We start from the raw sequence: 57,671 nt of genomic DNA, 5'->3' as shown, positions 1-57,671 counted from the left end.
CGCTGCGACGACCTGGAGCCCGAGCGTCGCGATGGTGCGGTGGGTGAGCGACGCGAAGCCGGGGACGGCGATGCGCACTGCCAGATCGACGGCTTCGCTCACGAGATCGATGGGGCGATCCGAGAGCAAGAGCTCTACGTCCACCTTGGGGTGCCGCTCGATGAAGTCGTTCACCACGGGCAGCACGAAGCGGCGCCCGAACGCCCCTGGCGCTGCCACGCGCAAGCTGCCCGCGAGCACTGCCACGCCGGCCACGACCTCGCTCTCGGCGTCCGAGAGCTCGCTCAAGGCCCGGGAGGCGCGCTCGTAGAAGGCACGCCCCGCATCCGTGGGGCTCACCTTGCGCGTGGTCCGCACCAAGAGCCGCGCCCCCATGCGCTGCTCCAACGCCGCCACGTGCCGGCTGGCGTTGGGCTGCGAGATGCCCAGCTCCCGCGCCACGGCGGAGAAGCTGCCGCGCTCCACGACTCGGCAGAACACCCGCAAGCCCACCAGCTGATCCATGCGCAAGGAGCATAACTGATAGGCAATTTGAGGCAATTATCAACGCGGATTGCATTGCTTACCTCTGGAGACATGAAGCCTCTCCTCAGCCGCCGTGGGTTCTCGGCCCTGCTCGCCTCCACTGGAGCGCTCTGGGTCGTCGGTTGCGGTCAGTACGCCGCGGAGCAGGGCGTGGCCTACGCCCCTTGGGATTTTCCGAACGGCGAGACCACGCCGGAACGTATCGCGGTTGCCGCCGCCATTCTCGCCGCCAGCCCGCACAACACGCAGCCCTGGCTGTTCGCGATCACACCCGAGGCCATCGACGTGTTCGCCGATCTCGACAAGAGCCTCGACGCGATGGACCCGCTGGGACGCGAGATGCACATCGGTCTCGGCTGCGCCATCGAGAACCTCTCCATTGCCGCCGCAGCGCAGGGACGCACCACGGAAGTCACGTGGCTGCCGACGCCGGACGACGCGACGCACGTGGCCCACGTGGCGCTCAGCGAGGCGCCCAGGTCGGCGAGCGCGCTGTACGCCGCGCTCCCTCACCGCCACACCAACCGCGGCGCATACCTGAACGGCGTGCCACCGAAAGCACTCGAGCCCGCCCTCCGCGCGCTGGTGGACGACGCCGACGTCGATCTCACGTTCTTGGGCACGACGGGCGACAAGGCCACGTTCCGAGCGAGCTCCATCGATGCCACCCACGCCATCGTGAACGACCACGAGATGTGGAACGCCAGCCACCGCTGGTGGCGACAGACGAAAGCGGACATCGAGAAGTACCGAAACGGCCTGACCATCGACGCCATGGGCTTCGGCTCCGCCCTGCGCGCACTGGCCAAGGCTGCCGGCAAGCCGAGCGCGGAGAAGGCGGGCGACTACTGGATCGCCAGCATGGAGAACGCGCACACCACCGGCTTCGCCTTCTGCATCCTGTCCACCCAAGCGCGCGACGACCGCCAGCAGCAGCTGCGAACCGGGCGGATTTTCCAGCGTATTGCCCTGTGGGCGGCGAGCCAGGGCCTAGCCATCCACCCGCTCAATCAGATGGCGGAGCGGCAGGACCGGGAGCAACAGCTGAGCCTCACCCCGGACTACGGCCCGCGCTTGGCGGAGCTCACGGGGCGACAGACCTCCGGCGCGCAGATGCTGTTTCGCATCGGTGTGGAGTGGGATCCGGCGCTGTCGAGCCCGCGACGCCCGATCGGTTGGGTGACGAAATGAGACGCGCGCTGTGGGTGTTGGTCGGGCTCCTGGTCGCGCGGCCGTGCGCCGCCGAGGAGCCGAAGCGCTTCATTCCCATCGTGGGCACCGAAATCGGACAGACCTGGGAGCGGCTCTCCGTCACCTTCGATGGAATGGAGCAACACGAGGACCGCGCGTTGTGGAACACGCGTATCGTGGCTGGCCTCTCCGCATCCCTGCCCGCGCTCGGGAGCTTCGCCACGCGCGCCGACACCAGCGTCGGCTTCGGTGTCGTGTATCATACGGGCCACGGACATCTCGATGTGCGTGAAGCGTTGTTGCTGGACGTACCCATCGCTGCTGGCTTCTCGGTACCCATCGGCCTTGGCGCCGGCGCCGCCATCGACACCGCGAGCGCTGCCCGGAGCGCCTTCGAGCCGAGCGCCGTCGTCGGCTTCCGCTACCGCTTCGTAGAGCTGTGGTACCGCCCGAGCTACTCCGTTCCCCTGGGCTCGGAGGACCGCCGCGTGTTCACCGGCAGCCGCGAGCTGTCCGCGCGCCCGGGCTTGTCGCCGGTGGATCTGGCGCTCCGCTTCCACCTGACGGGTCTCGGCTTTTGACCGCACGAAATGTCAAAACGCCCAGGCGCTGTCCGCGATGGCGCGGGCGAGTCGGGTTTTGATGAGCCCCGAGATACTCAGCTTTTCGATGACCAAGTGACCGTGGGTCTGGGCCAGTCGGCTCGATTGGCGATGGGTGAAATCGTGTCGGATGTTGCGAATGCGTTGGTGCACGCGCGCGAGTCTCCTTGGCCGAGTACGCGAGGGTACTGAGCCAAGCACACGGCAGCGTTCTCATCGCGGTCGGCCTCGTGACCACAACTGCCGCAGTGAAAGGTGCGCTCCCCGAGGTCGAGCCGCTCGCCGATGGTCCCGCACGCGCTGCAGCGGCGTGTGCTGGGGTAGAAGCGGTCGGCTATGGCGAGCGTTGCGCCGTCGAGGTGGAGCGGGCCGCGGAGCTCCCCACCGGCACTATCAACTCCCCGTGGCTCCTTGATCGTTTGAATGTCGCCTCGCCGCGGTAACGCCAAGCAGCGCCACCATACGTCACCCGTCATGTCGCAGAGTTTGCGCGCCCGCCCTTTGTGGCCCGAGCACGCGTGCGGACCTAGGCTGCACTCATGCCGAAGCGTGGCGGCTGCACGAACGAGCTCAACGTTGCGGAGGGGAGCGAGGAGCGGCTCTCCGGCGTAGCGCCGGAAACGTTGCTCGACAACGTGCTCGCGACCATGCCCGGTGGTCTGTTCTCCGTGGATACGAAAGGCCGCATCACCAGCTGGAACCGCGCCATGGAGCAGATGACGGGCTTCGGCGCCCAAGAAGTGCTCGGCAAAGATTGCTCCATCCTCGACAGCGACACCTGCTCCGGGGTCGCCTGCGGAACCTCGAGCGATCCGGTGTGCCCGCTGTACGACCAGGGTCACATCACGGATCGCCGTTGCCGCATTCGTCGGCGGGACGGCACCTGGCTGTCCGTGCTCAAGAATGCCCGCGTGATGCGCGACGAGCAGGGACACCTGCTCGGCGGCATCGAAGTGGTGACGGACCTGAGCCAGGTGGAGTCCTTGGAGGATCAGCTGGCCACGGCGCGGCGCGAAGCCGTCGGCAACGCCCGCTTCGGTCGCCTCATGGGTCGTCATCCCACCATGCAGCGTCTGTACGAGCTGGTGGAGCTCGCCGGACGCAGCAACGCAAGCGTGCTGCTCCAGGGGGAGACCGGCACCGGCAAGGAGCTGGTGGCGCGCGCCGTGTTCGAGGCCAGCAATCGCGCCGACCGCCCCTTCGTGCGCGTGAGCTGCGCCGCGCTCACGGAAACGCTCTTGGAGAGCGAGCTGTTCGGCCACGTGCGCGGCGCCTTCACCGGCGCCATCGCCTCCCGCATCGGCCGCTTCGAGGCCGCCAACGGGGGCACGGTATTTTTGGACGAGATTGGCGACATCTCCCCCGCGGTGCAGACCAAGCTCCTACGCGTGCTGCAAGAGAAGGAGTTCGAGCGCGTGGGCGACAACCGCCCGATCAAGGTCGACGTTCGCTTCATTGCAGCCACCAACTGCGACTTGAGCTCGGCCTGCGCCAGCGGCAACTTCCGCCGCGACCTCTTCTATCGTCTGGCGGTGATCCCGATCCAGCTCCCCTCCTTGCGCGAGCGCCGGGACGACATCCCCATGCTCGTGGACTACTTCCTCGAGCGGCTGAATCGCAGTCAGAACCGCTCCATTCGCGGAGTGGAGCCGGCGGCCATGCAGCTCATCACCAGCTACACTTGGCCGGGCAACGTGCGGGAGCTCGAGAACGCCATCGAGTACGCCTTCGCCGTGACCCGCGGCGACACCATCACCCGGGATTGCCTGCCCGCGCACCTGTCGGACAATCCGCACCCCCTGCCTTCCAGCACGCCGTGCGCGCGCCGCGGTGCGCGTACCCCGAGCAAGGAACGTTTGCGCGAGGTGCTGCACCTGCACGAGGGCAACCGCACCCGCGCCGCCGAGTACTTCGGGGTGAGCCGCGTCACGCTGTGGAAGTGGCTCAAACGGTCGGGCATCGACGGCGCGTAGGGTGGCTCGCTTGAGATCGTGCGCCCAGCACCTTGGGGCAGATGAGCTGGGTGGGGCAGGCTGCCACCACGCGCGGCCGTCCCTCACCTGCTGAAGTGAGCTGCCACCGACGAGCGTGCCGTCGATGCGGGGAGCTTTGGCGGGAAATGCAATCGGCATGCTGGCTGCATCGAGCGAGGGCAGAACCAAGGAGGAATCAAGATGATGAATCTCGGAATGGAGCACGGCATTGCGGTGCTTCACGTATCGGGACTTCTGGCCAAGAGCGACTACGCGGAGGTCCTGCCGCAGCTCGAGCACCAGATCGAATCGCAAGACAAGCCGCGCGTGATGGTGGTGCTCGACGAATTTCACGGTTGGACACCATCCGGTTTGCTGGAGGAGCTGAGATTCGACGTGCGACACCGCGAAGATCTCGAAAAGGTCGCGGTCGTCGGGGAGCATGCGCTCGAAGAGATCGGAACCAAGATCACACGCGCCTTCTTTTCCGGCGAGGTGCGCTATTTCGACAAGCAACGACGAGCCGAAGCGGAGCGGTGGATCCAGTCGTGACCAGCGCTCGGCGCGCAGCGTGGTTCCGCGGCGGACCGACAAAATGGAAGAACGGGGTCACGCGGGTATGGGAAGGGCGGGCGTGACCCCGTTCGGTACTGGGTTACGGGAGGGCCGTGCTTACGGGCAGCTGATGCCCCACGGCTTGGTCGTGGCCGATGCGTAGAGGTCGCACATCGGGATCTTGGGCGTGCTGCTGTGACAATCCGTGCAGCCGCCGGAACCCAGAGCCTGCGTCTTGGGCGCAACCTCGTGGTTCAGATCCATGTACAGCTTGGTGTAACGGAAGTCCCAACCCTTGGTGCCGTTGAACGGATCCAAGGTGGTGCCCGTAGCGACCTGCCCGGCCGCCTCGGCGCCCTTGGACAGGATGGTGGTCCACGTCGCTTCCATGGCGCTGGGGCTGTAGTTCCAGGTCGCTCCCGTGATGATGCCCCACAAGCTACCGGGGCCGAACATGAACGGGTTTGCGACGAAGCTCTGGGCGCCGTCGATGTACACGGCTTGGCGACCGCGCATCAGCTTGAAGGGATGGATCTTCGCGTTGGTGTCGGACACGCTGCCAATGGGCATGCCGATGACGATGCGCGTGGCGTCGTCGTTCGGATCCAGACCCTTGGCCGTGTAGTCGGCCTTGTCGGCGGTGGTCAGATGCATCATCTGGCCGTTGTACCAAGCGTAGGTCGGGGTCACATTGCGCTGCCACACGAAGCTGCCCTTCATGAAGTCGTAGGTGGTGACGGCGGTGCCGTTGGCGTCGGGCTGGCCGAGGTCGTTCACCTTGGTGGTGACCACGCCGTTCACGCCCTGGGTCTTGTCGCCGGTGGTGGCCCAATCCCAGTTCACCTTCGCGAACTGATTGCGGCTGAAAGCCGGGATGTGGCACGTCTGGCAGGCGATGCGCGCGGCGTGGGTATCCAGCTGTGCGCCGTTGTTGGGCACGTTCTTGTGCGGCGTGGCGCCGTGGCAGTCCTCACAGCTGGCGCGACCGTTGTTGGCGGGCGTGTGCACGCCGGCGCCCTTGAACTGGTGGCCCTTGTCGGCGTGGCAGTTCGAGCAGTCCATGCCGTTGCCCATGTGGACGTCGATGTCCGCAGTGGGGTTCTTGAGGGACGAGCCCATCAGCTTCACGTTGTCGCCGCCGCCGGCGTAGAAGTGACAGCTGCCGCAGTTCTCGCGGGTGGGCTTGACCAGGTCCTGGGCCGCCTTGGCCAGATTCACCGTTCCGAGCGGTCGACCGAAGGCCTTCGGATCCTTGCTGTATCCGCTCTTCGGGTTGGCGTGGCACACCAGACAATCCACGCGGTTCTCGAGAGCGATGGACGAATCCGCCGTGCTGTCGTTCGGATCGAACTTCATGTAGTAGCGCGCGGACTTCTGTGGCTTGTTGGTGTCCGGATCGCCGCCGTAGCCGGCGTGGCACTGATCGCAACGCTGCTCGTTGCTGATCACGCCCACGCAGAAGTTGTTGATCAACGTGCTCTTGCCGATGTTGCCGGGGTTCAAGACGGTGGTCAGGTCACCGGGGTCCACGAGCTCCGGCGTGGGGCCGGACCACTTCCAGTGGATGGTGGACATGAAGTCCGTGGCCGCCTGCTGGTGGCAGCCGACACACGCCTCGGTCACCTCCCAACCCGTGGCGAAGGGGCCAGCGAGCTCCGGCGCCTGGGCGTGGAACTGCTCGACGGTGATGCACGCGTTGGTGGAGGCATCACACGTGGTGCCGGAACCGCACAGGTTCTTGCACTCCGGCGTTGTGCCGGTGGTGTCGCAGGTTTCGCAGCCGCCACACGCCGGCTTGCAGCTGATCGCCTCTACCGGTTTGCAGGTGCCGTTCTCGCAAGCCGTGCCCGGACCGCAAGCGGGATCGCAAGCGATGGGCAAGCACTGGTTGGCGGTGGTGTCGCAGGTCGATCCGGTCCCGCACAGGTCCTTGCACTCCGGCGTGGTGCCGGTGGAGTCGCACGCCTGGCAAGCTCCGCAGGCGGGCTCGCAGCTCACCGAGCCGACCGGTTTGCACTCGCCGTTCTCGCACGCCATACCCGCCCCGCAGGCGGGGTCGCAGGCGAGGGGAACGCAGGTGCCGTCGACGCAGGTGGCGCCCGCTCCGCAATAGTCGGCGCAGGTCTTGGAGGCAGGGGTGCTCGATTCGTCGTCTCCCGAGCAGCCCGCTATCGCTGCGCCCGTGAGCACGGCGAAGAACAGTACTTGTCGTAGGTTCACCGTTGGCTCCTTTCACAAGGCAGAGTGCCTTCGTGGAGCTGCCCTTCAGCAAGCGGCGATCCAAGCGACAGTGCTCAAGGATCTCTTGTAGTTACGCAGTGCGATCCCGTCGCGTAACGTTTACCTGGGCGTTAAGCGTTAACTGCTGTGTTTACGCTTAACACTGCGAGTTGCGGTCCCCTTGTAGAGCCGCACGACGACCTTCTTGCCCTTGATGTGCGCGCCCCCGAGCGCCTCGATCACGGTGCGCGCGTCGCTGGCCGAAATCTCCACCAGGCTGGAGCGTTCGCCGATCTCGATGGCGCCAATGGCGCGCCCGCTGATCCCGGATTCCCCCGCGATGGCACCGACCAGATCTGCCGGGCGAACGCCTGCGCGGCGACCCACACCGACGAACAGCTTCGTCATCGGTCCGGCGCTCTTGAAGCCGCGCTCCTTGGGGGCGCGCGCCTTGGGCGTGGGGCGATCGCGGTCCATGCGCACCGCCGGGATCTCTTCCGAGGGCTCGGCGTCGCCGCCGCTCGCCTGGTGCACGAGCTTCACTCCGGCGGCTGCGATGTCGAACAGGTCGAACTCCTCCGCCAAGGACTCCACCACCACGCGGAAGCCGTCCAGATCGCCTTCGAGCAACGCCTCCCGCAGCGAGGCGCGAGTGAGCTCGAGGCGCCGCGCCCGCAGGTCGGCGATGGTGGGCACCGGCGCGACGCGGATCTTCTGCCGCGTGGCGCGCTCGAAGTCCCGCAGCAGGCGATGCTCGCGGGGCTCCACCAAGGTGATCGCCACACCTTCGCGGCCGGCACGGCCCACGCGCCCTATGCGATGGGTGTACGACTCCACCGCCGGCGGCGCGTCGAAGTTCACCACGTGGCTGAGCTCCTCGATGTCCAGCCCGCGCGCCGCCACGTCCGTGGCCACGACCAGATCCGAGCCACCGCGGCGGAGCTTGGCGAGCACCCGATCGCGTTGGGTCTGAGACAGCCCGCCGTGCAGCGCCTCCGCGCGATAGCCCCTGGAACGCAGGGTTTCCGTGAGCGCGTCCACCTCGTTGCGGGTGCGACAGAAGATCAGCGCCTTGTCCGGGCTCTCCACGTCCAGCACGCGGCTGAGCGCAGCTTGCTTGTAGGCGCGCTGCACCACGTACGCGCGCTGCTCCACCTTGGGCGCCTCACCCTTGGGCAGCTTGGTCTCGATCTGGATGTGCACCGGATCCCGCAAGAAGCGCTTGGCGATGCGACCGATGCGCGCCGGCATGGTGGCCGAGAACAGCACCGTCTGCCGCTCCTCCGGCGTGGCGGAGAGCAGCGTCTCGATGTCCTCGGCGAAGCCCATGTCCAGCATCTCGTCGGCTTCGTCGAGCACCACCACCGCCATGCGCTCGAGCACCAGGGTGCCGCGCCGCACGTGATCGAGAGCGCGCCCCGGCGTGGCCACCACCACATCCACCCCGCGCCGCAAAGCGCCGAGCTGCGGCCCGTACGCCTGCCCGCCGTACACCGGCAGCACCGACGCGGGCAGAAATCGCCCATAGCGGTGGATGGCTTCCGCCACCTGCATGGCGAGCTCCCGCGTGGGCACCAGGATCAACGCCGTGGGCGTCTCTCGCTTGGGCCCGAGCTCCGCCAGGCGCTCCAAGATGGGCAGCGCGAAGGCCGCCGTCTTGCCCGTGCCCGTTGCGGCCTGGCCGATCAGATCCCGTCCCTCCAAGAGCGGCGGGATGGCCTGCTCCTGGATCGGCGTCGGCTCTTCGTAGCCGAGCCCACCGAGAGTGCGAATCAGCTCCGGACGGAGCGCGAGGGTAGCGAAACCCGAGTCGGTCTTCGGCATGTGGCGCCCCGTATGTCACGCGCGTCACGGCTTGTCGAGCATGCGAAGCCGCATTCCTTTGTCGGGACGCCGCGGAAACGCCGCGTCGTGCGATTCGTCAGTGTCGCCGACGACGGCCGAACAGCGCGAGGGCGAGAGCGGCGAAGAACGCGCCGATTCCGTGCGTTGCGGGATCCGAGCCGACGACGCTCGCCGCGCCGCACGAGCCGCTGTCGGCAGACGCCGCGGGACTCTGCGCCGCGGGGGGCGTGGGCTCGTTGGCGCAGGTCTGGGTGCAGGTGGCCGCGTCCGTTCCTTCGCACAGGCACTGTTCCTGGCACGAGCCGCAGCCGGTGCACGCCGGGAAGGTGCAGCTCACGGGCTCGCCGCCCGCCGCGCCGCCGGTGCCGGTGCCGCCCGCCGCGCCACCGGTCCCGTCCAGACCACAGCTCTGAGCGCACTCCGCCGGATTGCGAATGCCGGCGCACAGGCACTGGGCGTAGCAGTTGCCGCAGCTCGAGCAGTCGGGAGGACTGCAGATGGCCCCGCCTCCACCGCTACCGCCCCCGCCGCCGGCGCCCGCTCCGCCGCCGGCGCCAACCGGTGGGTTCAGCGGCGAGGTGGCCGCATACATCAGGGTGCCGTTCTGGACCTTCTGTACGAAGGCGTTCTCGATGGCGGGGTCCAGGGCAAAGCAGCCGTTGCTCCGCCCTTGCTGACTCGTGTTGGCGTCGCTCACGTAAGACGCCTCGTGCACCACGATCAGCCGATCGCGCACGTTGGTGTTCGCCATCCCGTTCGGACTGCCATCCGGCGACAGACCATCGACGCGCATCGAGTGCGGATGGGTGCCGTTGTAGATCTCGGCCGTCAGGTAGAACCCGAGAGAGCTCATGTGTGACCCCGGCGTGTTGCTGAACACGTCCGCGTAACCGTCGTTGTTGGGGTCCGTGCCGTCGCCGTGCGCCACCTTGTGTGGCTCCACCGCGCCCGTGTTCAGATCCACGACGAAGAAGCGGTCCTTGCCGGAATACGGCGCGAAGTCCACGACGACGAAGTACTGCTGCTTCGGGATGTACGGCTTGTTGACGTCGAAGAACGCGATCGCGTCTTCCAGCAGGCCGCGGGGGACGATGCCGGTGGGATCCAGCGCGGGGTACTTGCCGACGATCGCCGCGCGCTCGGCCACGCCCGAGGGCGGCAAGCTGAACACCGAGATGTCCAGAGACGACGGCGCCGCCGCCACGTCTTCGCCATCCGTTGGCGTTCCTCCACAGCCCGTGGCCAAACCCAGGAGCAACGCCACCCCCACACCGGCTTGGAACGGAAAGCGCATAGCGACCCCCAAGCAGTATCCGCGCCAGCCACTTGCCGCAAGAAACTCCCGACAACTCCCTGTTGTCGTCGGCGAACGTCTGGACACTCTCCGGACGGTGTCCGGACGCGGTTCACAGGGACAACTTGCGATCGCGCAGCTCGCGGTAGCCGAGCTCCACGCCGAACGCGAGCACCAGCATGCCTCCGAGCACCGCCAGGTGGCTCGGATGCTCGCGGATCGTCTGCCACACCAGAGCGCCGAAAGCCGCAGCGCACAGCACCACCCCTAGGATGGAAATCCAGCGGTGCCCGCCGATCTCCGACGACAGCCGCACGGCTGCGGCGTTGACCGCCGCGAAGATCAGCAAGAACCCCGCGCTGCCCATCATGGAGATGCTCGAAAGATCCGCCAGGTTGGCGAGCAACAGCGAGAGCGCGGAGGTGATGAGCAAACCCTCGAGCGGCTTGTTCCAGATGTTCTTCTCCAGGATCTCGGGAAGCTCGCCTTCCTTGGCGATGGTGTAGCTGAGGCGCGCAGAACCGTAGAGGGTGGCGTTGATGGCCGAGAACGTGCTGAGCACTGCGGCGGCACTGATGATGGAGAAGCCCGCTTGGCCGAGCACCGGCTTGGCGGCCTCCGCCAGCGCGTAGTCTTTCGCTTCTACGATCTTGTCGACGGACAGCGAGCCCACCGCCACGCCGGCGACCAACATGTAGAGCACGATGACGAAGCCGACGGTGACGTAGAACGCTCGCGGCAGCGTCTTCTTGGGGTCCTTCACGTCTTCGGCGGCGTTCGCGATCAGCTCGAAGCCCTCGTAGGCCAGGAAGATGATCATGCCGCCGGCCACCAGCGGCACCGGCGCCGCCCACTCCGAAGGCGCCAGGTTCGATGGATCCACACCCGTCAGGCCCACCGCCACGAAGCCCACCAAGATGGTGACCTTGATGGCCACCACCCACGTTTCCGCCTTGCCGATGATGGACGCGGCCAACATGTTGAGCGCCGTGGGGATCAAGATGCCGGCGCTGATGATCAGATGGCGGGTAATGATGCCGGAGCCGGGAAAGAACGTCGCGCCGTAGCTGCCAAAGGCGAAGGCATACAGCGCCAGCATCACGACGTAGCTCACCCAAAGCAGCGTGTTCAGGCTGCCCGTGAGCAGATCCCGACCAAAGGCGCGATCGACGAACACCACGGTACCGCCCTGACTCTGATAGCGGACGGAGAGTCGCGCGTAGGAGTGCGCCGTCACCAACGCGACCATACCTGCGACGAGAAAGGCGATGGGTGTACCGCCGTGAGCGAGCTGCACCGCGAGGCCGAGCACGGCGAAGATCCCGCCGCCCACCATGCCGCCCACGCCGATGGCCACGACGGACCAGAGTCCGATCTTGTCGTCGCTCATGGGGAGACTCTAAGACTCCAAGAGCGTCGTGCTCACCCTGTTCCGCGGCGGACCGACAAGAAGTCTGGATTTGCTCGCTACTTTGCGAGCCAATCGCTGCGCTCAGTCCCGGCGAGGGAGCGTGGCCGCTCGGAGCCCACGTAGTCGCGCGCTTCGGACGAATGCTTCAGCTCGGCATCCAGGAACGCCCGCACGGTGGAGCTGAGCGCTTCACTCAAACGGCTCAGGCGCTCGTCGCTGCTCTGGGCGTCGCCCAGGTTGTAGCTGCCGTGCTCGCCGACGCCGGCGGGGATATGGGAGTAGAGCAAGCGCTGGCGTCCGTCTGCACCCGGCAAATTCTCCCAAGCTTGTCGGCGGATGCTACCGAGCAGGTCCGGGTTCTGGGGCTTGATGTCATTGTCACCTGTGAGCACCAGCGTCGGACGCTGGATCTCGTCCCAGGAGGAACCGGCGGCGTCGGCGAAGAAGCCGGAAAAGCCAGGCCCCTGCGGCGAGAGGGCGACCGAAGCAGAGGGCCGTAGGTCAAGCGAGCTGAACCCGAGGGACGGCGTCAGCTCGATGCGCGCTCCGGCAAGCAGCAGTCCCGGCTGCGACCCCGCGGACCAGCCGGCGATGGCCACGCGCGAGGTGTCCAAGCTGGCACCGCCCTTCTGGCTGAGCCACTCGCCGATCTTCGGAAGCGAATCGAGCACGGCGCTCACGTCCCGCGCACGGACGACCTGTGGCAACGACCACTCGCCGCTGCATTCGCTCGGGGGGATGTCGAGCTCGGCACACAGCGTCGCGATCTGTGTCGCGCTCGGCACGATGTGGGCCACGTGGATCACGAGGTAGCCCGCAGCAGCGATGGTCTGTCCCCAGCGCGCGCCCAGTTTCTGACCGGCGTCGTCGAAGCCCCCGCCGTGGGACCAGATCACCACCGGGAGAGGGCCCGCGGAGTCCGCGGGCAAGCGCAAGAGCGCGGGGATCGAGCGCTTCAGCGCGGGGTTCTCCACGCTTCCGCCGGACAGCTCGATGACGGGATGGTGCTCACCCACGTACCGGCAAGCAGACCAATCCGTCGCGTCACAGGATTGCTGTGGGGTGACCACCGCTCCTTCGCTGCCGCTGCATGCCGCGAGCGCTACCCCGAGCAAGAACGCGCGCTTCAACGATGACTCCATTGCGCCACACCGACGGAGGCCTTGGGCAGGTTGTCGGAAGCCAGCCAGCGCTGGGCATTGGCGTCGTCGCGCAAGTACGCGTCCAGAAACGCCAGCGTGGCGCTTTCGAGCCAACCCACGAGCTGCTTGCAGTGATCGAGGGGATAGTCGTGGGCACAGGCTTCGGGCTTGTGATCGAACACGCCGTGCACGGCGCCGAGATCAGCGAGAAAGACGCGGAACTTGTCACCGGGGGGCATCAGATCATGGGGCAGCGCGCGCGACTCCGGCGTGTTGCCGTCGTTCTCGTCACCCAGCCCCGTAGCCAGCAGGTTGGGTCGAAGCACGCCGTCCCAGGAGCTCTCCACGAAGCCCTCGGATCCCGGACCTTGCGGCGAGAACGTCAGGAAGGCACGCGGTCGGGGGTCCTCCATCCAGGTGGGCACGCCGCCATAGGTGCGCATGGCGCCGGCGACCATCATCGTCGCGCCTGCCCCTGCGGAGTGCCCTCCGAGGGCGATGCGCTGCAAGTCGATCCGTCCCTTGGCGAAGGGCGAGCCTGGCTCCGGGGATTCCAGCGCGTCGAGCACCAGCTCGATGTCGCGCGGACGATCCCAGTTCAGGTACTTGAACAGCTCGCAGTCGGGAATGGCGAGCTCTGAGCACAGCTCTGCGCGCTGTTCGTCGCTCCGGGGTACGTGAGCGATGCTGACCGACACGTAGCCTTCGCGCGCCGCGAACCGACTCCACTCCTCCATGCTGTTCTGGGGCGAGGTGCTGCCGTGCGCGCCGCCGTGAGACCAGATCACCACCGGCAACGGACCCTTCAGTCCCAGCGGTCGCCGTATCGCCAGCGGGATTGGACGCGGACCTCCAACGCGATCCTCGTCGACCAGGTCGTACAGGACCAGCTCGTCCTGATACGGCTGCAGCACCGGGTAGAGCTCGGCACTTGTGGAAGCTCTCGGGATCGAGTCTGGGGGCGCCTCGGCGCAGGCAGCGATCGCGAGTCCCAAGAGCGCGGCCATCGTGCGCTTGGCCATCAGCCGACCCGACGACGGCGACGCGCGGATGCCCAGGTGGCGCCGCCGGACCCCAGTGCGCAGAGGAAGAACATGCCGCCAGCGCCGAGCAGCATCAAACCGTTGGTGCGCTCCGTGTTGGCCCTCGCCAAGCGGCGGTAGTCGACGTGCCAGCCCGAGTATGCGTAGGCCCTGTGGTGGCTGCTTTGCTTTGCGTGATACGCGGCCGTCCCTGCCAACACGAGCGCGCTCAGCAGCAGCAGGGCGGTCACGACCGCGAGGAGATAGTGGGTGGGGTAGCCCGCCTGCGGACGGATCGTCGGGAGCGTGGGCGCTCTGGGACCAATCGCCGTTTCCGCGCCGAACGACACTGCGGGCGGCGCCGGCGCTCTCATCAGGATGGCGCCGAGCGCCAGAGGGAGTGCGGCCAGCAGAATGGTCACCGCGCCGAGCGCAAAGAAAGGTGCGGCTTCCCGGGCAGAGATCGCTCCCCTCGGATCGAGGAACACGTGATACCCGGAGAACGCGGTCGTCGGCAGCGCGATGAGCAGCAGCAACGAACCGGCCGCGACGAGTACCGCACCCACCACTTGGCTCTGAGACTTCTGGACGGACATTTTGGACACCTTTCGAGGCTCTATTTGCAGTTGCCGCTCGTCACTTCCTGCTCGTCGGCAGGCACACCGGAGCCGGGAACGTCTTCGAACTTCATCGGGATCGACTGGCAGTTGGCTTGGCCGCAGTCCTCCTGACGCATCAGGTGCAAGTGCGGCCCGGTCGACTGCCCCGTCGTGCCCGACCGGCCGATGCGTTCCCCACGAACGACCGAATCGCCCACCGCAACGCGCACCCCGTTGAGGTGCTTGTACAAGGTCGTCGTACCGTCGGCGTGGCGAAGAACGACCAGGTTGGCGTAGGCGTAGCACTCCGCGCCGCCCCCCAAGTAACAGGGGTCACCCGGAACCGTTTCGTCGAAGACGTGCGCGACGACGCCGTCGGCCATGGCCATGATCGGCGTGTCCGCCGGGGCGCGAAAATCGAAGGCGAACTCGGTCTTCTTGCCGACCCCGTGGCTGGTCGTACCGCCGTTACCTTGGCTGATCGTGGTGGTGAAGCCGCACTTGAAGGGCAGGTAGAACTGGACGTCTTCGGTCACCGTGGGTGCGCAGACCGCGTAGGCCGCCGAGACGTATCCCTCGAGCGTTCCTGACTGGATCTCGTACCACTTGCTCATGCCGTTGACGGCCTCGCCGTCGGTTTCGGAGAGCACGTCCACCACAGTGCCATTCGCGAGCGAGCCGACGGGGGCGCCACTGGTATCGGGCGTCGGACGGACGTTGAGGTCCGCGCCGGACGTGGTGACCTTCACCTGGCTGCAGCTGGCGCCGGGGAGACTACCGCCGGGGTAGTTGCCGGCGCCCTCGATGCTGCTCGAGCCTGCGCCTGCGGCGCCGCTTTCGCCGTCGTACGACGTACCGGCGGCGCAGCTCGCGAGTGACAGCGACATGCCCAGAGTCATCCAGCCCATGCGAGTGCGAGTCTTCATGAGCGCTACGAATTGCAGCTACCGTGCCGCGCGCTAGGCGCTCGTTTCTGCGGTGGTTTGCCTGACAGCTGTTACCAGGACGTCTCCATCGGAGCGCGTCGTGTTACCTCCACAAAAAGAAAACGCGCAGCGACCTTCACCGCTGCGCGCCTTCTGTGCTCGAGATCAGATCAGTTGCACTTGATCTTGTAGGGTCCGAAGCTCACGGTCTTCTTCGTCTTGTCCTCACGCTCGTAGGTCAGGGAGACCGTCGCGTCCTGATCGCAGTAGCTGCAGGAGTCGGGCGTCGGCAGGCCAGTGGTCTCCAGCAACACGGACTTCGACCAGTTGGCCTTGACCGTGATTTGGGTCTGCGTCAGAAACATCGGCCAAGTCTGGCTCGAGCTACCACTTTCGAGCTTCACTTCGCCCGACAAGATCAACGTTTGCGCGCTGGGCTTCTTGTTGTCGACGTCGACGGTGAGGGTCGTCTGGGAGATGTCCAGCCCGTTGACGCAGCTGTCCGTCTTGGCCGTGGAGATCGAGGCGTTGACGTTGACCAATCCAATGCCGCTGTCGATGGCGATCGGCCCGCCGTCGATGCCCGGATTGGGCAAGCCACCGGTGCCGGCGCTCGAGCCCGACCCCGCCGCGCCGCCTTCTCCGGCGCTGCCGCCGATCCCGCCGTCGCTCAGAAGGTTCTTGCAGAACGTCTTCTTGGCGCACTCGGGCAGCTTGCAGTCGCTCTTCTTCTGACAGGGCGAGCTGGACGTGGTGCCACCGCTTCCGGTGTCGCCCCCGCTCGAATCGAAGCCTGCAGCCCCGCCGCTGCCGTACTCCGCACCACTTCCGCTGCTACCTCCGGTGCCGGACGAGGGACTGCGCGGGCTCGCCGTGTCGTCAGCGCCACTGCAGCCCGCCATGAGTGCGGCGATGCACAAAAGCGCAGAGCCGCTCGTCGAGAGAATCCGTTTCATTCTTGGTAACCTCCTGACCCAGCTCCAGTCCAAGCACCGTGCCAAGGTGCTTGCGCCGGTTTTGTCGGGAGATCTGCCGCTGACGTGTTCCCTTCACACGCCACCTCAGCCCGCGAGTGTTACCTCAAGCTTCGATCTGCGTGCTGCACTCTTCGATGGCGCGACGCATGGCTTCGGGGTCTTCTGCCTCGCGCAGGCGTTCGAGGAGATTCGTCTTGAGCGACAACGCCGCGATGCGTGAGAGCAGCTGCAAGTGAGTCTGCCGCTCGCTGGGCGGGCAGATGGTCACGAAGAACACATCCACGGGCTGGTCGTCCGGCCCCAGGTAATCCACGGGCTTGTCCGTGGTGAACACGCCCACATAGGCGCGCTTGGCGTCGTTGATGGTGGCGTGGGGCAGCGCCACGCCGTGCCCCACGGAGGTGTTCTGCGTGCGCTCCCGCTCCCACAAGGCGGCGTCGATGTCTTGCATCGACACGTTGCCCAGCACGGGAGCGAACATCTTGGCGAAGTAGCTGAACAGCGCGTCCTTGTTGGGCACCTGTACGCGCGCCGAGAGCGCGTTGGGGGCCACGTACTCCGGCAGTCGACACTGCTCCACCGGCGCTTCGGCCTTGAGCTTGGCGAAGGCTTCGTGGGTCCGGCCGCGGGGAGTGCGCACCGTGAGCACGGAGCAACCGGCGCGCGCCTTGATGCGGTCCTGGTCCGTACCCCGAATCTGCCGCAAGAGCGTCACGTCCGGCGCGCTCATCACCAAGAGGTCGTAGGCGGCCGTGAGCGCAGAGAGCGCTTGGATCTTGTTCTTGCCGCGCACGATGAGCTCGCTGGTAGGTGCCGTGCACAAATGGCACAACTGGCCCACGTAGTCGCGCTCGGCCTGGAGCGACGTCTGCGGCGCGTCGTCCGCCACGAAGCGCGCCATGGTCACGTTCGCGCGCCACAGCCGCGCGAGGTGATTGGCCGTTTCCACCACCAGCGCGTCGTGCGGCCCCGGCTCCGCGTACACCAGGATCTCGCGCACGTGGCGCACGCCCGCGTCCTTGTAGAACGCCAGGTTGGCGTCCAGGTTGTTGATCAGCCAACCAATGGGATTGTAGGGCAGGAGCGTGTCGCGCTCGCGGCCCCGCCATTCCATCACCACCCAGTGGCAGCTGACCTTGGCCGTGGCGCTGAGCACGGTCTGGCCCAGATCGCGAGAGAGCACGGCGTGGAACTCGATGTCCGCAGCGCGGTCCTCTCCCAGCGCCATCACCCGGCGGCGGAGCGAGCGCACGGCGACGTCTTCTTCCAGCGCGGCGTCCAAGAGCGTCTGCTCAGGCACTTCCGTCAGGTGCAGCACTTGGAGCTTCTCCCGATCTGCCAGCGCGGCGCCGAGCTCCACCACCATTTCCGGCGAGTGTTCCTTGCCGAACAGCGCCACCACCACCGGCGCGTTGCCCTCCACGCTGAACTCCGGCCGCACCGAGCTGGGGCCACCCTGGAGCAGCTCCGCGCGGCGCGCGCGCTGCCCCACCACGCCGACCCGGACCGTGCGCCGGCGTCCGTAGAACAGGAACAAGCCGAGCCCGGGGATCACGACCAAGGACGCACCGAACAGCACCAGCGGCCCGAGGGACACGAGCAGCGCCAGGCCAGCGAGCACTCCGAAGGCCTGCAGCCACGGGTACAGCGGGGAGCGGTACTTCGGCTGGTACCAGTGCACCCCGCTCTCGCGGAACACCACCACCGAGAGATTCACGGTGATGAACAGCATGATGACGAGACCGCTCGCCATCTTGGCCAGTCGCTCCACGTCCAGCAGCCAGAGGGCGACCATCATCGTGATGCCGGTGAGCAAGATGGCGGGCACCGGCGTGAGGAACCTGCGGTGCACGTCCTTCAGCACGTCCGGCAAGAGCCGGTCCCGCGCCATGGCGAAGGGGAAGCGCGAGGCCGCCAAGAGACCCGAGTTCGCCATGCTGGTCATGGTGATGACGCCCAGCACCGCGGCACCGGCAGCGACCCAGCGCCCACCAACGCGGCTGGCGAGGGTGTAGATGGGATGCAGATCCGTGCCCAGCTGTTCGTGGGGCACCACGCCCACCAACGTGAGCGCCAACGCCGCGTACAGGATCACGACGAAGAACAGCGACCCGAGCATACCCAGGGGGATGTTCCGCTCCGGGTTCTTCACCTCTTCCGCGATGGCCGCGACCTTGGTGACGCCGTTGTAGGCGACGAACACGAAGCCCGTGGCGGCGAGCAAGCCGCCGGGGCCGTGCACCAGACCACCGCGCAGGTTCTCACGCTCTATGTCCCCCACCCCAAAGCCGATGAGCCCGATGAGCACCACCACCGCCACGAACACGACCGCGGTCTGCGCCTTGCCCACCTTCTGCACGCCCAGCACGTTGAGCGCCATGATGGCGACCAGCAGCACCGACGCCGTGGGCTTCACCGGCAAGTCACTCAGGGCGATGAGATAGGTGCCGAAACCCACCAGCGCGAACGCGCTCTTCATGAGCATGCTGAGCCACAGCGCCATGCCCGCCACGGTTCCCGCCAGCGGCCCGAAGATGCGATCGATGTACACGTAGGTGCCGCCGGAGGTGGGCATCGCCGTGGCCAGCTCCGCCTTGCACGCCGCCGCGGGAAACACGCACAGCCCCGCCAGCACGTAAGCGAGCCACACGCTGGGCCCTGTCTTGGCCGCCGCCAGGCCCGGGAGCACGAAGATGCCGCTGCCCAGCATGGAGCTCATGCTGATGGCGATGACGCTGACCGCTCCGAGGCTGCGCTCGAGCTCCTTCACGTGATCACAGGCCCGCCACCACGTCGCCCTGGCGCACCAGGATCTTGCCGCTGGTGGCGGGGACCGTGACGCTGAGCCCACCCCCGGCGCCCACGGTGACGGGCGCCTCGTTCGGATCGAGCACGTTCACGAGCACGGTGCCATCGGGCAAAGACGTGGTCATGGGCGTGCCGTTGAACTGCGGGGAGCTCTCGTGATTCGCGTTGGTGTTGATCACCACCAGCGCGTAGGCGTCCCCGGCGTCGCCGCCGGTGCGCTCGAAGGCGACGATGCCGGCGTCCGGCTCGTCCCCCGCGCGATCCGATGCCCAAGTGATCTTGAGATCCCCATGGGTGAGCGCGGGATACGCCCGGCGGATCCGCGACAGACGGCGGATCCACTGATACTGCGGGCTCTGCTGGTCGTAACCGCTCTTCCACAGGTCTTCGCGGTTCGCCGGATCGTTGCCGCCGGAGAAGGCTTGCTCCGTGCCGTAGTACACGCACGGGATGCCGTCCTCCGTGAACAGGAACAAGAGCGCGTTGTTCAGCGCCGCGGGATCCGGACGGTTGAACAAGAAGCGGGAGACGTCGTGGTTGTCCAGGAAGTTCACCAGCGCCTTGTTCGGGGGCACGCCGATGCCGTTCTCTTGCGGCACCGTGCCGTAGTTGCCACCCGGATTCAGACGCTGTGAAAACAGCGTCTCGATGCGATCCGTGCTCAGGCCCTGCTGGAACACGTCGCGGAACACGGTGAAGTGCTGCGGGAAGTAGAAGACGCTGTCGACCTCGTTGTCGAAGGTATAGGAGCCGACCAAGTCGTCCCGGCCGTCGAAGGCTTCTCCGAACATGAAGAAGTTCTTCTTGCCGTCCGCGGCGAGGCGGGCGCGCACCTGCGGCGCAAACGTCTGCCAGAAGCCGTGCTCCACGTGCTTCAAGGTGTCGATGCGGAAGCCATCCAGGTCCGTCAGCTCCACCCAGTGCACGAAGACGTCCGTCAGGGCCTGCCGCACGTCGGGGTCCTCGGTGTTGAGGTCCTTCAGCCCGCCGGGGAAGTCTCCCTTGATGACCTGCTCGTCGTCGTTCCAGTCCCATACCCGGCCGCGCCGGTTGTAGGCCCGGGGCTCTTGGAAGATCTCCGGCTCCGGGGGCATGTGATTGGACGCCGGGTCGTAGGCAAAGATGATGGGCGCCGGCCCGGCTTCTCCCAGGCTGGTCCAGGCTTGCACGCCTCGCGGATCGTAGTCCGGGTCGTACTCGTTGATGTGGACGACGGGGCTGGTCTCGGTCCCGCCCTGGGGCGGCTTCGGCGCGATCACCGGTCCGGCCCCTTCCACCCGCTCGTCGGGCTGCCCGTTCAGGTTGATGTCGTAATAGAAGAGCTGGCCGACGTGGTTCACCACGATGTCCAGGATCACCTTGATGCCGTGGTCGTGCGCTTTGTCGATCATGCGCCGCAGGCTCGCCAAATCCCCGAAGTGCGGATTGAGCTGCGTGAAGTCCTGCGTCCAGTAGCCGTGGTAGCCGTCCACGCCCGCGTCCGTCTCCACGTTCTTCACGATGGGAGAGATCCAGATCGCCGTGACGCCCAGGTTCTGGAGGTAGTCGAGGTGCTCTTCCACGCCACGCCAATCGCCCCCGTGGTAGCGCGCCGGTGCGTCCCGCTGGACACGGTAGTCGTTCGCGAGATCGCCGTTGGCGAAGCGATCCACGAGCAACTGGTAGACGACCTCGTTGCGCCAGTCCTGGACGTTGGTCTTGATCGGGCGGTCCCCCTCCAGCCCTTCGAAGTCCATGCATCCGGTGGAAGCCGCGCCGAGGACGGCCGCCAGCACGAGCCCTCGCGTGTTGACCATGGGGCGTAGGGTGGCACGCGGTCGCGGCCCCGCGCCAGCACGATTCACGCCGTGTTGACCCTGCTCACTCCCGCAGCGTCCACTGGCAAGAAAACTCGTGATAGCGCCCGCCCTGGGAGGTGCATTCGGTTTCGCTCGCGCCTGGCAACACCGTCGCGCCGATCACGTCCATCGCGGCGATCATCCAGCCTTCCATCAGCTTGCAGTGCGCCGGATCCATGTCCGGAAAATCGACGATGCGCAGCTTGGTGCTCTCGGGGCGAACGTCCACCGCTTCCATCAGGCCGGCATCTACCGTGTACATGCCCCAGATGGGCGTGCAGCCGCGGATCATCTGCTCCGCGCTGGGCCGAACGGCGTACACCTTGAAGATGGTCTCCAGGTCGTTGCGTGCCGCCATGTCCCCCACCTTGCGGCAGAACGTGAGGTCGCCGTTGCCGAGCTCCGCGTCCACCGCCCGCAGCAAACCCACGAAGGCATCGTAGGGATGCAGCCCCAGCCCGTCGATCTTCTTGGCGAACGTCTTTTGCGTCGCCTCCCCCGCGCGCTCCACGATGCGCTCGAGCACGTCTTGTCCGTGCTCACGCTTGATGAAGCGCGCCGTCCCCAAGAAAGCCATTCCCCGAATATGGGCCATGACACCAGACCTAGCAGGATTCAGTCGCCGTAGCTCGTGGAGTTGAACCACCACTCCGCGCCAATGCCGAAGAACTGTTCCGTCTTGCGCCGCGCGAACACGTCGTCCGAGGGGTACAGCGCTCGGGCATCGTCGTTGCGCTGCGTCACGGCCCAGATCAGGCGTAGCTGCGGCCGCTTGAACACCCCGGCCCCGGACGGGGAGAGGTAGGGGATCACCCCGAAGCGCCAGAGCTTCGCGTGCAGCGGCTGGTTGGTCGCCACGTTGAGGATGCCGCGCTGCTGCGCCTGGTAGGAGCCTTCCACCGCGATGCCGGCGTGCTCCCCCAAGAACAGGTGCGGGCGGACCACGAAGATGCCCTCGTCCAGGTTGCCGTAGTTGAACTTCTCCGGCGTCGGCTCGCGGAAGCTGCGGAAGTAGCCGCCCGCCACCACGCCCACGGGGCCGCCCTCCCAGTTCGCCGAAAGGCCGATGCGGGTTTCCGTCGCGCCCTCCACCGTACGCTCCGGGCTGGTGCCCTCGGGCGTGGCCAGCTCTCCGTAGGCCGCCAAGCCCCGGGCGTAGCGAAAGAACAAGTTGATGAAGGTGTCCCGCTTCCCGGTGAACAGCCCGACCTGTGCGCCGATCAGCGCGCCGCTGTCTCCAGGTACGTCCTCCACCACGCCGGGCTGCCGTTCCCGCTCACCGCTGGGCAGGCGGTGCACCTCGCCGTACAGCACGCCCTTCACGCCGGCGCGTTCCCCCAAGGGCTGGATGTGCTGCACCTTGAGGCTGGAGATCACTCGCGGGCGATCCAACAGAGCGACCGTCTCGGTCCCGGGTTGGTTCTGCGGCGCCGGGCGATCCACCTCCTGGTACTGGAAGGGATCCGCAGCGCGGTTCATGCCCAGGTGCCACGCGATGTAGGTCTTGCTGGTCGGGAAATCGAAGCGCGCGCCACCGCCCACGGTGTTCAAGTTGTCCAGGGGCCAGAAGTCGAGCAGGTAGATGTCGTCACCGCGGTACATGCGCGAGCCGACCCACGCCGACAGGCCTTTGTCGCCGATGCCGCGCTCCTCGACGTACAGATTGCGCAGAGCGAGCTTGGCGTCGAAGCGGCCGTCGTAGTGAAACAGCGGTCCTGCGATGGCCAGGGTGGTGATCACGCGCGACGTGAGACCGGGTTCCCAGTCGTCGTCTCGGCGCAGCTCGAGCTCCGCGTAGGTGCCCTCGTCGATGCGTGAGCCATAAGCGACGACGTCCGCATTGCGTCCCTCGCCACCGCGACCATCGGAAGCCACCACCACCCGACCGTAGGAGCCGAAGGAGAAACGACTCTTCGGAAACTCCGGTGCGGGCGCGGGCTTCGCGGTCGGCTGGGGCATGGCCTCGGGCTCCACCGCCTGAGCGACCTTCTTCTCGGGCACGGGGGTGGGGGCGGGCGTTTCCTCCAGCTGGACGGGTTCTGGTGTTGGCTCGGCGCGGGGCTCTTCGGGGGGCGGCGGCTCGCCGGGGCCCGGCACCGGATTCGGCCCGGTGTCGGGCTCGACCCCTGCGCCCTGGCCCCACGCGGAGGCGCTCACCCCGAAAACGCTCCAGCAAATCAGCGCGGCCGCCGCTCGACGCATGGCCACCGAGTAGCCCACCACCCGCGGCGCGCCAACGGAGAAAACCCCCGATATGTCATCGGGCAGCTTGATCTGGCCCCCACCGTAGGCCAAGCTCCGACGCCGTCATGGAACCTGGTCTCGTCACCCTCGCAAAGATCGTCGGCCTGCTCCTTGGGTCCATCAGCATCATCCCGCTGGTGTTCCTCTTCGTCCCCGGGGACAAGACCGAGCCGGAAGACTCTTTCGAAACCGTCCACTGAGCGCTCCCGTGCTGCGTCGGGCGCTCACTGGGTCCCTCGTAGCCCTCACCACGCTCGCGGCACCTCGAGCTTGGGCCGAGGCCCAGCCCCATCGCTCGGCGAACATGCTGGTGTCGTCCAACGGCCTCGCCGTGGCCGGCTACGACGTCACGCAGAACCGCATCACGAGCTTCCTGGAGCATCCCTACCGCACGCGTAGCGACGGCGCCCAGACGCGGGACGTCGCCTACGATCTGTACCCCGGGCTGCGGGTGGGCAGCACCGGGACCTGGCTCGGCGACGTGACGCCAAGCTCCGTGGCATACGAGGTCGGCACGGGCATCATTCACGTGCAGCGCACCGTGAGCGGCCTCAGCGTCGACGAGTACCAGTTCGTTCCCATCGGCCTCGCCGAGCGCGCGCTGGTGAGCGTGCTGCGCGTGGAGCGCACGAGTGGCAGCGCCGAGCCGGTGGACGCCTACGCCCTCTTCAACTTCCACCTCGGCGCCGGCGCGCCGGACCCTGGGTCGGAGCAAGAAACGATCGCCTGGGACGGCACCCGGGACGCGTGGATGGAATGGGGGCCCAGCGGCCTCACCCTGGCCTACGGCAGCATCGGACCATCGACGCACCATGGTGCGAGCCCCGATAACCCCTTCACGGCGCTCAACTCCGCCGCGGACTTGAGCGACAACGCCGGCACCGGCGGCACCTTCGACGACGCCGCCGCCGGCTTGCAGTGGTCCCTGGGCAACCTGGCCACGGGCCAGAGCGCGTGGGCAGGGTCCTTCGTGGTGCTGGACGACAAGAGTGATGTGGCTCCGCGCATCGACGCCGTGCGGAGCTGGATCAATGGCCGCACTCCGGAGCAGCTGCTCACCGCGGAGAAAGCGGAATGGGATGCATGGCACACGCCTGCGCCCACGGGGCTGTCCGCTCCGGAGTCGGATCTGTTCCGCCAGAGCATGACGATCCTGCGCATGGGGCAGGTCACCGAGGCCGGCAAAGGCAACGGGCAGATCCTGGCCAGCCTGCCGCCCGGCATGTGGAACATCTCCTGGGTTCGGGACATGGCCTACGCCGTGGTGGCACTCTCGCGCTCTGGCCACACCGCCGAGGCCAAGAAGGCCATCGAGTTCCAGCTCGGTGCCGACAGCGGCAAGTACCAGGACTACGTCGGGCAGCCGTACCAGATCAGCATCACGCGCTACTTCGGCGACGGCGTGGAGGAGTCGGACTCGAACGAGAACGGCCCCAACATCGAGTTCGACGGCTTCGGGCTGTTCCTGTGGACGGTGCACGAGTACGTCGAGAAGTCGAACGACGAAGCCGCCTTGAGCAGCTGGTGGCCCGCCATCTCCAGCAAGGTGGCGGACGTGCTGGTGGCGCTCCAGGAGCCCAGCGGCCTCATCGCCCCCGACTCCAGCATCTGGGAAGTGCACTGGAACGGGCAGCAGAAGCGCTTCGCCTACACCACCATCACCGCGGCCAACGGTTTGTGTCGTGCCGCTGCGCTGGCGGATCGGATGGGCGACGCCGCGGCCGCAGAGAAGTATCGGAGCGCCGGCAAGAAGGCACGAGACGCCATCATCAGCGAGCTGTCCGCCCCGGACGGCACCATCGCCCAAAGCCACGAGGAGCTCCAGAGCGGCTCGGGCTTCTTGGACGCCGCAGCCATCGAGGCCGTCGGCATGGGCTTGGTGGATCCAAAGGGGCGCGCGGCGAGTGCCACCTTCAACGCCCTGAAGACCAAGCTGGTGCCCCCCAGCGGTCGGGGCTTCATGCGCAACGACGACGGCGGCTGGTATGACAGCCAGGAGTGGGTGTTCGTCGACCTGCGCACGGCCAACGCCATGCGCATGGCCGGAGACGCCGACGCGCCCGGCCTCTTGGGCTGGATCACGGATCAGGGGGGCGAGAACTTCGATCTGATCAGTGAGCTCCACGACGCGAGCACCGCGGACTACAAAGGCGAGATGCCGATGGTGGGGTTCGGCGCGGGTGCCTATGGAATCGCGCTGATGGCTCGCGAGAATCCGGAATCGTTCTTGCCGTGTGGGGACTACGCCAGCGAAGAGCTGCCGGACGGCGGCGTTGTGCCCGACGGGGGCACGGGCGGCGCCGGCGGCGCGAAGGCCACCCCGAAGGAAGACGACGGCGGCTGTGGCTGCAGCGCGGTGGGCCGAAACCCGGGTCCGCTCAATGTGTTTTTGGGACTTTTCGGGTTGTTCGCCCTGTGGCGTCGCCGCGGCGGCCCGACAAAATCCAAAGGCTGACCTTCGTCACTCAAGCTCCTGCGGCAGCGGCCGTCCCGAAAGGAGGTGAGGATACGTGCAGCGCACGGGGGCGGTGAGCGGTGAGCGGCCTCGTCGCCGGTGACATCGCCGTCGTCGCGATTGCCCTGCTGCTCGCGGTCTTCGAGCTGTGGCTGGGTCGCACGACGCACTCCCGGGAGCGCCTGTGGGTGGGCGTGGTGTGCTTGGCGACCGCCGCATTTGCCTACATGGTCGCCGCGCAGAGCTGGTCGACCCCCGAAGAAGCCGTGCGCCTCCAGCAGCTCCAGTTCGTCGCGGTTGGAATCATCAGCCTGGCGGTCTTGGAGTTCGGTGCCATCCGACGTGGGCGCACGAACCCATGGCCGCGGCGACTGGCCCACGCGGTGATGGCGATCTTCTTCGTTCCCTTGGTGGCAACCCATTGGGTGGTTTCCACCGAGGTGGAGTGGCTGACGCTGTCCACCATCGAGCATCCCGTCCCGGCGGCCTTGATCGCCGAGCCCCTGGGCACGATCTTCATGCTGTTCTGTCTTTCCCTCGCGACCTTCGGCGCGTGGGACACGATGCGCAGCGAGCGGCGTTCCTGGCTCTTGGGGCTCGGGCTCGGCGTATGGGTGGCGGCCAGCCTTCGTGACCTGCTGATGATGGTCCACGTCATAGACGTCCATTCCTTCTCCCTGGAGTATGGCTTTCTGGCGTTCGCCCTGGCCCTCGTGGGCCAGCACGCTGCCGAGTACACGACGCTTCTGTCCGAGAGCGAACGCGCCCGCCAAGTCCTCGAGCGGCAGTTCACCCAGAGCGAGACCCTGAGCCATCTGGTCGTCTTGCGGGTGGACGAAGGCATCGTTCTCGTGGATGGAGACGGCGCGATCCGGCTCTGGAATCCCGCGATGGAGCGCATCACCGGGCGACCGGCGGATCACACGTTGGGGCTCAGGTACGCGGAGCTATTGCCGCCTGGTTCTCGCAACCACTCCCTGAAGAAGATGATCGATCGGGTTCTGGAGCGGCAGATCCCCGAGTCCGTCGACCTCTCACTCAAGAACGGCCACCAGGTGGGGATCACCATCGTACCGGCAGATTCCAGAGACCGTAGCTTCATCGCCGTGATGCGAGACATCACCAAGGAGCGTGAGCTCACCGAGCACATGATGGAGATGGACCGCATGATCACCGCGGGCTCCATGGCGGCGGGGGTGGGCCACGAGATCAACAACCCGCTGTCTTACGTGCTCAGCAATCTGGAGTTCGTGCAGGGCCGGCTGCAGGAGCTGGAGAGCGACGACGAGCTCGCCCTGGCCGTCTCGGAAGCCGCGGAAGGCGGCCGACGGATCCGCGACGTGGTGAGCCAGCTGCGCGCCATGGTTCGCCCCAACGACGGCCAAGAATCGGTGGGCGCAGTCCCCATCCGCCGTGTCCTCACCTGGGTCGCCAAGATGACCCAGAGCGAGGTCCGCTCCCGCGCCATGCTGCTACAAGAGGCCGACGACGTGGCCGTCCGTGGCGTGGAGAGCCAGCTGGGACAGGTGTTCTTGAACCTGGTGCTCAACGCGGCCCACGCCATCAAGCCCGGCGCCGCGGCCGAGAACAGCATTCGCATCTCCGCGCGAAAGGTCGGAGATCAGGTGCGAGTGGAAGTGGTCGACACCGGATGTGGCATCCCGGACCGCGAGATCCCGAAGATCTTCGAGCCGTTCTACACCAACAAGGCACCCGAGCAGGGCACCGGCCTCGGCCTGGCGATCAGTCGCCGCATCGTGCAGCAGCACGGGGGGCGCATCGAGGTGCAGAGCAAGGTCGGCAAGGGAACGCGCTTCGTCGTGTTGCTCCCAGCTGCAGCCACTGAAGACGTCAGCCAGGCCGTGGTTTCGAGTGTCGTTCCGATATTGTCTCGGCTCAGGATTCTGGTGGTGGACGACGATCGTCCCGTGGCGCGCTCCCTCGCGCGCCTACTCAACCGAGAGCACGAGGTCGTGCTCTGCTTCAGCGGCAAGCAAGCGCTGGAAGAGATGGCGAAGGACCCGCGCTTCGACGTCGTGCTCACGGACATCATGATGGGCGAGATGGACGGCTTGGCGCTGTTCGAGCACATCAAGGCGCGACACCCGGCCCTCGCGGATCACGTCGTGTTCATGACCGGCGGATTGCTCACGGTAGAAGGCCAGCGGCTCGAGCTCTCGTGTCCGGATCGTGTCGTCCACAAGCCCCTGGACGGACGGCGGCTGGCGAAGCTCTTGGCGCGCTATCGCGCGGCGCGCGCCAAGAGCGACAGACCGAGGCTGGTCGCTGCGGGTCAGCGCGGGGCGGGGCGCAGCGTGTCCGTGCCGGGTCGCTCGTAGCTCCGCTGGATCTTGGCGGCCGCTCCCTCACCTGCGATGTCGTAGATCACGTGCGACGTAGCGCGCTCCTGGTGAATCAGGTAGCGCACTTGAACGATCGATTCGCCGAACAGCTGGTGCTCCTCTTGGGCGCGGAAGAGCTCGATGCTCTGGATCGGGCCCCATTTCTGGATCAGATCCTCGTAAGCGGCTTTCAGCGCTTCCGCGCTGACCTCGGCACGATGCTCGTCGCTGCCGTACTGCTCCAGAGCGCGCTGGTAGTGCCCAGCGCGCACTTCTTCCAAGTATGGAGTGGTGACCCGGGCCGCTACGTCTTCCGCGCGACCGCTGGCCGCCGCTACCTTCCAGAAAAGGAACGCCATCAAGAGCAGGATGGGCCCGCCAATGGCGAGCACCTTCAAGCACCCGCCCTTGCTCTGATTCGGAACCTCGCTCACCCCGCCAGGCTATCGTGCGGGGCAGCGAGGCTCCATGTCGATGGTCACTTGGCCTTGGCAGACAGCGTGAGCTCGATGGGCGCCTCTTGGGCAACCTTGTTGCCGAGGGCCCCCAGCGTCTTCTGCGCCAACTTGCCGAAAGCTTCGCGCGGCTTCACGTCGAACTCCTCCAACCCGACGTTCATGGGCTCCAGGGTCTTTACCTTCACGCCGGTGAGCTTGTCCCCGTCGAACTCGAAGCTCGCCTCGATCTTGACGCGCTTCTCCTGCTTGCGACCGTGCAGTCGAAACTCGCCGGTGGCCCAGCCGGTGACCTTGCGCTCGGCGCCCTTCATCGTGGTCAGGTCCTTGGCGGTGGGCTCCACCACCCGCTCGATCTTGAACTCCGCCCAGCGGTTCTCCTCGCGCTTGTCCTTGGGCGCATCTTCCGAGATTTCGAGCCAGTTCCGTGCGTGAGCGTTCTGCTGATCGTTCTTCGCGCGCTCGCTGAACTCCCCCTTCTCGTCCTCGCGCTTCTGCTGGTAGAGCGTGAGCTTGTCGAGGTCCACCTTGATGAGGGCGGTGGTCTTGGAGACGTCTTTGGGGTCGACGTTGATCTCCCCTTCTGCGCCGTCTTCCACCACGCCATTGATCTTCTCGATTGGCGCGTTCATCAAGAACTCCACCTTGGAGCCTTTGCTCTCCACCTTCAGCGTGGTCGCGCCCGCCGGCTTGTCCGCGGGGGCGAGTGCAGAAGCCGTCGGCGCCAGGGGCTTGCTCGGCTTGTCGTCGCAGCCAACGGTCAGAAGTGCCACGCCCAATGCGATCAGATACGTCTTGCCCACGGTGTGTCCTTTCCCTCCGGGGACCCGAGCCCCCGGTCCCCGTTTACTACGGTGCTCCCGAGCAACGGTTTCTTGGCACCACCGCGCGCCGTCAAGACACCAGGATTTGTGGGCAGAATTGCGTGCTTTTCGCCTCAGGGCGCCAGCACTTGGGCAGCGCGGGGACCGAGCGCGATGCTCATCTTCCCGCCGCTCACCGTGACCGAGGCGCCCCCCAGGCGATCCGTGAGCACGGTCCCATCACTCAGCGGCACGCTCGCGGGGATCGTCACTTCGCTGGTGGTGGGTCCGGGATCTCGCGACACCGCCACCACCGCGACCTTCCCATCGTCCGTCTGTCGCGCGTACACGAGCACCGTCTCCGTGGCATACAGGGAGCGATACGCCCCGCGCCGCAGCGCCACCAAGTCCTTGCGCGCCGTCCCGAGCCTACGCGTGAGATCCAATAGCGACTGCTCGTTCGCGCTCAAGCTCGCGTCGCCGCGCCACATGGCGCGGTTGCCGGGATCCGCGCCGCCCCACTCCCCGTACTCGTCGCCGTAGTAGAGCAGCGGCGCGCCGGGCAGGCCCAAGAGCCAAGACAGCGCCGTGCCGAGACGCTGGTACGGTTCCGCATCCGGAGGCGGCCCCGCCACGTTGTCCCACTGAATGCCGGGGATGCCCTGGTCGTAGCCCGGTTGGCCGCGATAGGTCGAGAGCGTGACGAAGCGCGCGGTGTCGTGGCTGCCCACGTAGGGCGTCATCACGCTGCCCTTCGGGTACTGCTCGATACTCGCCTGCTCCCAGAAGTCCGCGTGCAGCATGCCGAACTGGTCGTAGGCGAAAACGCGGTACGGCACCGCGTGATAGAGCACGAAATCGAACTGACCATCCAGACCGTGAGGCCCGATGTAACGGCTGATGGTGCCGTACTGGTCCTTGTTGCAGTCCACGCCGCAATCGCTCCAGCCCATCGCGGTCTCGCCCATCAAGAAGTAGTGGGTGCCTCCCGGCTCCATTTCCTCGCGGATGCGCGTGGAGAGGTTGGCGACGGCGGCGTCTTCCACGTGCTTCACCGCGTCCACCCGAATGCCGTCGAGGTCGAAGGTGTCGAGCCACCACACCGCGTCTTCCACGAACTGCTCGGCGGCGGCCGAGTTGGTCCAGTTCACGTCCGGCAGGTAAGGCGTGAACAGACACTCCAGCCGCTGCGCCGTCCAGTCGCAGCCCGCGGTTCCGCACACGCAACCGGTGCGGAACCAATCCGGGTGCTGCTTGAAATACTCGTGGTCTTGATGCACGTGGTTCACCACGTAGTCCATCAAGATGCGAATGCCGTGAGCGTGCGCTTCCTTCACCAAGGCGTGGAGCGCGGCTTCACCGCCCAGACGCGGATCCACCTCTCGGGCCTTGATGGGCCAATAGCCGTGATAGCCGGTCACCAGGTGGTAGTTGTCCGACGCCAGATACGGATCCGTGGGGTTGGTTTGAAACGGCGTCAGCCACAGCGCGCGCACGCCCAGCTTGTCCAGGGTACCGTCGGCGATCTTCTCGCGAATGCCCTCCAGGTCCCCGCCCTGGAAGTCTCCTCGGGGGTCCTGCACGCCGCTCGTGGGCGGAGGATCGTTGGACGGGTCCCCGTCTTTGAAGCGGTCCGTCATGATCATGTAGATCAGCGCGTCCTGCCAGTCGAAGGCCTCCGGCTCCATCCAGAACACCAACCGGAGCGGCTCGGATTCGGCGCCCGCCGCATCCTTGGCCGTTACGTAGGCCGTGTACTTGCCGTCGGCCAAGCCGGAGAGCGACAGCGACAGGGTGTTGCCGTCCACGCTCACGTCCACGTCCTTCTCGCTGTCCGCGAAACGAAGCTTCGCGCTCGCGCTGGCAAGCGCCGCGCCGGAGTTTGCCGCCTCGAACGCGATCGTCGCGGAGTACGTTCCTTGCGCCGAGGACTTGTCCGTGACGCTCAGGCGCGGAACGCTGCAATCGAGCACACGCACCGCGGAGTTTTCTTCGCTACCGACGTACTTCCGATAGCCCTCGTCGGGATCGAGCATCCAGTTGTCGCCGTCCAGCACCAACTTGTAGCCCCACATGCCGGGCGCGAGATCCACCGTGGCGGTGAACGCACCGCTGGAGTCCGGCCCCTGCATCAACGCCGTCGCGTCGAACTCGTTCCACTCTCCCGCCAGCGCCACGCTCTTGGGGGCGAGCCCGGCGCCGGGCTGGAAGCGAAACGTCGTCGTGCACAGCACGGAAGAGCTGCCGCCGCTGCCACCCGTGCCGCCGCCGCCACCAAAGCCATGGGACCCGGCAGGCTCGGCGTCGTCCGAGCACGCCACCGTGACCGAAGAGGTGAGGGCGAGCACCGCCGCGAAGAGCAAGCGAAGAAGACTTCGTTTGGACATGAGCGTCGAAAAGCGTAGCCCCGTTTTGGGCGCCGTCACCATTCGGCTGATTTTTGTTGCTCCGCCGCGGAACCGGCGCGCCGCCTGGCGAGGCTTCGACAGCTCCGGTAGAGTCACGCGGCGTGTCCGGATCGAACACGAAAACTGCCTCCTCCACGCTGACCCGAACCACCCTCGACCCTGCGAGCGAGGTTTCGCCAGCGTCCGTGCGAGACATCGCGGCGCTGACTGTCCTCTGCCATCCGGATCTGGAGATGGTGGGGGCTCGGGCAGTGGCGACGGGTCTGTTCGCCGACCGCCCCGTAGCCGTCTCGCGCGTGGCGCCCGACTTCGTGAGGCTGGACGGATCTCGCGGTCCACTTCGGGACGCGTATTTGAGTCGGGACCCAACGGTGCTGTTTTTGGACCGAGCCGGGCTGCGAGTGGATTGTCGCCAGGTGAAGGCGTCCGTGCGAGTAGACGGCGAAGTCGTGACGGAGGCCACTTGGGTCGACCTCGAGCGCCTGGAACGCGGCGTCACCCTCGAGCTGGCCGATCGCGTGCTGCTGCTGCTGCATCGGGCGCGCGCGGAACGAGTGCAACCCGTCGCCGGGATCGTCGGCCAATCGGACGCGATAGTCGACCTGTGGGACGAGATCCGACGTGCTGGGTCTCACGCCGCTCCAGTGCTCATTCGCGGCGAGTCAGGGTCGGGCAAGGAGCTGGTAGCGCAGGCCATCCACGCGAGCAGTGGGCGCGCGGGAAAGCCATTCCTATGCGCGAACATGGCGGCCATTTCTCCAACCACTGCAGTAGCAGAGCTCTTCGGCCATCGGCGGGGCGCCTTCACTGGCGCCGCTGAAGCGCGACCCGGCTGGTTTGGCAACGCCGATGGCGGCACGTTGTTCCTCGACGAGATCGGAGAAACGCCGCAGGAGATCCAGCCCATGCTATTGCGTGTGTTGGAGACTGGAGAGATCCAGCCGGTGGGCAGCCCCGCCCCGGCCAGGGTGAACGTACGCGTCCTTGCCGCCACGGACGCGGCCCTCGAGGAGGAGTCGCGTCAGGGCAAGTTTCGCTTTCCCCTGCTGCAGCGCCTTGCGGCACACACCGTCACCGTCGCCCCACTGCGCCAGCGCAGAGCGGACATCGGCCTGCTCCTCGTTCGCTTCTTGAGCGAAGAGATGGGGGGCGCACTACCAACGGAGCTCGACCCGAAGAACCCTTGGTTGCCGTCTTCACTGGTTGCGCGTGCGCTGGAGTACGAGTGGCCCGGCAACGTGCGTGAGCTCAGGAATTTCGCCCGCGAGCTGGTGGTCAGCCGCCACAGCGGCGCACCTTTGCGTGTAGGCAAGACCTTTCAACTGCTGTTGCCGTCGGCGGCGCAGCGTCCCGTACACACGCCACCGCCCTCGGGCAACCAGCCCCAGAGCATCACCGAAGAACGGCTGCTCACCACGCTGCGACAGAATCGCTTTCGCATCGGCGCCACCGCGCGCGCGCTGGGCATCGCCAAGAACACGCTGTACCAGCTCATGGAGCAGAGCTCCTCCATCCGGCGTGCACGGGATCTCACGGAGGACGAGATCCGTGCGGTGCGCGCCGCTACCGCCGGGGACACGTCGGCCATGGCCGCAGTCTTGGAAGTATCCGAGCGCGGTCTCAAGCTCCGGATGCGTGAGCTGAACATCGACTGAGAACGGTTCAAGCGCGGCGCCTGAACCGTTCAACGTCCAGTTTTCGCGGGCCTTTCGGCGAAATATCCGGCTCTTCGAGCTGGCACTTCGGTTGCTAACTCCAGGGCTCGGAGGAACCGAATGAAGACCCTATGCGCCGCAATCGCTTGTACGTGCCTGCTCATCCCCGTCGCCGCTCAGGCGCAACCCGCACCCCCTGCCTACGGGCAGCCGCAGCAGGGCTACGCACAACCGCAACAGCAACCGGCCTACGGCCAGCAGCCGCAAGGCTACGGCCAGCAGCCGCAAGGCTACGGCCAGCAGCCGCAAGGTCAGCAAGCGGGCTACGGCTACCAGCAGCCCTATGCAGCACCAACAGATCCTACTTGGAGCCTAGGGCTGAAGGCCGGCGTGCTCGTTCCCGGGTCGGTGTACGTGAAGGAATTGGATCGGAACCTGGACACGTCCATGGGTCCGCTGGCCCTTGCCAGCATCGACGGCATCGTCGCTCCCAAGCTGTCGCTCGGCGCATTCCTGCTTCATGCGCGACCCTCCCTCGACGTCGGAGGAGACGACCTCAGCACGGCGATCACCACGTTGGGTGCGACCATCAAGGCGCGCTTCGGGGATCCGCAAGCCATCCAGTTTCGGCCAGGCATCGCCTTCGGCTACCAGCTGATCGACCTCACGGAGGGCGACGACGACTTCGACGTCATCAAGGGCTTCGACATTGGTGGTCTGTTCGAGGTGTCCATCCCCACGGGCAGCTCGCTTCGGGTGCCCATCGAGCTGGGTTTCATCTCCCAACCTGTGGGTGGAAACGACCAGACCGACGTCACCTTCTCGCCCATCTTCTACCTCGCCGCAGGCGTGGAGTTCGGCGGCTGACCCAGAGCTCTGGCATGCTCGGAGGATGTCGCGCCGAAGCGCCGGGATCGCAGCGCTCGTGCTGCTCGGGTGCTCCCGGCCCGAAGCACCTTCGGAAACGAAGGTGGAGCACGGGCGCGCGCTCCTCACGCCGGCGCCCAAGGACGTGGGCGACGACTGCATCGACGTCGGCACCCTGCGGGCGTGCTTCACGGAACAGGGCATCGTCTCCGTGCCGCAGCCGATGCCCAGCGCGGCCACGGCCCGGGGCTTCCGCTGTTGGGGCTCCGGCTACGCGCGCAAGTGCGAGGATCGCGCCTTTCAGAGCGACGCCTTCAGCTGCACGAAGGAAGCGTGCACGCAGCGCATCCCGCGCCTGCCCGACGACGGCGAGTGGGAGTGCGCCGACTTCGACGGTGTGGTCGTATGTCACGGCGGAGGTCGCCCCGCCGGCGTGATCCCCGGCGCGCCGGACGTCGGCTGGCTGTGCGGCGATCGCCGAGGCCAAGAGGGCGAGCGCGTGTGCGTGGACTTCGCTCCGGATCGCCCCGGCCCCGAACCCTGGGCGTGTCGCTTCCACTACGAGCCCGGTCACGCGCGTCGCAGCTGCACGGCGGGCGGACGTGGAGCGCTGGGCTTCGCGTGCGATGCGGGATGCCCGTTCGGCAGCGAGTGCGTATCGGGCCACTGCTTGCCGCAGAAGCCCAAGCCCGAGTGCTGGCTGGACCGTGACTGTGGCGAGGGCTCGAAGTGCAGCTTTGCCAGCTGCCGGAAGACGCCATGAGCGGTCTTCTTCGATCGATTGTCGGGGCGGCGCGGAAGCCTCGCGTGCTCGCCGCCGCGGCGGGGCTCTTCCTGTCCTGCGGCCGCCCGGCACCGCCGCCGGAGCTGGTGCACTTCTGGCTGCACGAAAAGGCGGGGCACGACGTCGATTTCACGCGCGTCGCGTGGCCCGCCGCCGTGCGCGAAGCGCGGGTGCTGCCCTTCGGCGTCGCCCTGGCCGTCGATCGCACCGCCCTGCACGGATCTCTCACGCTCTCCGCCCCCGGGCTCTGTCCCGTCATTCTGTCGGAGCACTCGAACGCCGACGTCGAGGTCCGCCAGCTCTTCACGGCACAAATAGAGGACCCGGCGCAGGTCGGCTTCGACGCGCCCTTCACCATCGTCCTCAATCCGGGCTGCCGCGAAGCGCTGGCCGGCAAGATCGAATGGACGCAGACCGAGGGCGCCAAGCTCTCGACCCGCGTCGAGAAGAACGGCTTCGTGCTGCACGGGAAAACACTCCCGTTGGCGGCCCCGGTGCCCGACGGCATCGTGCCGCTGTCGCCGCGCACGCGTGGGTCGTACGCGTTCCGCGCGCATTGGACGGGCGCCGCGGGGAGCAGCGACGTCGAAGTGAAGCTGGCGTCGGCGGCGCGCAGCGCGGGACTTCCGAGCGTGGCCCTGGGCACCCGGGTGCTCCTGGGCGGCGGCCCCTGGCACGTGCAGAAGGCGCCGCCGCTGGGCCGCGCAGAGGTGGAAGAGCGCGCGCGGGTGTCCACCTTTCGCCCGGACGCTCGCGGTCGCTGGGAGCTCGCCAACGCGAAGGGCGACGCCCTCGTCGTGATGTCCGGCCTTCACTCGGAAACGCCGCTGGATTGCGGGCGCAGCGAGTGCCACCGGAAAGAGACGGAGGCCGCGCAGGGCTCAGCGATGACCAGCGTGTTTCACCGCGGCGTGCTGGGCGCGCTGCCGGACCACGATCCTTCCTGCACCCTCGGGTGCCACACGGTGGGAGAGCCGGGCTTGGCCGACGGCGGGTTCGATGCCATACGGCGCGAGCTCGGCTTCTCGACGCACTTCCGCATCGGGCGCGACGCTTGGGATGCGCTGCCGCGCGCGCTCCGACGACTGGGCGGCGTGACGTGCACCGGGTGCCACGGCCCCGGGGCGATCCCGGAGCCGTCCGCGCGCTGGGCCGTGCTGCGCAGTGACGTGTGCGCGGTGTGTCACGACGCGCCGCCGAAATATCGACATGTCGCGGCGTGGCAGCGCACCCGCATGGCGCGAGCGGACGCCGACGGCGACGCGCGGCGCGGCGTAGAGTGCCGTGGCTGCCACACGACGGCAGGGTTTCTGGAGCGACAGGGGCTGCGCAAGCCCGACCCGCTCGCTCCGGACGTGCCCATCGGCCTCGGTTGCGCGACGTGTCACGCGGCTCACGGCCCGAGTGTCGGTGTCACGCTGCTGCGCAAGGTGACGCTACGTGCCGGGCTCGAAGTGCCGGAGAGCGCGGCGACGAGCCGCGTGTGCGTGACGTGCCACGACGGCGCGGACGCCAGTGCGGCGACGCTGGTGTTCGGCAGTGCGAAGGGCGAGAAGCCGCCCCACGCGGAGCTCGGCTGCGTGGGCTGCCACGGCGCTCTGCGTCCTCGCGGCGACACCCACGACTTCACCGTGGTGTCGCCCAAGGCGTGTACCCAGCGCTGTCACGAAGGCGGAGTCCCGACCACGCCCGACGTGCTCGGCCGCGCCCGCGCCCTGTACGAAAAGCTCGGCGGCCCGCCCCTGGGGAAGCGTCCGCCCCACGCCGAGCCGAACCGTACGCTCCCGAGCGGCGCCTTGGAAAAGGTCCTGCGCGTGCTCGAGGATCCCGCCGCCGGCGTGCACAACCCGGCCTACGCCAAGGCCCTGCTGGACGCCGCCGAGGCCGAAGCTCACTGATCCGACGTCGTCGCCGCGCAGCTCGAGGTGGTCGATGGATTCGTGTCGATGGCCGCCACCGGGTTGCCGGCGATCCACGAGACCATGGCGTCATGCACCGTGATCGGATTGCCGGATAGCTCCACCGTGGCGTTGCCGTTCTGCGCCACACCGAACCACGGACCGTTCAACATGACGATGTGCTGCCCGCAGTTGCTGACGTGCACGCCGGGCGCCCGTGCGATCTCGCTCTTTTCTTCAGCGCTGTTCTTGATGTCGGGCAGCCGCTTCGCGGTCTTCTCGATGGCGTCGACCAGCTGCGTCATGGTGCCGCCCGCCGAGCTGAAGTAGCCGAACTGCACGGGGTCGCTCAGGTCTTGGCGGTCGAAGAACGGCGTGGTCACGTGATTCAAGCGCACGTGAGATCCGAGGCTGCACAGCTCGGGACTGGCGCCGCCGTGCGCCGCCACACAGCTCTCGTCCAGGTGGGCGTCGTACAGGGCGACAAACGCTTCGTCGTAGCGATGCTGGATCCCGATTTGCCAGCTCTCGCGCATCGTCGCGTCGTCCACGTCCTCGGGCAACGGGTCGAGGATCGAATCGAAGGTGCCGACGACCTGCGCACCGGGAACCTGTCCGCGAAACCAATCCAGCGCCTGGGTCGCGCCCGTGGAGCCCGCAGAGCTTCCGCCGAACAGCACCCGCGTCGCCGTGTCGAGCTTGGGCAGCGTCTCCGCCTTGTCGTCGGACGAGGCGCCGGCCATGAGCGCCTTCACGACGGCCTCTACGATCTGAAAGCCGCGGAAGTGCAGTCGGAAGGACGGACCGGAGCCGTTGGGATCTTCGAGCACCACGTTTCCGCGGCGGCCCAGCCAATTGTCCGAGCTGCAGTAGTAGACGTAGACCTGGTTCGCGTTGCCGAAGGCGTTCTTCGCCGTGCGGGACATGAGCCCGGAAGCCGATGCCACCTCCGGCGCCAGCGTGGACGTCATCTTCGCGGCGTCGTAGCTGGTCTGGTAGCTGCAAAAGCGGTTTCGGCAAACCTCCCAGCTGGAGCAGCCACCGCCTGCTTGCAGGAAGATCACCCAGTCTCCCTCGCTGGCAGCGTTGGCGGCGCGGCGCACGTACATGATCGCGGGACTGCCGTCGTTGCATACGGCGCTATCATCGTCGAGGGTGGCTTTGTGCAGCTCGGTGCCGGGCGCCACCCCGGTTCCGGGAGCCTTGCTGCCGGCGGGGCAGGCGTCCTTCAACACCTCGTCGATCAGTGCCACGCTCGACGCACCTGCGCTGCCGGCGGCGCCGGCCACGCCTCCGCTGCCGAGCTTCCCGCCGAGCCACCACTGCCTCCGGCAGCGTCGTCTCCACCGCAACCCACCACCGCCAACGCCATCCCCACCAGAAGCAGCAGTCTTCTCATGATCCCACGATGTTCTTATCGAAAGCGAGCGGAGGCAAGCCCCTCGGCACGGATGGTGGCGCTGACGATCTTCGTCGCGACAGGCTGCGGCGTGACCTCGACACCCCCGCAGCGACCAAGGCCCGCCGCGCAGCAAACGCCGCGACGCATTCCGCGCAAGCCCAGTGCAGCGCCAAACACGGGAGTGCTCACGTTCCTCTCGGAGGTCGGCGAGGAGAGCTACGACGTCGAGGGCAACCTCGGGATCCGCGTCAGCTCCGATCGCTGGTTTCGGGCATCGAGCATGGATCGGCTCGGCCGCGATCTGGTCGCGGTGTACGGCACGCCGAAAGGCGCGTTGCTGCTCCAGCCCTCCACTGGAAAGGAGCACTGGAGCCCGTTCAGCGGCGGCGCCGAGCTCTCGCCCAATGGCCGGCGCGTGGCTTGGCTGTCACAGCCTCCCGAGGTGCTGAGCGCCACAGATCTATCGCTGGTCGAACGTCTCGAAGGCCTCGCGGAAAGCGCGCGCTGGCTCGGCGACGACCGGCTGCTGCTGCGCTCCCAAGAGGAAGCTTCGGATCTCATCGAGCTCGGCAAGGGACGGATCCTGCACACGTCCGGAGCCGCTGAAGTCTCGGCGAGCGGCAAGTACGTCGGCACGTTCCAGCTCACCCGATCTCCGGACGAGCAGCACGCAGCGGTGGGACGGTTCGTCGTTCGACGCGTGGAGGACGACGCCCGAGTGCTCGACGCCGAGCTCGGTTTTCGCGACAGCTTTGCCCTGGCGTTCTCGGCCGACGAGCGACACGTCGTGTTTCTGGGCAACGACGGCACGGCTCACACGTTCTCGTTGCCCAGCGGCCGGCAGCGCCGCGTCGGCAAAGAGCGGCCGCTGATCCGACCTCCGCCCTACAATCTCCTGCGCGCCGTGCTGAGCGACGACGGCTTCGTGTGCGCCTACACGGACTACGCCAAGGACATCTCGTGCGAGCCGGAGGTGCTGTTCAACGTGTCCGGCGCTCTGCCCCGCCCGCCGAAGGGCACCCGCTGGTCGTGCTTCGAGCGAGGCGGCGGCAAGGCGGTGGTGGTCCCGGTCCCGCTGCACGCGCAGACCAGCAGCGACCGGATCGTCCTGCCGAGCGCCGTGGTGTTCGGCGCCAGCCACTGCAACCGCGCCCTGAGCGCCGATCAGCAAGTGCTCGCGTGGTTCGAGGCGCGGCTGGATCAGCCCGGAGGAGCGCTCGAGGATCTCGTCCTCGTGATCGCGAGCGCTCGCACGCTGCGCCCCCGACACACCGTCGTGTTTCCGACGCCCCGGAACACCGTCAACGGCCTGACCCTCTCGCTCGCGTTCCGCGATCACGATCGCCTCTTGGAAGCGGAGGTCGACGGAGCCAGCACACGCATCGACGTGAAGTCCGGCGCACGCCTCGGCGCACCACAATCGAAACCGGGCGAACACCCAGGAACGCCTGCGATGCTCGATGGCGTGGGCCCCTGGTCCGCGACCGGAGCCGGCCGGAGCTGGGACTTGCGCTCGTTCGAGGTGAGCCGCGTGAGCGGCGTCCATCCCGAACACCAAGCCTACGCTCCGGGTCGACGCTTTCGGTTGCTGTCGGGCAACGTCGAGATCCAAGACGCCGGCACGGGACGATGGCTCGCCACGGTGCGCCCGCTCGCCCAGGATGGCGCCGTGGTGCGCTATCCAGACGGCGCCGTGGAGCTCGTGGGCCTCCACGCCGAGCCGCGCCTCGCGTGCCGAGTGGACTCGCGTCTGGTGCCGCTCTCCGAATGCTCGCGGGTGAGAGGACGCTACGCGCGCACGGTGCTCGACGCTTCCGCGGCGGACCAACAAGAATGAAAGCGTGATAGAAGGTGGCATGCGGCGGGTGCTCGGTATCGGGCTGTGCTTGCTGAGTGCCTGTGGCGGGCAGAAGCCGGAGCCGAAACCGCCGCCTGATCCGGCGCCGGTCACCGTCAGCGCGCCGACGGCGGATCCCTGTGCCGAGCGCGCCGAACGCATTCGTGAGCTCGACAGCGACGGCGAGCTGGATCGAGCTTGGCAGCTCAGCCAAGAGGGCGGCTGCAGCAGCGAGACGCTCGACGAAGCGCGACTGACGCTGCTCTCGGACATGCAGTGGGGCTCGGAGCTCCGCACGGTGGCACGCCGGGTGGCCGCGCGCACGGACGTCTCGGCGCAGACCAAGGCTCTGGCCAAGAAGCTCGCGCACGCGCCGCTGGAGGACGATGGAGCGCTCGCGGAGCGCCTGCTCGAGAAGAGCGCGACGCTCGAGGGCAGCGCTCGACAGCGGGCACTGGACGCGGCGCTGCTCGCGTTCGAGCGAAAGAACCAGGCGCCCGCCCGCGCCGTCGCGCTGCGCACGCTGAAGGTTCTGGCAGTGCTCGATCCGCAGACGATCGTCGTCACCGCCGCAGCGGAGCCCAGCGGCCGGATCCACGCCGTCGTGGTCCGCCTCGCGGGCTCGCCCCTCACCGGACGGCCCGTGCGTCTGTTGGGCGAGGGCGAGTACGCCCCCTCGGTGAGCGCGAACGACAAGGGCCAGCTGGTCGTGGCCTACCGCACGAGCGCGTGGGGCTACGCGTCCGTCACCGCCAAGGGCACGGAGCTTCCAGCGGCGGTGCGCCACACGCTGCTCCGGAGCGGGCGCGGGGTTGCCGCCAACGAGGACGGCGTCACCCTGCTCAGCGGCGTGGACGCTCCAAAGCCCGTGCTGAGCGAGAAGCTCGAGCTACAGCGTGGGCCGTTGGAGCGCGCCCGCAGCGTGGCCGGCGGGCGCTATTGGGTCGACTGCGAGACGGGTAACGCGCTGGTGATCGACGGCGACACGGACCGCGTCACCGCGCGCATGAGCGACGTGGTGGCCTGTGACGTGGACGCCGACCGCGATCAGCTGGTGCTCGTCCGCCGACAGGCCAAGGGCGGACCGTTCGCGGTGCATGTGCTCGCCCTGGACGGCAGCGCGAACGTGCGCCTTCCCCTCGGCAAACTGAAGAGCCCTGAAGATCTCGGCATCCACGTGGTGCGCGGCACCCAGAGCGCAGCGCTCAGCTCCAGCGGACCGATTCGCTACGTCGATCTCGAAAAGCACCGCTTCTCCGGGGCGCCTCGGCGAAAGCCGGTCGGTCCGCCGCGGCTTCGGGCCGTGAACGTCGGCTGGATGAGCTCGGAGCACGCGGCCATCGTCCCGCTTGTCTCCCTGGCGAAGCCACCGCGCAAGGTCGTCGAGCCCGCCTTTGCCACCGTGCATTCGTGGACCGAGAACGCGATCCTAAGCTTCGACGGCAAGACGGTCGCGGCCTACACCTCCGACCAGAAGGATCAGGACATTCGTCTGGTCATCGCCGATGCGAGCACGCTGAAGGTCCGCCACCGCATCGACGTTCACTTCGGCGTGAACTGGCTCACCGCTTTCTTCCTCGACAATCGCTTGTTGGTGGCGCAGTCGTATCCCACCTTCGACGTGTACGACACCGAGAGCGGCGAGCTCATCGCCTCCCTCGAGAGTCAGGAAGCCGAGGTGAAGCTCGATCGCTTCCTGGTGAACGAAGGGCGCCTGTGGGATCTCGCGCCGGGGGTTCAGGACCGCCAAGTGCAGCTGGGCATGGCGGAGAAGCTCCAGTTCACCGGCAAGCCGCCGGAGCGCGCGTTAGCCCGCGGCAAGAACGAGAAGGGCACGCTCCGTTTCGACGGCGACGCGCGCGTGCTCATGCAAGACATGGATCCCCCAGGCTACCTGTACTGCGTCTTCGGTGAGCAGCTGGCGCCCTGGTCCGTGTGCGAGCACCGGCTCGCCAAGTAGCTACTCTGTTTTCATGTCGGTCCGCCGCGGAAACCGCGCGGCACGACGCCGGGGACACCGCTGCCACGTCGCGGTAGCATCACGTCGTGGACTTTCGCTGCAAGCGCTGCGGCGCGGACATCTTGCCGCAGGACGTGGACGCGCAGCGAATGATCGCCAAGTGCCGCGCCTGCCACACGCTGTTCGACGCCTACGCGGCGCCCGACGGCACCGAGCTGCCGCCGTCGGTTCCCCGTCCCCCTCGGCTGGAGGCACCGGACGCAAAGCTCCCCGAGGACGTGACGCTCGATCCCGGACGCCGGCCGGTACCCGCGGGTTATCGCATTGCGCCGGGCGACGACGGCGCGCCGCTCCGAATCACACTCCCCACCAGCCGAGCCATGCGCCGTGAAGGGTGCGGCTGCGTGATGTACCTGGCGGTGCTGATCGGCGTGGTGGTGCTGTTCGTGCGGGGCGATCTGCACGACCTGAACGCCGCCATCCTCGGCTTCGTCATTGTCGTCTTCTCCTACGTGCTCTTCGCGTCCATGGTGAACACCACCATCGTCACCGCAGACGAGTCGGAAGTACGCGTGCGCTCGGGTCCGCTCCCGCTGTGGCCGGCCAAGGCCGTCGCCAGCGCGGAGCTCGAGCAGCTCTTCGTGGTGAGCGGGACGTACCGCGACCCGCCGCGCGAGCATTCCGTGCTCACGGCCCTGTTGAAGGACGGCTCGCGGCGGGCGCTACTCGTCTCCGCCCAGGGCGAAGACCTGTTGTTCATCGAGAAGACGGTGGAGCGCCGTCTCGGCATCGTGGATCGACCCGTGCCGGACGCTTCCGCGGCGGACCGACAAGCCTGAGCTTCAGTTGCACGCGCTCGGCTTGTTGCTGCAACAGTCGCCGTAATCCGTGCACGCGGCGTCGCAGTAGCACTCGCTTCCGTTCTCGTACGCGGGCATCCCGCTTTGACACAAGGCCGGTGTGCAGCCGGTGTTCGGGCCGACGCCACCGGCAGGGCACGCCGCAGCGAAGTCGCCGCAGCAATCGCCGTAGTCCGTGCACGCGGCGTCGCACCAACACGACTGATCCGGTGCTGCCCCGCCGCACATCCCCTGGCAGCTTCCGTTCTCTGGCAGCGTCGGCGCGCCGCCGGAGCCCGGCTGCCCGGCGCTGCCCCCGCTCGCACCGCCGGCGCTTTCGCCTCCTGTGCCCCCGGCCCCGCCCGCACCACCGCTGGCCGCTGGCGGCGCGGCGCACACGCTTTCGTAGTCCGCGCAGCAATCCCCCGCCGCGGCACACTGGGCATCGCACGCGCAGGACTTGTCCGCCGACGCTCCACCACAGCGCCCCGCGCAGGTCGCGGTTTGGATCGCGGGAGCGGAGGCGGTGGGTCCCGGCGGCGTCTGGGAGCCGAACAAGGCCTCGTCGTTCTTGCCACCGCAGGCCACGGCCAACGCCATCAGCCCGAGTCCCGCTACCGCTTCGACGCGCATGCACGCGACATAGCGAGCTTCGTGCCACGCGGTTTCATCCCCACTTTTTGGCGCGATCGGGCACGCGGGTCCGGACGCAGCCACGCCGGTGTCCAGACGGTTGGGCTGCGAGGGGCCGCGTAGCGCTCAATCCAGTGGCACGAGCTCAAAGCCGACAAAACAGATGCTGGATGCCTCGCCATGACGCACCTCTGTGGGCAACCGGCGCAACGACTGAAACCGCCTGATGGACCTGCGCCAGCGTTGCTCGACTACCATGGCAGACAGAGCCCGAGCTCTACGTCGCCCGCAAACAGGCCGGTCGGCTCACAGGCGCTGCTGCCACAGCTGTTGTCGCCCACGTGACACCAGCGCCGACAGACGACCATGATGCCGCCGTCATCCGGAGGCGTCAGCGTGATGGGCCTACACGCGAATCCCGGGTCGCAGTCGTTGTCATACGTACAGGCCTGGCCAGCGCCCAGGCGCGGCTGGTCGCTCCAGTACATGCACATGGTCTGTCCCGGAACGACATCCAGCGTGTTGGGCGGTACCGGTTGGCACTGAAACCCTTTTCCACAGGCAAGGAAGTCCCCGCTGGCATACTTCGGATTCGCCGGATCACATTCGGCCAGGCAGACACCGTAGGGCCCTTCCATGTCCGGCGGTTCCCATAGTGTGTCGGTGTACTTGATGTGAAGGCACGTGTTGTACGGCGCCTTGCCCGCGCAATCCGCGTCGGAAGCACAGATGGGCCGGCAGGCTGCCCAAGCGCATTCGTAGCCCGCTGCGCAGTCATCACTCGAGCTGCAATGGCTTTGGGGCTTCGCGCTGCCCGCGGGATGGCAGATGGTCGCGGGTTTCAACTCGACGTTGTAGGCCGGCGCAAGCCCACACGCCATGTCGTTGGGGCAGCCGCACTGGGCCAACGGATCACACGATCCAGCGGATCCATCCAACGGCGAGCAGGCTGCGGGCTCCGAAGCGGCGTCGCTCGGTCCGTCGCCCGCTCCGTCGTGCAGTGCATCCAGCGATCCGTCGAGCGCATCACTGGTCGCCGCGTCCAGCACGCCGCCTTCTGCACTGGCATCGGAGCTCGCGCACCCACCACCACTACAAGGCGAACCCGAGTCCTCACCGGTGGGTCGGTCCGACGTGCTCCTGCCACCGCAGCGCGTCATCGCAATCAGCGCCACTACCGCTGAGGTGAAGAACAGTGTCGACGACTTCATGGCAGTGCGTCCGCGCAACAGCGGAATCCCAGGTCATTCCAGTGGCTCGTTCGCGCGGGCGATTGCCCTCCAATCGTCGGAATGCACTGGAGCTTTCCGTTGATGTTATCCCACTTGTAGCTTCCGCCGGATGCACTGCAGTTGGCGAGAGGCCCAGGGTCGTTGCACGTGCCCTCCCACTCATAGGCATTCCCGGACATGTCGAACAAACCCGGCAGGCCACCCTCGCAAGACGGCAGCGAGGCGACGGGGACCAAGCCCTTCACCCCATGGTCCTGACCGTTGCAAGCGTTCGTGTCGTAGCTATCGCCGTAGGGGAAGGTCTGTGTGTCGTTCGCGCTGCAGGCGTAGACCCACTCGGCCGAGGGGAATCCGTCCGTAGGCTTGCCGCCGGCGTTCAGGCACAGCCGCTTTCCCGCCCATTCGCAGTATGCGCGAGCATCGCACCAATCGACGCACACCACGGGGTACGTTGCTCGGGTGCCGAGGTTGAAGAGGGAGGCCGTGCACCCCGGCTCCGACGTGTCTGGCGCGTAGTCGTCATTCCAAGAGCAATCGCTCGGCTGATTCGCGACGGGTACGGCGGCGTTCAAGAACTCGGTGTACTGCGCGTTGGTCACTTCCGTGGTGTCGATGCGATACTTGGCGCCTTCTGGCTCCTGGTTCGACACCATGGTGGGACCGGAACAAGCGGGGCAGCCGGGCAGGCCGCACTTCGCGGTGCAATCCGGACTGCCCGCCACGCCGCCGCTACCGGCCAGCCCTCCACTGCCTCCAGTAGCAGCTGTACCCCCACCCCCGATGCCGGCTCCCCCAGTGGCCGCCGAACCTGCGGCGCCACCTGAACCGACAGCTCCGCCGGCGGCCGTTCCGCCGACGCCGGAGCCGCCGCTGCCAGCTGGGCTGGTGCTACTGCCGCCGCACGCTGCAATCGCATACGCAAGAAACGCGCATGCTGTCCGTCGCCACACGGTCCACCTCCAATGGTCGTACCTTCACCCCTCGAGAACTCCGTACAGCGTAGCATCCGCCTTGCACGGGTGAAACTGGCCAAGCGCTTCCGCTAGGGCCCCTGACGGGAGCTCCGTGACGAATGCTGTCGCAGCGCGCCGACCGTGCGCTTGCTTTCGCGGCGTTCTGGACGACCCTTGTTGGCCGAGTTGTGCAAGACTTGCACAACTTGGCTGACAACTTGTGCAAGCTGGGACGTCAGCGCTCGGCGATCACCTCGCCAAGGAGCGCTGGATCGTCGGTCATGACGCCGTGCACGCCCAAGTCGAGGAGCGCTTCCATCTCGGGCCGATCATTCACCGTCCAGGCGTGGAGCCGTAGGCCCAGGCGGTTCGCCCGGGCCACGAGATCCGCCGTCACCACGTTGCTCGGGGGTTGCACGATCCGCGTCGGAGGCTGGTAGCTCGCTTCCGTCTCGTCCGTCACGGCGTACAAGGTGAGCATCTCTCCAAGCGCCATGCCCGTGAGGATCTCCGGCCGCTTCTGCCGCACCTCTTGCACGATCTCGTCGAAGAACGACACGACCACCACGCGGCCCGCTGCCTGCTCTTCGTCCAAGAGGGCGAGGAGCGGATCGACGATGTCCGGCGTGCTCTGCTTGATCTCGATGCTGACCCACGCCTTCGGGTGCGCCCGGAGCACCTCCCGGAGGGAGGGAACGGTGACGCCCATGCCACGCCAAGGGAAGCTGGCGCCGCCGTCCGGCGAGAAGTGATAGCCCGCGTCCAGGGCGCGAAGCTCGGAGAGCGTGAGGTCGTGCACCTTGCCGCTGCCGTCGGTCGTGCGGTCCACCGTGTCGTCGTGCAAGCACACCAACTCGCCGTCGCTGGTGGAGTGGATGTCGAGCTCCAACACGTCCGCACCCAAGGCAGCAGCGTTGTCGAAAGCGGGGAGCGTCTCTTCCGGCGCGAGTCGACCACCGCCGCGGTGCGCGATCAGGAGCGGTGCGTCGCATAGGAATGCGTTGTCGCAAGCTGCATTTTTCGCGGGCGCATCCTCGCTCCCGCAACCGAGAGCCAAGAAAGCGAGCACGAGCCAACCGCAGCGCACCTGGTTACGATAGCAGCTACAATCGATCCCGCACCGCGCGCAGGGCCTCATGAACCATGGCCGTGGTGACGGAGCTCGTCGCCGGAACCGTGGTGCCCGCCGTTTTCGTGGACGCGGGCCGGCGTACCACGATAAGCGTTTGAGGCTCGCCCTCCACCGGCGTGGCGTGCCATTCGTAGGGTTCGCCCTCGAACGTGATGCGCTGCCAGCGCGCGGCATCCAGTGGATCGTCGGGGCCGTCCGCGGCGGCGAGGCCGCACAGGCCCACGCACTCGTTGCAGATGAACACCACGGGCAAGTCGCCCCGCCCGCCCCCGCGGATCAGGTGCCTCACCTGGTCCTCCCCCTTGCCGCAGAAGCTGCAGACGTTCATCGCCCTCAGTTCCAGAGCAGGCTGAGCTCGAGGGTGACGGTGCGCGCCACCAGCGTCTCGTCCTCGCCGATGCCGAAGGCGGTGCCGCCGTGCACGAGGGCACCCACGGACCAATCGTCCGACACGAACTGATCCCAGCCCACGAAGATGCCGGCGCCCGCCCCGGCGTGCACCTCGTGCTTGCGCTGCGCGGACACCGCCGGCCCCACGCGGCCACCGACGTGAAAGCCACCACCCGGATCCGGGAAGTAGTCGAAGAACGCGCCGCCGAGCACCAGCGTCGCAGGGATCTCCTGGCCGCCGGGATCCGCCTTGGCTTCCGGAGCGTGCACCAGCTTCAGACCGATGCCGCTGGCGAGACCCGGCAAGATCGTGGGGCCGTAGTCCAGCGACAGCGTGAACGCCGAGCCGTACACGTCCGTCGTGGGGGTGTCGCTCTCGTTGCTGCCGATGCCGAGCACGCCGCCGCCCCCGGCGACACGCAGATAGGTGCCATCGTGCTGCCGGGGCTGGTCCGGCGCGGCCTCGTTCGGCGGCTCGGCGTTCGCCACCTTGGCGCTGACCAGGACCGCGGCGATCCAGAGCACGCGCGCGGTGAGGGAGGTCGAAGGCATGGGTGACCTTGGCCGACGATAGGAGCCGGGCGCGCGACGCACAAGCGCGACCTCGAGTTTCCGCGCCGCGGCGACAAGCTCATGCACCTCGGGCAGCTGGATGTTGGTGCGCCGCGGAAAACGCCCGCCTGCGAACGCTACGAGCCCCAGGTCCCCACTTGGCCCAGGGAGACGATGGTTCCGTCGGCTCGGACCACGAAGGCGTACACCGCTTCGCCAACGCTGAACGTTCCGCCGTTGACCGTGATTTCGATGGAGCTCGGAGACCAGCTCGTGGCGGGTTGCGGAAAGCGCTGGGTGCACTTGTACCAGTCGGCGTCGTCGCCAAGCTCGACGCGCGCCTGCGTGCGATCGATGTAGACTTCGTCCACCCAGCCACGCGCGGAGTATCCGGGCCGCAGGTAGAACGGCAACAGAACGTTCTCGAGCGTCAGGTCGACCCCCGCGGGGCGCGTCACGATGTCGTCGCCGTCGTATTCGGTGTGCGGAATCGCGCCGGAGGGCGAAGCGTAGTGTCCATTCGGCACCGCCGAGAACGTGAAGTTTCCGTTCCCGTCGACCTTGAAGTAGCGCTTGCCGTTCGCCGTCCCGCCCGGCGTGGAGAGCTTCACGTAGTGCTCGAGGCGATGCCAACCGTCGTCGGGAAAGTACGCCACCGAGTCCGCCGCGTAGAAGGTGTGATCGGCGTCGCCTTGGGCGCCGGCACCGGCGATGGTGTAGGACTGCTTCTCCTTGGCCGAGCCCAGCTCGACGCTCACGTATTCCAAGGTACCGTGGTACACGTCGACATCGCTGGACGAGATCGCTCCGTGCTTGAAGTTCCAGCCCACGTCGGTGCCGCCGTACACTTCCTTGTAGAAACGGTAGGAGTAGTAGATCTCGGTCGCGTCCAGATTGCCGACGTACGCGAAGTTGCTCCAGGTCGTGTCGTCGGTCCAATCGACGAGCGCTGCCTGCGTGCCGCTGAACGCGTGCGTCGCGTCGTAGCTGACATTGCCGCCGTCGATTTGCCAGCTGGGGCCGATCTCGCACTTGGCGATCGTCGCGCCCGCCGTCCCTTGCTCGAAGCGATCGAACACGACGGGCCCGGGAGGGCTCTTCTGTCCAAAGTCGCCGCCCGTGAGGGTCAGCGTGTTTCCGTCCAGCAGGCTCGTGCCGCCGCTGTTTCCGCTGCCGGCGGCGCCACCGGACGACGTGCCGGCGTTTCCACCGCTCGCCGTGGAGCCCGACGCCCCTCCCGATCCGCCGCCGGACGTCGCGCCGCCGTCGCCCCCCGCGGCGCCGCTACCAGGAGCTGCTTCGTCCGCTCCGGAGTCGGAGCACGCGGCCACGCCGAGTAGGGTCAGCAACACGAACAAACGAACGAGCGTCATGCGATTGTCGGATGCAACGGATGGGCCATCGGAAAAATCCCGACAACCCCCCATCGATCCGAGGCTGATCCGATCGCATCGATCGCAAACCCCGATCCACGCGATCGGGTCAACGCCGCACTTGCTCGCGGGTGACACGGACGGCGCCGCGCGAAAGCTCGATCACGACGTCGGAGCCCGGTCGCCCGGAGAGACGCGCGCGGGCGTCGCGCATGCCGGTGACGTCCACGCCATCCACGGCGTAGATCACGTCGCCCGGGCGGAGCCCCGCGCGCTCGGCTTCACTGCCGGCGGCGACCTGCACGACGACCACTTCCACGTCGTCGCCGCTGCCCCGCTCGCCGAGGGTGATCGCGATGCTGCCGCCCACCGTCGGGTCGTCGTCCGGCTCGCGCTCGGACAGCCGAATGCGCACGCCCGTCGTGGGGCGGCCCGCGCTCACCTCCGCGCTGGCGCTGCCGCGGCCCACGTCCGGTGCGTAGGCCGAGAGCGTCACCTTGCCGGGCGACACTCCGCTCAAGCTGAAGTGCCCCTTGATGTCCGTCACCACCATGCCCGCCGGCAATGCGCCCGTCGGCAGGTACGCCGGCACCATGCCGACCCCCACGCGCGCACCGCTCACGGGATTGCCCTTGGCGTCCACCACCTCGCCCTCCACGGTGGCGGCTTCGGTGAGGTCCACGTCGGGCAGCTCGAAGGCGCGATCCGCCCGCCCGGTGCGCTCCACGGTCGCGTCCAGCTCCGCCGTCGCGAGCTCCGGGTGGCTCACCACCACGTGAACCGCTCCCGGGGACACGTCCTTGATGCGATAGCGGCCCTCGGCGTCGGTGCGCCCCACCAGGCGCCGCCCTTCGCTCACCACGGTCACCATGGCGCCCTCCAGGTACTGGCGTCCATGCACCGACGTCACGCGACCCGCGACCATCACGCCGCGGGACAGCTCGATCACGATCTCTTCCGGCGCGTTTTGCACCTGCCGCGTGGTCCGCGCAAAGCCCGGCACCTCCACCGTGATCGCGAGCTGCATGCCGCGCGCGTCGTCGATGCTCACCACGCCGTTGTCCGTGGTGAACGCGGTTTGCCGCAGCGGCGAGCCGGACTCCAAGGACGTGACCGTCACCTGCGCCGCATCCAGCGGCTGGCCGTCTTCGTCGCGGATCACGATGCGCAGGGCGTCGCGCTTCTCGGGCAGCTCGATCTCCACCGTGGAGCGCTCCCCCTCGGTCACGTCCACCGTCTTGCGCACCACGATGCGGCTCAAGTCGTCCGGCCGGGCCACTCCCAGGATCACCTGCTCCGGCACCGCCGCGAAGGCGAAGCTGCCGTCGCCCGCGGTGATGGTGGTGCGCTCCAGCGTGCCCTGCACCGCCGTGAGATCCACCCGCGCGCCGGACACCGCGCGCCCGGAGGCGTCCACCACCTTGCCCTCCAGCGTGCCGCCGGAGAGCAGCACCACCTTCACCTTGGCGCTACCACCGGGGGCCAACGTCACCAGCTCGCTCACGCCTTCCACGTAGGCAGGGTGGCGCACCAGCGCGCGTACGCGCCCCGGCGTGACCGGGCTCGCCTTGAAGGTTCCGTCGAGCAGCGTCACCCACTGCTCCACGTTGTCCGACAGCTCGAAGGGTGACGGCCCCGGCGCGAGCGCCCAATCGTCGACGCCACCGGTGCTGTCCCAAGCCTGCGGGATCGGCGGGATGGGACCCGGCATCACGCCCAGCTCCCCCGCCGGGATCAGCGGCTGCGGCCCCGGCAGCGCCCAGTCGAAGTGCGCGCGGCGGAGCGCCGCCGTCATCGGGGTCTCGGCGATGGGCAGGCCGTGCATGTCCGTCCCGATCACCTCCACCGTGGCGCCGTCCACCGGGCGGTCCTTGGTATCGACCACCTCGCCTTCCAGCGTGGCGCCCTTCAAGAGCGGGATGCGCACTGGATTTTCCAGCGGCTCCGGTACGAGAACCGGCGATGCCGCCACGAAGCCCTCGGCGCTCGCCGACAAGGTCGCCGGCCCCGGACCGATGGGCCCGAGCTCCACGCGTCCGTCCGATCCCGTACGCCCGCGCAAGGGGAAGGAGCTCACCCCGCCCTCCACCAGCACCACGTCCGCGTCCGCCACGCCTTGCGCGTCGTCCTCCTCGCCGTCCGTCACCAGCGCCACCACGGTGCGCCCGGCCATCAGCTGTACGGTGATGGAAGTGTCGTCGCCCCGCTCCAGCGCGATGCCGAACACCGTGTCGCTCACCAGGTTCCCGAGGGACGCCTTCACGTCGTAGTTGCCCGCTACCAGCCCGGAAACGCGCGCATCTCCGCTGACGTCCGTCTCCGTGCGCCGCGCGGGCCAAAGCCCGGAGCCCGCGATCACCACCGTGGCGCCCACCGCGGGCTTGCCGCTCGGCAGCTCCACGCGCACCGTGAGCGAGCCCAAACGTCGGAGCGCCAGCGTCGTGTCTCCCGTCACCCCCGAGCGCGTGACGGACTCGTAACCCCGCGCCGATGCCTTCACCGTCCAGGGCGATGGCCCCACGCGCAGGAAGCGCGCAATGCCCTCCGCCGACGTGAGCGCGCCGAAAGGCAACGGATCCGCCGCCGTGACCAGCACCGTAGCGTGGTTCAGCGGCGTGCCTTCTTCGTCCGTCACCGTCACCGCCAACGCGGAAGCTGCGAGCAGCGTCACTTCCGCCGTGCGCTCACTGCCGTCCAGCGCGAGCTGCGTGGAGGTGCGCGCGAGCCCGGGCGCTTCCGCCAGCACCCACACCACGCCCCGCGGCAGCTCGCCAATGTGCACGCGTCCGTCGCTCCCCGTGCGCCCTTGCCCCGCGAGGTAGTAGCGCCCGCCCCGCTCCCAGAACACGCGCACCTCCGCGCCGCTCACCGCGCCCCCCGCGTGCGTCACCGCTACCGTCAGCGCGCTGTCCCGCTCTACCGAAGCCGGCGGCGGCGGCACCGTCACCAGGCTCGGCGCCGCACGCCGATGCACGTCCGTGATCCCCGCCAGCAGCACCAAGCCCGCCACCAGCGCACACAGCGCCACGGCGATCTCGATCACTCTGTCGCGGGTCATCGGCGGGACGATAACGCGCAGTCTGGATCCCCGCTAATGATCGAAAGAGCCGTGCTCGCGCCGCACCGACAAAACCCTGCTGACGGTTGATTGTTGGTCCGCCGCGGAACCACCGTCAGCCCGGAACGGCAACTCGCTTCATGCGCTCGGCAAGCTGATCTCGATAGGCACGAGGTTCGTCACCCGCCGCCAAACATGGCGAAGACCTGCGCCTCGGTAACGCGCTCCCGGTCGCCTTCGAGGGCATAGCACTCGGGCTTCTTGTCGATGAACGTCTCTCGCGTGATGGTGATTCCGGTCTGGTCGTCCAGCGCGCCGACGGCCACCGAAGTCAGGCCCTGGTACTTGCCCTCGGCCGTCACTCGATAGAAGAGACTCGAGCCGCACTTCTTGCAGAAGGCGCGCTCTGCCCAGGCAGAGGACTGGATGGTGCCGAGGGTTTGCTGCTGCTCGTATTCGAGCGCCTGGGCGGACGCGCCAATCCAAGGCCCGCTCCCCCAGCGGCGGCACATGTCGCAGTGGCACGCACTGCCCTTGCCCGTCATCCCTTTCGCCGTGAAGACGACGCCACCACACAAGCATCTGCCTGTTCGGTCCATGGAAGCTTCTTGCCCCCGCGCGCCGCGTGGGACAACCGCCGGAATGCTCAAATGCGCAGGACTCGCCCAACGCTCGCTGAGAACGGTGCATCAGAAGGCTCCAGCGCGGCTCCCACTACAGCAAGGTGCAACCGTGCCGCACTGATCGGAGAGGACCAGCATGCGTGAGAGGTCGGTGAAGGGCACGATGCTCGTCTAACCGAGCTCGTCCTTGGCGCCGGTCTCGCCGTATTCCTCGAGCTCGATCTGGTAGTTCTTGTCCAGCGCCTTGCTCTTCACCAACGCGAGAATGGGCACGCGCGTGTGGATCCACTGGCGCTGCTTCGCGGTGATGCCCAGGAACGTGGTGGTGGTGTCCCGCGTGTAGCAGCTCTTGAAAGTGCCCGCGGGTACCGTCACGTCCTCCTGCTTCAGCCCGGTGAGCCCCGGGACCGTGAGCTCGCTCATTCCCAGGTCCACCTGCTTCCTCATCGCGGCCAGGCTCGCGCCGCGGAACTCACGCACGCCGAGGCCCGGTGCCTTCATCTTCAGACCGCGGAGCTTCGCGCTCTTCGGATCGGTGCGATCGCCAATCGCCAGCAGCAGCTGCATCACCACGCGGCGGCCGCTCTTCTCCGTGATCACCTGGATCCAGTGAGCGTCCCCCTCGGCACCAATGACGGAGTAGGAGAACTCCCGCTCGTCACCATTTTCCGTGACCTTGTAGCGAACGAACTGGCCGACTTTCAGCGGGCGCGGTTGGGGAGATTCCGGCGCCGGAACTGCATCTTCGCCACCCGCCACGGGCGCGGAGCTGGAGGGTGCGAGAGCGACGCCGGCCGACGCGCTCGGCGCGGAACCGCCGGTGAGCTTCTCCTTCACGCCCTTGCACGCGAGCAAGCCCACGACGAGCAGGATGATGATGGGTGTCAGATGTCGCATCGACTCTCCACCGAACCAGCTCGCACGGGGCGCTGTCAACCTTGCGGGGACTATTTCTTCTTCGGGCAACCGCCCTTCGGCGCGCGTTCTTCGCGTTCGGCAATCTTCACTTTGTCCTTCTTCAGCGTGACGCCGAAGATCTTGAAGTCATAGCCGACCTCGCTCACGTACTTCACGTAGCCATACTTGCAGATCGGCCCCCACTTGAGCGCGGAGCCGACGACTACACCCGTGTGTATGTACGGCACGAACAGAGAATCGAAGACGCTCACGGAGATGCGCGGAAACGCCACGCCCCACTGCGCGTCCACCGGTATGCCGATCATGGCGGCGGAGTCGAACGGGTCCGGCTTGAACTCCAGGTTGCCGATGTTGCCCTTCACGTCCACGTCCGAGCCGGTGTATTGAAACCCGGAGCTGGAGCTGAACCGGAAGTTGGCCTTGGCCGTCGCGGACGCCTTCGCCGGAACGGTGATGTTGCCGATCAGCTTGGCACCCACCTTGATGGTGATCGGCACCGGTCCCACCATCACGACGAAGTCGAACATGGCACTGGGGAACGGAAACTCGATCTTGCCGAGGCCCGCTCCCGCCGCGGCGATGCTCAAGGTCACGTCCCCCTGCAGCTCTGGTTGGTCGTAGGTCAGGCTCTTGACCTTGCTACCCTCGAAGGTGCCTTCCGCCTTGACGTAGACGTTGCGGAAGGTGCCCTTCGCCGTGTAGGCGAGCTTGGCCTTGGGCCCTTGCTTCTTGATGGCTTTGATCGCGATGCTGACCTCTCCGTCCTTGGGTTCGACAGCGAACTCGTAGGTCATGGGCCCAACCTCGAACGACCATGGGATGGGTCCATCCGGTACCAATCCGGGATCCGCGGGTGCTGCGAGCATTTGCTTGGCATCACGCAGCAAGACACGGTGCTCGCCTCCGGCCCCATCGCGGAAGGTGAGAGCGTGCGCTCGGTCGAAGCTCAGATGCGCGTCCCAGCCGAGGTGACCGCTGTCGATGGCATCGGCCAAGGAGGCATACGAGGTCTTCACCACCAGCTGCTCGCCTTCTTCGCGCACCTCGTCCACGGTGCGCAACGCCTTGCCGGGGATCAGCAGTACCTTGCCCGGCGCCAGCGTCGACGCCACGTCCCCCAAGCCGGCGCGATCGAAACGATAGACGTGATTCTTCGCGTCTGTGCCTCGGAGCGCGCTCGCCGCGGCGGCGTCGAGCACGACGGTCTTCTCGGTGTACTTCACGTCGTAGCGCGTCTTCACTCGATCCGCCGCCAGCGGCCGGACCACCCGGTCGCGCACCAGCCTTGCCGGCGCCTTGGCCGACGCAGGCGTGGGAGCCGACGTCATGGCCGGCGGAGGGGTGCTCCGAGGTGGCGCTCCGGATGTCGGGGCCGCCGGCTCCAGAGCTCCGCCGCCACATCCCCCAAAAGCCCATACCAATGCCGCCATGGCGGCCCCGCGAACCCATCGAGCCATGGCCACGCACCGTAGCGTCCATGTGGGCGTCGACAAACCCCGTCATCGGGCATCGATGCTCTCGCGCCGCGAGCCCGCATGTGGCAGTGATTCCCCATCATGAAGGCCATCATCAACAAGACACGTCGTCCGCTTCGGATCCATCTGCCCGGAGGCAAGACGTTGTTCCTGGGCCCCACTCGGCGCGCCGACATTCGCGACGACGCGTTGGAGCACCCCGCCGTGAAGAAGCTGCTCGAGGCCGGTGACATCGAGGTCACGGAGGGCGGACACCACGGTCGCGCCGCGAGCCGCGGCGGCGTCTCCCCCAAGGGCGGCGGGCAAGGACACGGCGGCGGGCACACCCCGCTGACCAGCGGCGACCGCTGACGCTATTTCGGCGCGACGGCGGAGTAGCCGTTGCTGCCGGCAAAGATACGCACTTCGTCGTAGTCCAGGATCTGCGTGGAAGTGTTGGCCTTGTCTCGGTAGATGCCGACCTTCATGTAGGTCTGGGGGGTGGCCGGAAGGTTGCAGTTGTCCAACACGAATCTGTTGGCGCCCGTGTGCGAGTAGATCTTCTCGCCGTTCCGCCATGCCTCCACGATCCCATCCGCCTGCGTGGAAGGCCGGTAGTGGAACACCCAGTCGTACCAAACGCCCACCTTGAATGGCTCGGACCAGACCTTGGTGGCGATCGCCGCGGTGCCCGGCAGCTGACTTTGATCGGGATCCACCACCACGTTCAGCGCCATCTGATCGCCGCTCGTCGTCACGGTTATGGAGTTCTTGCCGGCGTTGCAGGTCCAGTCGGCCCCCCCGCCGCCAGGGAGCGGGTGCGGCGTGGCGTGGGTCTGGAACAGCGTCGCCCAGGACGGTAGATCGGCGCCCCAGTCCACGATCTGGAAGCTCACACCGATCCAGTACTCTTTGCCATCGTAGAAGGTGCCCTTGTCGCTCTTGGCAGTGAGCTCGGAGCGATACGGAACCGCGTCGCTCGGACTCACGAGCATTTGGGCCGCGTAGCTCCCGCTGCGCACCGGCGAGTCGATGACGTGGGTGGTGTCGTTGCCGGAGAAGGACCACACCGAGAGATCACCGGTCTCGAAGTCGCCCACGAACTGCATGCTCCCATTGGGTGCCCCCGCGGCTCCGGCGGCTCCCGCGCTCCCGCCCGTCGAGGTCCCGCCCGCAGCTCCACTGCTGCCCGCCATACCTGCGCTGCCTCCGCCGCTCCCGGACGCACCAGCGCTGCCCCCAGCGCCACTGCCCGACGCGCCCGCGCTGCCACCAGCACCTCCAGTCCCCGCCGGGTCGTCCGACGAACCACAGCCAATGCTGCAAACGGCGACCAGCGCCACCCAGAGCTGTCGAGGCATTGCTGCAGTATACCCGCGCCCGCGCCCGCGGTCCGCGCCTGCTAAGCTTCCCGGGTCATGCGTCGTTGGGCCGCCCTCGCCGTCGCCATCGCCATCGCGGCAGCGTGTAGCTCCCAGCGCCGGCCGCCGCCCTTTCAAGCCGTCGAGCCCGACTCCGGCACCGGTGGCACTCTGCCCACCATCGACGCGAGCGGCGACGGTCCTCCGCTATGCGGCAACACCATCGTCCCCGTGATCATCGAGCGGCCGAACCTGTACTTCATCCTGGATCGCTCCGGCAGCATGGCGGAAAAGCTCCCGGGAAGCGCGTACGACAAGTACGAGAACGCGCGCATCGCACTGGGCAGCGTGATGCGCGCCATCGGCCACCGAGTGAACGTCGGCGCGGCGTTGTTTCCGGGCACCGACAGCGGCAACGGTTGCGGCGTGGGCAAGCAGGTGTTCCCCACTCAGCAGGGGGATCCCCCGAGCTACCTGCAGCAGGGCAAGGATGGCCCCGTGCTCACGGCGTTGCTGGCGACCTTGGCGTCCTTCGCACCGAAGGGCGGCACACCCACGACCGACACGATCAAGGCGCTCACCCCTACGCTCACCGCCCTACCCGGAGACACCAACGTGGTGCTCGCAACCGATGGCGGGCCGAACTGCAACCTGGTCACCAGCTGCACCGCGGACGCGTGCATCCCCAACATCGAGGGCGCGTCCATCGGCGGCGTGGCGTGCACGCCGTCGTTCAACTGCTGTGACGAGAGCTTCATCCAAGGCGCCGGCCTCAACTGCCTGGACGGTCTCGCTGCCGTGGCGGCGGTCACGGTGCTCGCCAACGCCGGCATCAAGACCTACGTCGTGGGGATGCCGGGCAGCACACCCTACGCCTCCGTGCTCGATGCCCTCGCCGTTGCCGGCCTCACGGATCGTCCCACGAGCCCCAAGTACTACCCGGTGACGGACTCCGACAATCTCACGCAGACGCTCAAGGCGATCGGCGTGAAGATCGCCGTCAGCTGCACCGTGGAGCTGGGAGAGGCTCCACCGGATCCCGATCTCGTGAACGTGTACTTCGACACCAAGGTCGTGCCCCAGAGCGACGTGGATGGCTGGGTGTGGACGGACGA

Annotated in this window: 47 protein-coding genes (2 of these 47 running past the window's edge); 15 read left to right on the top strand and 32 right to left on the bottom strand. The window is 67.4% G+C overall.

From position 1 onward, the window contains the following. On the bottom strand, window positions 1–504 hold the 5' portion of the coding sequence (locus H6717_36820; GenBank protein ID MCB9582660.1) for a LysR family transcriptional regulator. 414 nt of this gene lie to the left of the window's left edge; only the first 504 of its 918 coding nucleotides appear in the window; it begins with the start codon at window positions 502–504; the stop codon falls past the left edge of the window. Between the two features lie 72 nt (window positions 505–576). Between H6717_36820 and H6717_36815 the strand changes: the two genes are divergently transcribed. Then, window positions 577–1,716: a hypothetical protein gene (locus H6717_36815; GenBank protein ID MCB9582659.1), complete on the top strand. Its 1,140-nt coding sequence runs from the start codon at window positions 577–579 to the stop codon at window positions 1,714–1,716. Then, complete coding sequence (locus tag H6717_36810) at window positions 1,713–2,297, top strand: hypothetical protein (GenBank protein MCB9582658.1); 585 nt, start codon at window positions 1,713–1,715, stop codon at window positions 2,295–2,297. The genes H6717_36815 and H6717_36810 overlap by 4 nt, the downstream gene beginning before the upstream one ends. Before the next feature lie 77 nt (window positions 2,298–2,374). On the opposite strand, the gene H6717_36805 is transcribed toward H6717_36810, so the two are convergent. Continuing rightward, on the bottom strand, window positions 2,375–2,794 hold the full coding sequence (locus tag H6717_36805) for a transposase (protein MCB9582657.1): 420 nt from the start codon (window positions 2,792–2,794) through the stop codon (window positions 2,375–2,377). Between the two features lie 63 nt (window positions 2,795–2,857). On the opposite strand from H6717_36805, the gene H6717_36800 reads away from it, so the two are divergent. Then, window positions 2,858–4,291 (top strand): sigma 54-interacting transcriptional regulator, encoded by a 1,434-nt coding sequence (locus H6717_36800; protein MCB9582656.1) that lies wholly within the window; start codon window positions 2,858–2,860, stop codon window positions 4,289–4,291. A gap of 201 nt (window positions 4,292–4,492) precedes the next feature. Further along, a complete protein-coding gene (locus H6717_36795; protein ID MCB9582655.1) occupies window positions 4,493–4,843 on the top strand; it encodes an STAS/SEC14 domain-containing protein in 351 nt (116 codons plus the stop codon). Window positions 4,844–4,963: 120 nt separating this feature from the next. On the opposite strand, the gene H6717_36790 is transcribed toward H6717_36795, so the two are convergent. From H6717_36790 to H6717_36730, 13 genes are all read right to left on the bottom strand, one after another. Then, on the bottom strand, window positions 4,964–7,066 hold the full coding sequence (locus tag H6717_36790) for a hypothetical protein (protein MCB9582654.1): 2,103 nt from the start codon (window positions 7,064–7,066) through the stop codon (window positions 4,964–4,966). Between the two features lie 138 nt (window positions 7,067–7,204). After that, on the bottom strand, window positions 7,205–8,890 hold the full coding sequence (locus H6717_36785) for a DEAD/DEAH box helicase (protein MCB9582653.1): 1,686 nt from the start codon (window positions 8,888–8,890) through the stop codon (window positions 7,205–7,207). A gap of 97 nt (window positions 8,891–8,987) precedes the next feature. Next, window positions 8,988–10,205 carry a murein L,D-transpeptidase catalytic domain family protein gene (locus H6717_36780; protein MCB9582652.1) on the bottom strand — a complete coding sequence of 406 codons (1,218 nt, stop codon included), beginning with the start codon at window positions 10,203–10,205 and terminating at the stop codon, window positions 8,988–8,990. Between the two features lie 112 nt (window positions 10,206–10,317). Continuing rightward, the gene (locus H6717_36775) at window positions 10,318–11,595 is read right to left on the bottom strand and encodes an amino acid permease (GenBank protein MCB9582651.1); all 1,278 of its coding nucleotides are present in this window, start codon (window positions 11,593–11,595) and stop codon (window positions 10,318–10,320) included. A 77-nt stretch (window positions 11,596–11,672) separates the two neighbouring features. Next, window positions 11,673–12,746 carry a hypothetical protein gene (locus H6717_36770; GenBank protein MCB9582650.1) on the bottom strand — a complete coding sequence of 358 codons (1,074 nt, stop codon included), beginning with the start codon at window positions 12,744–12,746 and terminating at the stop codon, window positions 11,673–11,675. Continuing rightward, window positions 12,743–13,780 (bottom strand): hypothetical protein, encoded by a 1,038-nt coding sequence (locus tag H6717_36765; protein ID MCB9582649.1) that lies wholly within the window; start codon window positions 13,778–13,780, stop codon window positions 12,743–12,745. Before H6717_36765 ends, H6717_36770 begins: the two co-directional genes overlap by 4 nt. After that, the gene (locus H6717_36760) at window positions 13,780–14,376 is read right to left on the bottom strand and encodes a hypothetical protein (protein MCB9582648.1); all 597 of its coding nucleotides are present in this window, start codon (window positions 14,374–14,376) and stop codon (window positions 13,780–13,782) included. Before H6717_36760 ends, H6717_36765 begins: the two co-directional genes overlap by 1 nt. Window positions 14,377–14,396: 20 nt before the next feature. After that, entirely contained in the window at window positions 14,397–15,305 is a 909-nt protein-coding gene (locus H6717_36755; protein ID MCB9582647.1) for a M23 family metallopeptidase, read from the bottom strand. A gap of 170 nt (window positions 15,306–15,475) precedes the next feature. Further along, a complete protein-coding gene (locus H6717_36750) occupies window positions 15,476–16,261 on the bottom strand; it encodes a hypothetical protein (protein ID MCB9582646.1) in 786 nt (261 codons plus the stop codon). Window positions 16,262–16,385: 124 nt separating this feature from the next. Further along, window positions 16,386–19,052, bottom strand: a complete 2,667-nt coding sequence (locus H6717_36745) for an amino acid permease (GenBank protein ID MCB9582645.1) — start codon at window positions 19,050–19,052, stop codon at window positions 16,386–16,388. A gap of 4 nt (window positions 19,053–19,056) precedes the next feature. Continuing rightward, entirely contained in the window at window positions 19,057–20,886 is a 1,830-nt protein-coding gene (locus H6717_36740; protein MCB9582644.1) for an alpha-amylase, read from the bottom strand. Between the two features lie 64 nt (window positions 20,887–20,950). Continuing rightward, window positions 20,951–21,523 carry a hypothetical protein gene (locus H6717_36735; protein ID MCB9582643.1) on the bottom strand — a complete coding sequence of 191 codons (573 nt, stop codon included), beginning with the start codon at window positions 21,521–21,523 and terminating at the stop codon, window positions 20,951–20,953. A 20-nt stretch (window positions 21,524–21,543) separates the two neighbouring features. Further along, window positions 21,544–23,130 carry a carbohydrate porin gene (locus tag H6717_36730; GenBank protein ID MCB9582642.1) on the bottom strand — a complete coding sequence of 529 codons (1,587 nt, stop codon included), beginning with the start codon at window positions 23,128–23,130 and terminating at the stop codon, window positions 21,544–21,546. Between the two features lie 250 nt (window positions 23,131–23,380). Between H6717_36730 and H6717_36725 the strand changes: the two genes are divergently transcribed. Both H6717_36725 and H6717_36720 read left to right on the top strand, forming a co-directional pair. Further along, window positions 23,381–25,627, top strand: a complete 2,247-nt coding sequence (locus tag H6717_36725; protein MCB9582641.1) for a hypothetical protein — start codon at window positions 23,381–23,383, stop codon at window positions 25,625–25,627. 80 nt (window positions 25,628–25,707) lie between these two features. Next, window positions 25,708–27,966, top strand: coding sequence for a response regulator (locus tag H6717_36720; GenBank protein ID MCB9582640.1), 2,259 nt, complete (start codon window positions 25,708–25,710; stop codon window positions 27,964–27,966). Here H6717_36720 and H6717_36715 read toward each other — a convergent pair. From H6717_36715 to H6717_36705, 3 genes are all read right to left on the bottom strand, one after another. Then, window positions 27,921–28,403 (bottom strand): hypothetical protein, encoded by a 483-nt coding sequence (locus H6717_36715; protein MCB9582639.1) that lies wholly within the window; start codon window positions 28,401–28,403, stop codon window positions 27,921–27,923. The genes H6717_36720 and H6717_36715 overlap by 46 nt on opposite strands. 44 nt (window positions 28,404–28,447) lie before the next feature. Continuing rightward, window positions 28,448–29,227, bottom strand: a complete 780-nt coding sequence (locus H6717_36710) for a YceI family protein (protein MCB9582638.1) — start codon at window positions 29,225–29,227, stop codon at window positions 28,448–28,450. A 134-nt stretch (window positions 29,228–29,361) separates the two neighbouring features. Then, a complete protein-coding gene (locus H6717_36705) occupies window positions 29,362–31,614 on the bottom strand; it encodes a glycosyl hydrolase (protein ID MCB9582637.1) in 2,253 nt (750 codons plus the stop codon). A 206-nt stretch (window positions 31,615–31,820) separates the two neighbouring features. On the opposite strand from H6717_36705, the gene H6717_36700 reads away from it, so the two are divergent. From H6717_36700 to H6717_36685, 4 genes are all read left to right on the top strand, one after another. Then, on the top strand, window positions 31,821–33,290 hold the full coding sequence (locus tag H6717_36700) for a sigma-54-dependent Fis family transcriptional regulator (GenBank protein MCB9582636.1): 1,470 nt from the start codon (window positions 31,821–31,823) through the stop codon (window positions 33,288–33,290). A 120-nt stretch (window positions 33,291–33,410) separates the two neighbouring features. Beyond that, complete coding sequence (locus tag H6717_36695) at window positions 33,411–34,157, top strand: hypothetical protein (GenBank protein MCB9582635.1); 747 nt, start codon at window positions 33,411–33,413, stop codon at window positions 34,155–34,157. A 25-nt stretch (window positions 34,158–34,182) separates the two neighbouring features. Continuing rightward, window positions 34,183–34,920: a hypothetical protein gene (locus H6717_36690; GenBank protein ID MCB9582634.1), complete on the top strand. Its 738-nt coding sequence runs from the start codon at window positions 34,183–34,185 to the stop codon at window positions 34,918–34,920. Next, window positions 34,917–36,839: a hypothetical protein gene (locus H6717_36685; protein MCB9582633.1), complete on the top strand. Its 1,923-nt coding sequence runs from the start codon at window positions 34,917–34,919 to the stop codon at window positions 36,837–36,839. Before H6717_36690 ends, H6717_36685 begins: the two co-directional genes overlap by 4 nt. Here H6717_36685 and H6717_36680 read toward each other — a convergent pair. Both H6717_36680 and H6717_36675 read right to left on the bottom strand, forming a co-directional pair. Then, entirely contained in the window at window positions 36,833–38,092 is a 1,260-nt protein-coding gene (locus H6717_36680; GenBank protein MCB9582632.1) for a hypothetical protein, read from the bottom strand. The genes H6717_36685 and H6717_36680 overlap by 7 nt on opposite strands. Beyond that, complete coding sequence (locus tag H6717_36675; protein MCB9582631.1) at window positions 38,083–38,238, bottom strand: hypothetical protein; 156 nt, start codon at window positions 38,236–38,238, stop codon at window positions 38,083–38,085. Before H6717_36675 ends, H6717_36680 begins: the two co-directional genes overlap by 10 nt. Before the next feature lie 184 nt (window positions 38,239–38,422). Here H6717_36675 and H6717_36670 point away from each other — a divergent pair, with 184 nt between their 5' ends. The 3 genes from H6717_36670 to H6717_36660 all read left to right on the top strand — a co-directional run bounded on the left by H6717_36670 (window position 38,423) and on the right by H6717_36660 (window position 42,877). Further along, window positions 38,423–40,078, top strand: coding sequence for a hypothetical protein (locus H6717_36670; protein MCB9582630.1), 1,656 nt, complete (start codon window positions 38,423–38,425; stop codon window positions 40,076–40,078). 19 nt (window positions 40,079–40,097) lie between these two features. Further along, a complete protein-coding gene (locus H6717_36665) occupies window positions 40,098–42,038 on the top strand; it encodes a hypothetical protein (protein MCB9582629.1) in 1,941 nt (646 codons plus the stop codon). An 86-nt stretch (window positions 42,039–42,124) separates the two neighbouring features. Continuing rightward, on the top strand, window positions 42,125–42,877 hold the full coding sequence (locus tag H6717_36660; protein MCB9582628.1) for a hypothetical protein: 753 nt from the start codon (window positions 42,125–42,127) through the stop codon (window positions 42,875–42,877). Between the two features lie 3 nt (window positions 42,878–42,880). On the opposite strand, the gene H6717_36655 is transcribed toward H6717_36660, so the two are convergent. From H6717_36655 to H6717_36605, 11 genes are all read right to left on the bottom strand, one after another. Next, on the bottom strand, window positions 42,881–43,510 hold the full coding sequence (locus H6717_36655) for a hypothetical protein (protein ID MCB9582627.1): 630 nt from the start codon (window positions 43,508–43,510) through the stop codon (window positions 42,881–42,883). A 251-nt stretch (window positions 43,511–43,761) separates the two neighbouring features. After that, the gene (locus tag H6717_36650; GenBank protein ID MCB9582626.1) at window positions 43,762–44,721 is read right to left on the bottom strand and encodes a hypothetical protein; all 960 of its coding nucleotides are present in this window, start codon (window positions 44,719–44,721) and stop codon (window positions 43,762–43,764) included. Further along, window positions 44,718–45,464 (bottom strand): SUMF1/EgtB/PvdO family nonheme iron enzyme, encoded by a 747-nt coding sequence (locus tag H6717_36645; protein MCB9582625.1) that lies wholly within the window; start codon window positions 45,462–45,464, stop codon window positions 44,718–44,720. The genes H6717_36650 and H6717_36645 overlap by 4 nt, the downstream gene beginning before the upstream one ends. A gap of 466 nt (window positions 45,465–45,930) precedes the next feature. Further along, complete coding sequence (locus H6717_36640) at window positions 45,931–46,782, bottom strand: glycerophosphodiester phosphodiesterase (GenBank protein ID MCB9582624.1); 852 nt, start codon at window positions 46,780–46,782, stop codon at window positions 45,931–45,933. A gap of 16 nt (window positions 46,783–46,798) precedes the next feature. After that, complete coding sequence (locus tag H6717_36635; GenBank protein MCB9582623.1) at window positions 46,799–47,155, bottom strand: hypothetical protein; 357 nt, start codon at window positions 47,153–47,155, stop codon at window positions 46,799–46,801. Window positions 47,156–47,160: 5 nt separating this feature from the next. Further along, window positions 47,161–47,769, bottom strand: a complete 609-nt coding sequence (locus H6717_36630) for a hypothetical protein (protein ID MCB9582622.1) — start codon at window positions 47,767–47,769, stop codon at window positions 47,161–47,163. 137 nt (window positions 47,770–47,906) lie between these two features. Next, entirely contained in the window at window positions 47,907–49,142 is a 1,236-nt protein-coding gene (locus tag H6717_36625; protein ID MCB9582621.1) for a hypothetical protein, read from the bottom strand. A gap of 109 nt (window positions 49,143–49,251) precedes the next feature. Further along, a complete protein-coding gene (locus tag H6717_36620; GenBank protein MCB9582620.1) occupies window positions 49,252–52,200 on the bottom strand; it encodes a carboxypeptidase regulatory-like domain-containing protein in 2,949 nt (982 codons plus the stop codon). A gap of 179 nt (window positions 52,201–52,379) precedes the next feature. Beyond that, window positions 52,380–52,799 carry a GFA family protein gene (locus H6717_36615; GenBank protein MCB9582619.1) on the bottom strand — a complete coding sequence of 140 codons (420 nt, stop codon included), beginning with the start codon at window positions 52,797–52,799 and terminating at the stop codon, window positions 52,380–52,382. 195 nt (window positions 52,800–52,994) lie between these two features. After that, on the bottom strand, window positions 52,995–53,720 hold the full coding sequence (locus H6717_36610) for a hypothetical protein (GenBank protein ID MCB9582618.1): 726 nt from the start codon (window positions 53,718–53,720) through the stop codon (window positions 52,995–52,997). A 50-nt stretch (window positions 53,721–53,770) separates the two neighbouring features. Next, window positions 53,771–55,069 carry a hypothetical protein gene (locus H6717_36605; GenBank protein ID MCB9582617.1) on the bottom strand — a complete coding sequence of 433 codons (1,299 nt, stop codon included), beginning with the start codon at window positions 55,067–55,069 and terminating at the stop codon, window positions 53,771–53,773. Between the two features lie 228 nt (window positions 55,070–55,297). Here H6717_36605 and H6717_36600 point away from each other — a divergent pair, with 228 nt between their 5' ends. Next, window positions 55,298–55,567, top strand: a complete 270-nt coding sequence (locus tag H6717_36600) for a hypothetical protein (protein ID MCB9582616.1) — start codon at window positions 55,298–55,300, stop codon at window positions 55,565–55,567. 2 nt (window positions 55,568–55,569) lie between these two features. On the opposite strand, the gene H6717_36595 is transcribed toward H6717_36600, so the two are convergent. Next, window positions 55,570–56,556: a heparin lyase I family protein gene (locus H6717_36595; GenBank protein ID MCB9582615.1), complete on the bottom strand. Its 987-nt coding sequence runs from the start codon at window positions 56,554–56,556 to the stop codon at window positions 55,570–55,572. 57 nt (window positions 56,557–56,613) lie between these two features. Between H6717_36595 and H6717_36590 the strand changes: the two genes are divergently transcribed. Next, window positions 56,614–57,671: the 5' portion of a VWA domain-containing protein gene (locus tag H6717_36590; protein ID MCB9582614.1), read on the top strand. Its footprint extends 100 nt past the window's final position; only the first 1,058 of its 1,158 coding nucleotides appear in the window; its start codon is at window positions 56,614–56,616; its stop codon lies beyond the right edge, outside the window.

The organism is Polyangiaceae bacterium (assembly GCA_020633235.1).
Lineage (GTDB): Bacteria > Myxococcota_A > Polyangia > Polyangiales > Polyangiaceae > JACKEA01.
This window is presented reverse-complemented; position numbering and strand designations above follow the sequence as displayed.

Bases quoted from the DNA above. Each gene is read 5' to 3' on its own strand.
- H6717_36605 (MCB9582617.1), bottom strand. From the start codon at position 55,069: ATGACGTCGGCTCCCACGCCTGCGTCGGCCAAGGCGCCGGCAAGGCTG.
- H6717_36595 (MCB9582615.1), bottom strand. From the start codon at position 56,556: ATGCCTCGACAGCTCTGGGTGGCGCTGGTCGCCGTTTGCAGCATTGGC.
- H6717_36755 (MCB9582647.1), bottom strand. From the start codon at position 15,305: ATGAAGACTCGCACTCGCATGGGCTGGATGACTCTGGGCATGTCGCTG.
- H6717_36615 (MCB9582619.1), bottom strand. From the start codon at position 52,799: ATGGACCGAACAGGCAGATGCTTGTGTGGTGGCGTCGTCTTCACGGCG.
- H6717_36760 (MCB9582648.1), bottom strand. From the start codon at position 14,376: ATGTCCGTCCAGAAGTCTCAGAGCCAAGTGGTGGGTGCGGTACTCGTC.
- H6717_36625 (MCB9582621.1), bottom strand. From the start codon at position 49,142: ATGACGCTCGTTCGTTTGTTCGTGTTGCTGACCCTACTCGGCGTGGCC.
- H6717_36655 (MCB9582627.1), bottom strand. From the start codon at position 43,510: ATGCGCGTCGAAGCGGTAGCGGGACTCGGGCTGATGGCGTTGGCCGTG.
- H6717_36785 (MCB9582653.1), bottom strand. From the start codon at position 8,890: ATGCCGAAGACCGACTCGGGTTTCGCTACCCTCGCGCTCCGTCCGGAG.
- H6717_36795 (MCB9582655.1), top strand. From the start codon at position 4,493: ATGATGAATCTCGGAATGGAGCACGGCATTGCGGTGCTTCACGTATCG.
- H6717_36740 (MCB9582644.1), bottom strand. From the start codon at position 20,886: ATGGTCAACACGCGAGGGCTCGTGCTGGCGGCCGTCCTCGGCGCGGCT.
- H6717_36730 (MCB9582642.1), bottom strand. From the start codon at position 23,130: ATGCGTCGAGCGGCGGCCGCGCTGATTTGCTGGAGCGTTTTCGGGGTG.
- H6717_36635 (MCB9582623.1), bottom strand. From the start codon at position 47,155: ATGAACGTCTGCAGCTTCTGCGGCAAGGGGGAGGACCAGGTGAGGCAC.
- H6717_36690 (MCB9582634.1), top strand. From the start codon at position 34,183: ATGTCGCGCCGAAGCGCCGGGATCGCAGCGCTCGTGCTGCTCGGGTGC.
- H6717_36815 (MCB9582659.1), top strand. From the start codon at position 577: ATGAAGCCTCTCCTCAGCCGCCGTGGGTTCTCGGCCCTGCTCGCCTCC.
- H6717_36695 (MCB9582635.1), top strand. From the start codon at position 33,411: ATGAAGACCCTATGCGCCGCAATCGCTTGTACGTGCCTGCTCATCCCC.
- H6717_36600 (MCB9582616.1), top strand. From the start codon at position 55,298: ATGAAGGCCATCATCAACAAGACACGTCGTCCGCTTCGGATCCATCTG.
- H6717_36775 (MCB9582651.1), bottom strand. From the start codon at position 11,595: ATGAGCGACGACAAGATCGGACTCTGGTCCGTCGTGGCCATCGGCGTG.
- H6717_36650 (MCB9582626.1), bottom strand. From the start codon at position 44,721: ATGAAGTCGTCGACACTGTTCTTCACCTCAGCGGTAGTGGCGCTGATT.
- H6717_36750 (MCB9582646.1), bottom strand. From the start codon at position 16,261: ATGAAACGGATTCTCTCGACGAGCGGCTCTGCGCTTTTGTGCATCGCC.
- H6717_36665 (MCB9582629.1), top strand. From the start codon at position 40,098: ATGCGGCGGGTGCTCGGTATCGGGCTGTGCTTGCTGAGTGCCTGTGGC.
- H6717_36800 (MCB9582656.1), top strand. From the start codon at position 2,858: ATGCCGAAGCGTGGCGGCTGCACGAACGAGCTCAACGTTGCGGAGGGG.
- H6717_36610 (MCB9582618.1), bottom strand. From the start codon at position 53,720: ATGCGACATCTGACACCCATCATCATCCTGCTCGTCGTGGGCTTGCTC.
- H6717_36675 (MCB9582631.1), bottom strand. From the start codon at position 38,238: ATGAGAAGACTGCTGCTTCTGGTGGGGATGGCGTTGGCGGTGGTGGGT.
- H6717_36630 (MCB9582622.1), bottom strand. From the start codon at position 47,769: ATGCCTTCGACCTCCCTCACCGCGCGCGTGCTCTGGATCGCCGCGGTC.
- H6717_36810 (MCB9582658.1), top strand. From the start codon at position 1,713: ATGAGACGCGCGCTGTGGGTGTTGGTCGGGCTCCTGGTCGCGCGGCCG.
- H6717_36735 (MCB9582643.1), bottom strand. From the start codon at position 21,523: ATGGCCCATATTCGGGGAATGGCTTTCTTGGGGACGGCGCGCTTCATC.
- H6717_36805 (MCB9582657.1), bottom strand. From the start codon at position 2,794: ATGACGGGTGACGTATGGTGGCGCTGCTTGGCGTTACCGCGGCGAGGC.
- H6717_36765 (MCB9582649.1), bottom strand. From the start codon at position 13,780: ATGGCCAAGCGCACGATGGCCGCGCTCTTGGGACTCGCGATCGCTGCC.
- H6717_36705 (MCB9582637.1), bottom strand. From the start codon at position 31,614: ATGTCCAAACGAAGTCTTCTTCGCTTGCTCTTCGCGGCGGTGCTCGCC.
- H6717_36620 (MCB9582620.1), bottom strand. From the start codon at position 52,200: ATGACCCGCGACAGAGTGATCGAGATCGCCGTGGCGCTGTGTGCGCTG.
- H6717_36780 (MCB9582652.1), bottom strand. From the start codon at position 10,205: ATGCGCTTTCCGTTCCAAGCCGGTGTGGGGGTGGCGTTGCTCCTGGGT.
- H6717_36685 (MCB9582633.1), top strand. From the start codon at position 34,917: ATGAGCGGTCTTCTTCGATCGATTGTCGGGGCGGCGCGGAAGCCTCGC.